The organism is Pseudomonas sp. C8002 (assembly GCF_013385765.1).
Classification (GTDB): Bacteria; Pseudomonadota; Gammaproteobacteria; order Pseudomonadales; family Pseudomonadaceae; genus Aquipseudomonas.
Window position 1 is genome coordinate 1 of sequence record NZ_JACAPJ010000014.1, and the last position, 49,405, is coordinate 49,405.

At 61.9% G+C, this 49,405-nt stretch carries 45 protein-coding genes and 2 riboswitches; of the genes, 23 read left to right on the forward strand and 22 right to left on the reverse strand.

The window, feature by feature from the left end:
• Window positions 1-159: 159 nt before the first annotated feature.
• The 5 genes from cobM to fabF form a co-directional block, all read right to left on the reverse strand.
• Window positions 160-906 (reverse strand): precorrin-4 C(11)-methyltransferase, encoded by a 747-nt coding sequence (gene cobM / locus HX814_RS20975; RefSeq protein ID WP_008431975.1) that lies wholly within the window; start codon window positions 904-906, stop codon window positions 160-162.
• A gap of 83 nt (window positions 907-989) precedes the next feature.
• Window positions 990-1,382 (reverse strand): cobalamin biosynthesis protein, encoded by a 393-nt coding sequence (locus HX814_RS20980; RefSeq protein WP_177009806.1) that lies wholly within the window; start codon window positions 1,380-1,382, stop codon window positions 990-992.
• Complete coding sequence (locus HX814_RS20985) at window positions 1,379-2,077, reverse strand: CbtA family protein (protein WP_087694356.1); 699 nt, start codon at window positions 2,075-2,077, stop codon at window positions 1,379-1,381. The genes HX814_RS20980 and HX814_RS20985 overlap by 4 nt, the downstream gene beginning before the upstream one ends.
• An 11-nt stretch (window positions 2,078-2,088) precedes the next feature.
• Window positions 2,089-2,277, reverse strand: coding sequence for a CbtB-domain containing protein (locus HX814_RS20990; protein WP_003217883.1), 189 nt, complete (start codon window positions 2,275-2,277; stop codon window positions 2,089-2,091).
• A gap of 96 nt (window positions 2,278-2,373) precedes the next feature.
• A riboswitch (cobalamin riboswitch) is annotated at window positions 2,374-2,590 on the reverse strand.
• Between the two features lie 36 nt (window positions 2,591-2,626).
• Complete coding sequence (fabF, locus tag HX814_RS20995) at window positions 2,627-3,895, reverse strand: beta-ketoacyl-ACP synthase II (protein WP_087694357.1); 1,269 nt, start codon at window positions 3,893-3,895, stop codon at window positions 2,627-2,629.
• A gap of 113 nt (window positions 3,896-4,008) precedes the next feature.
• Here fabF and HX814_RS21000 point away from each other — a divergent pair, with 113 nt between their 5' ends.
• The 5 genes from HX814_RS21000 (at window position 4,009) to HX814_RS21020 (ending at window position 11,311) form a co-directional block, all read left to right on the forward strand.
• On the forward strand, window positions 4,009-4,527 hold the full coding sequence (locus HX814_RS21000; protein ID WP_177009805.1) for a helix-turn-helix domain-containing protein: 519 nt from the start codon (window positions 4,009-4,011) through the stop codon (window positions 4,525-4,527).
• Window positions 4,524-4,726, forward strand: a riboswitch (cobalamin riboswitch). It overlaps the preceding gene by 4 nt.
• Window positions 4,727-4,818: 92 nt before the next feature.
• Window positions 4,819-5,880 carry a cobalamin biosynthesis protein CobW gene (gene cobW, locus HX814_RS21005; protein ID WP_003217887.1) on the forward strand — a complete coding sequence of 354 codons (1,062 nt, stop codon included), beginning with the start codon at window positions 4,819-4,821 and terminating at the stop codon, window positions 5,878-5,880.
• 3 nt (window positions 5,881-5,883) lie between these two features.
• Window positions 5,884-9,657 carry a cobaltochelatase subunit CobN gene (gene cobN, locus HX814_RS21010; protein WP_177009804.1) on the forward strand — a complete coding sequence of 1,258 codons (3,774 nt, stop codon included), beginning with the start codon at window positions 5,884-5,886 and terminating at the stop codon, window positions 9,655-9,657.
• On the forward strand, window positions 9,657-10,655 hold the full coding sequence (locus tag HX814_RS21015) for an ATP-binding protein (protein ID WP_177009803.1): 999 nt from the start codon (window positions 9,657-9,659) through the stop codon (window positions 10,653-10,655). Before cobN ends, HX814_RS21015 begins: the two co-directional genes overlap by 1 nt.
• Window positions 10,656-10,708: 53 nt before the next feature.
• On the forward strand, window positions 10,709-11,311 hold the full coding sequence (locus tag HX814_RS21020) for a VWA domain-containing protein (RefSeq protein WP_177009807.1): 603 nt from the start codon (window positions 10,709-10,711) through the stop codon (window positions 11,309-11,311).
• Here the strand turns inward: HX814_RS21020 and HX814_RS21025 are convergent.
• On the reverse strand, window positions 11,268-12,254 hold the full coding sequence (locus HX814_RS21025) for a DUF1853 family protein (RefSeq protein ID WP_008431991.1): 987 nt from the start codon (window positions 12,252-12,254) through the stop codon (window positions 11,268-11,270). The two genes, HX814_RS21020 and HX814_RS21025, sit on opposite strands and share 44 nt — an antisense overlap.
• Window positions 12,255-12,397: 143 nt before the next feature.
• Between HX814_RS21025 and HX814_RS21030 the strand changes: the two genes are divergently transcribed.
• The 6 genes from HX814_RS21030 to pepN are packed head-to-tail and all read left to right on the forward strand — an operon-like array spanning window position 12,398 to window position 18,905.
• On the forward strand, window positions 12,398-13,288 hold the full coding sequence (locus tag HX814_RS21030; protein ID WP_003217892.1) for an NAD(+) kinase: 891 nt from the start codon (window positions 12,398-12,400) through the stop codon (window positions 13,286-13,288).
• Entirely contained in the window at window positions 13,285-14,259 is a 975-nt protein-coding gene (locus HX814_RS21035; protein WP_161635726.1) for a metallophosphoesterase, read from the forward strand. Before HX814_RS21030 ends, HX814_RS21035 begins: the two co-directional genes overlap by 4 nt.
• Window positions 14,256-15,131 carry a rhomboid family intramembrane serine protease gene (locus HX814_RS21040; protein ID WP_008431996.1) on the forward strand — a complete coding sequence of 292 codons (876 nt, stop codon included), beginning with the start codon at window positions 14,256-14,258 and terminating at the stop codon, window positions 15,129-15,131. Before HX814_RS21035 ends, HX814_RS21040 begins: the two co-directional genes overlap by 4 nt.
• A 15-nt stretch (window positions 15,132-15,146) precedes the next feature.
• Window positions 15,147-15,407, forward strand: coding sequence for a YeaC family protein (locus tag HX814_RS21045; protein WP_003217900.1), 261 nt, complete (start codon window positions 15,147-15,149; stop codon window positions 15,405-15,407).
• Entirely contained in the window at window positions 15,404-16,234 is an 831-nt protein-coding gene (locus tag HX814_RS21050; protein WP_177009802.1) for a DUF2797 domain-containing protein, read from the forward strand. The genes HX814_RS21045 and HX814_RS21050 overlap by 4 nt, the downstream gene beginning before the upstream one ends.
• Window positions 16,235-16,247: 13 nt before the next feature.
• Window positions 16,248-18,905 (forward strand): aminopeptidase N, encoded by a 2,658-nt coding sequence (gene pepN / locus HX814_RS21055; RefSeq protein ID WP_177009801.1) that lies wholly within the window; start codon window positions 16,248-16,250, stop codon window positions 18,903-18,905.
• A gap of 121 nt (window positions 18,906-19,026) precedes the next feature.
• Here the strand turns inward: pepN and HX814_RS21060 are convergent, their stop codons facing one another.
• On the reverse strand, window positions 19,027-20,082 hold the full coding sequence (locus tag HX814_RS21060) for an aldo/keto reductase (protein ID WP_177009800.1): 1,056 nt from the start codon (window positions 20,080-20,082) through the stop codon (window positions 19,027-19,029).
• Between the two features lie 182 nt (window positions 20,083-20,264).
• On the opposite strand from HX814_RS21060, the gene HX814_RS21065 reads away from it, so the two are divergent.
• The 4 genes from HX814_RS21065 (at window position 20,265) to HX814_RS21080 (ending at window position 23,114) form a co-directional block, all read left to right on the forward strand.
• Window positions 20,265-20,981: a YafY family protein gene (locus tag HX814_RS21065; protein ID WP_032898885.1), complete on the forward strand. Its 717-nt coding sequence runs from the start codon at window positions 20,265-20,267 to the stop codon at window positions 20,979-20,981.
• Window positions 20,982-21,033: 52 nt separating this feature from the next.
• Complete coding sequence (locus HX814_RS21070; RefSeq protein ID WP_008432007.1) at window positions 21,034-21,375, forward strand: nuclear transport factor 2 family protein; 342 nt, start codon at window positions 21,034-21,036, stop codon at window positions 21,373-21,375.
• A 22-nt stretch (window positions 21,376-21,397) separates the two neighbouring features.
• Entirely contained in the window at window positions 21,398-22,531 is a 1,134-nt protein-coding gene (zapE, locus tag HX814_RS21075) for a cell division protein ZapE (RefSeq protein WP_177009799.1), read from the forward strand.
• Window positions 22,532-22,622: 91 nt separating this feature from the next.
• Window positions 22,623-23,114: a GNAT family N-acetyltransferase gene (locus HX814_RS21080; RefSeq protein WP_008432012.1), complete on the forward strand. Its 492-nt coding sequence runs from the start codon at window positions 22,623-22,625 to the stop codon at window positions 23,112-23,114.
• 99 nt (window positions 23,115-23,213) lie between these two features.
• Here the strand turns inward: HX814_RS21080 and HX814_RS21085 are convergent, their stop codons facing one another.
• The 4 genes from HX814_RS21085 to HX814_RS21100 all read right to left on the reverse strand — a co-directional run bounded on the left by HX814_RS21085 (window position 23,214) and on the right by HX814_RS21100 (window position 28,055).
• Window positions 23,214-23,429 carry a hypothetical protein gene (locus HX814_RS21085; RefSeq protein ID WP_003217916.1) on the reverse strand — a complete coding sequence of 72 codons (216 nt, stop codon included), beginning with the start codon at window positions 23,427-23,429 and terminating at the stop codon, window positions 23,214-23,216.
• Window positions 23,430-23,579: 150 nt separating this feature from the next.
• Window positions 23,580-25,829 carry a TonB-dependent siderophore receptor gene (locus tag HX814_RS21090; protein WP_177009798.1) on the reverse strand — a complete coding sequence of 750 codons (2,250 nt, stop codon included), beginning with the start codon at window positions 25,827-25,829 and terminating at the stop codon, window positions 23,580-23,582.
• 155 nt (window positions 25,830-25,984) lie between these two features.
• Complete coding sequence (locus tag HX814_RS21095; protein ID WP_087694370.1) at window positions 25,985-27,724, reverse strand: phosphoethanolamine transferase CptA; 1,740 nt, start codon at window positions 27,722-27,724, stop codon at window positions 25,985-25,987.
• A 154-nt stretch (window positions 27,725-27,878) separates the two neighbouring features.
• Window positions 27,879-28,055, reverse strand: coding sequence for a DUF6026 family protein (locus HX814_RS21100; RefSeq protein ID WP_023658901.1), 177 nt, complete (start codon window positions 28,053-28,055; stop codon window positions 27,879-27,881).
• Window positions 28,056-28,299: 244 nt separating this feature from the next.
• Between HX814_RS21100 and gnd the strand changes: the two genes are divergently transcribed.
• The 3 genes from gnd to HX814_RS21115 are packed head-to-tail and all read left to right on the forward strand — an operon-like array spanning window position 28,300 to window position 31,648.
• Window positions 28,300-29,307, forward strand: coding sequence for a phosphogluconate dehydrogenase (NAD(+)-dependent, decarboxylating) (gene gnd, locus HX814_RS21105; RefSeq protein WP_256579633.1), 1,008 nt, complete (start codon window positions 28,300-28,302; stop codon window positions 29,305-29,307).
• On the forward strand, window positions 29,304-30,827 hold the full coding sequence (zwf, locus tag HX814_RS21110; RefSeq protein ID WP_003217928.1) for a glucose-6-phosphate dehydrogenase: 1,524 nt from the start codon (window positions 29,304-29,306) through the stop codon (window positions 30,825-30,827). Before gnd ends, zwf begins: the two co-directional genes overlap by 4 nt.
• The gene (locus tag HX814_RS21115; protein WP_003217930.1) at window positions 30,824-31,648 is read left to right on the forward strand and encodes an HAD family hydrolase; all 825 of its coding nucleotides are present in this window, start codon (window positions 30,824-30,826) and stop codon (window positions 31,646-31,648) included. Before zwf ends, HX814_RS21115 begins: the two co-directional genes overlap by 4 nt.
• A 137-nt stretch (window positions 31,649-31,785) precedes the next feature.
• Here the strand turns inward: HX814_RS21115 and HX814_RS21120 are convergent, their stop codons facing one another.
• Window positions 31,786-32,046, reverse strand: coding sequence for a hypothetical protein (locus tag HX814_RS21120; RefSeq protein WP_003217933.1), 261 nt, complete (start codon window positions 32,044-32,046; stop codon window positions 31,786-31,788).
• Window positions 32,047-32,389: 343 nt separating this feature from the next.
• Here HX814_RS21120 and HX814_RS21125 point away from each other — a divergent pair, with 343 nt between their 5' ends.
• A complete protein-coding gene (locus HX814_RS21125) occupies window positions 32,390-33,718 on the forward strand; it encodes a sigma-54 dependent transcriptional regulator (protein WP_003217935.1) in 1,329 nt (442 codons plus the stop codon).
• Between the two features lie 65 nt (window positions 33,719-33,783).
• On the opposite strand, the gene HX814_RS21130 is transcribed toward HX814_RS21125, so the two are convergent.
• The 7 genes from HX814_RS21130 to HX814_RS21160 all read right to left on the reverse strand — a co-directional run bounded on the left by HX814_RS21130 (window position 33,784) and on the right by HX814_RS21160 (window position 39,770).
• Window positions 33,784-35,097 carry an autotransporter domain-containing protein gene (locus tag HX814_RS21130; RefSeq protein ID WP_043224814.1) on the reverse strand — a complete coding sequence of 438 codons (1,314 nt, stop codon included), beginning with the start codon at window positions 35,095-35,097 and terminating at the stop codon, window positions 33,784-33,786.
• Window positions 35,098-35,146: 49 nt separating this feature from the next.
• Window positions 35,147-35,896 carry a hypothetical protein gene (locus tag HX814_RS21135; RefSeq protein WP_003217939.1) on the reverse strand — a complete coding sequence of 250 codons (750 nt, stop codon included), beginning with the start codon at window positions 35,894-35,896 and terminating at the stop codon, window positions 35,147-35,149.
• A gap of 37 nt (window positions 35,897-35,933) precedes the next feature.
• A complete protein-coding gene (locus HX814_RS21140; RefSeq protein ID WP_003217941.1) occupies window positions 35,934-36,614 on the reverse strand; it encodes a C39 family peptidase in 681 nt (226 codons plus the stop codon).
• Window positions 36,615-36,675: 61 nt separating this feature from the next.
• Window positions 36,676-37,371: a hypothetical protein gene (locus HX814_RS21145; RefSeq protein ID WP_087694373.1), complete on the reverse strand. Its 696-nt coding sequence runs from the start codon at window positions 37,369-37,371 to the stop codon at window positions 36,676-36,678.
• Window positions 37,372-37,450: 79 nt separating this feature from the next.
• Window positions 37,451-38,008 (reverse strand): adhesin, encoded by a 558-nt coding sequence (locus HX814_RS21150; RefSeq protein WP_177009797.1) that lies wholly within the window; start codon window positions 38,006-38,008, stop codon window positions 37,451-37,453.
• 1 nt (window position 38,009) lies between these two features.
• Window positions 38,010-38,456 (reverse strand): hypothetical protein, encoded by a 447-nt coding sequence (locus tag HX814_RS21155; RefSeq protein ID WP_003217947.1) that lies wholly within the window; start codon window positions 38,454-38,456, stop codon window positions 38,010-38,012.
• 318 nt (window positions 38,457-38,774) lie between these two features.
• Complete coding sequence (locus tag HX814_RS21160; protein WP_177009796.1) at window positions 38,775-39,770, reverse strand: FecR family protein; 996 nt, start codon at window positions 39,768-39,770, stop codon at window positions 38,775-38,777.
• 152 nt (window positions 39,771-39,922) lie between these two features.
• Here HX814_RS21160 and HX814_RS21165 point away from each other — a divergent pair, with 152 nt between their 5' ends.
• The gene (locus tag HX814_RS21165; RefSeq protein WP_003217951.1) at window positions 39,923-40,192 is read left to right on the forward strand and encodes a PepSY domain-containing protein; all 270 of its coding nucleotides are present in this window, start codon (window positions 39,923-39,925) and stop codon (window positions 40,190-40,192) included.
• Between the two features lie 41 nt (window positions 40,193-40,233).
• On the opposite strand, the gene HX814_RS21170 is transcribed toward HX814_RS21165, so the two are convergent.
• A complete protein-coding gene (locus HX814_RS21170; RefSeq protein WP_177009795.1) occupies window positions 40,234-45,348 on the reverse strand; it encodes a dermonecrotic toxin domain-containing protein in 5,115 nt (1,704 codons plus the stop codon).
• A 170-nt stretch (window positions 45,349-45,518) separates the two neighbouring features.
• Here HX814_RS21170 and HX814_RS21175 point away from each other — a divergent pair, with 170 nt between their 5' ends.
• A complete protein-coding gene (locus HX814_RS21175) occupies window positions 45,519-46,556 on the forward strand; it encodes an Ldh family oxidoreductase (protein ID WP_177009794.1) in 1,038 nt (345 codons plus the stop codon).
• Between the two features lie 40 nt (window positions 46,557-46,596).
• Here the strand turns inward: HX814_RS21175 and HX814_RS21180 are convergent, their stop codons facing one another.
• Window positions 46,597-46,917, reverse strand: coding sequence for a YqjD family protein (locus tag HX814_RS21180; protein ID WP_003217958.1), 321 nt, complete (start codon window positions 46,915-46,917; stop codon window positions 46,597-46,599).
• Window positions 46,918-47,092: 175 nt separating this feature from the next.
• Between HX814_RS21180 and HX814_RS21185 the strand changes: the two genes are divergently transcribed.
• Entirely contained in the window at window positions 47,093-47,344 is a 252-nt protein-coding gene (locus HX814_RS21185) for a hypothetical protein (RefSeq protein WP_003217960.1), read from the forward strand.
• Here the strand turns inward: HX814_RS21185 and HX814_RS21190 are convergent.
• Window positions 47,319-48,236 carry a LysR substrate-binding domain-containing protein gene (locus HX814_RS21190; protein WP_087694394.1) on the reverse strand — a complete coding sequence of 306 codons (918 nt, stop codon included), beginning with the start codon at window positions 48,234-48,236 and terminating at the stop codon, window positions 47,319-47,321. The genes HX814_RS21185 and HX814_RS21190 overlap by 26 nt on opposite strands.
• A 92-nt stretch (window positions 48,237-48,328) precedes the next feature.
• Here HX814_RS21190 and HX814_RS21195 point away from each other — a divergent pair, with 92 nt between their 5' ends.
• Window positions 48,329-49,255 carry a carbon-nitrogen hydrolase family protein gene (locus HX814_RS21195; RefSeq protein WP_177009793.1) on the forward strand — a complete coding sequence of 309 codons (927 nt, stop codon included), beginning with the start codon at window positions 48,329-48,331 and terminating at the stop codon, window positions 49,253-49,255.
• The last annotated feature ends 150 nt before the right edge of the window (window positions 49,256-49,405 follow it).

Here is a 49,405-nt window from a genome sequence, read left to right on the forward strand (position 1 = left end):
GGAACCGGGCCGGAGTGCGGGCATGCCGAGCCTAGGCGAGGCACCGAGTGGTGGGGCAAAGACCTTTTGCTTACTTTTGCGCTTTTCAAAAGTGAGCCGCTGTAAGAGCGGAACCATAAGCCGCCGTTACCTAAATAACGGATATGTACCCATCCCCCCTCAGGGCCGATACAAATGCGCATGCCCCGCACGATACAACGACGACTCACCAAAACTGTCACTGGCCAAAACCCGACCCACCAGAATCAACGCCGTACGCCGAAACCCCTTGGCTGCCACCTTCCCGGCAATATCCGCCAGCGTACCAATGGCCCAATCCTGATCCGGCCAGGTCGCCCGATGCACCACCGCAATCGGACAATCCTCCCCATAGTGAGGCACCAACTCAGCCACGATCTTCTCCAGATGATTCACCCCCAGGTGAATCGCCATGGTCGTCCCATGCTGCGCCAGGCTACTGAACACCTCACCCTCAGGCATCGCCGTCTTATCCGCATACCGCGTCAAAATTACACTCTGTGCAATGTCCGGCAATGTCAGCTCAGCCTCTAACAATGCCGCACAAGCCGCCACCGCCGTCACTCCGGGAATGATCTGAAACCCAATCCCAAGCTCCCGCAACAGCCGAATCTGTTCCCCAATCGCCCCGTACAAACTCGGATCCCCGGAATGCACCCGCGCCACATCCTGGCCTTTCTCATGGGCCGTCTTGATCAGCCCAATGATCTGCTCCAGATGCAGCTCCGCACTGTTAACCACCAACTCCGCCTGATGCCCCTCAAGCACCGCCGCCGGTACCAGCGAGCCGGCATAGATAATCACCGGGCAACTGCGAATCAGCCGCTGCCCCTTGACCGTGATCAATTCCGGATCGCCTGGGCCTGCGCCGATGAAAAAGACAGTCATGGATTCATTCCTGTGAAAAAAAGCACGCGAGCAGCCCTCCAGATGAAGATTGCTCATGATCAAAGCTGACGATTATCGGGAATTCAGCCGGCGCAAGCCAATGCAAAGGTGGCCTGGGCGGTTTTTTTGCGGGTGATCAGCAGGGTGGCAGGGCTTTGAGACAGCTGTTCTGCCAGGGCCAGGGCGGCACTTTCAGCAATGCCGTAGCAGCCGGTATGAGCAAAAACCGTCTCGGACTTATGGCTCAGTCGATCTTCATAGGGCGCCAATTGCTCCGCACTGAAAAATACCAACGGCAAATCCAGAACCTGAGCCAGTGCCAGCAACCCCGGCTCATCCCGCTTGCGCTCAAGACTGGCCAGCGCAGTGATGCGCTGACGCTCAATGCCACCCTCGGCGAGGGCGGCGTTGAACAGTTCACGCAGGATGTCGACAGAACAACCCCGCTGACACCCCAGGCCAACCGCCAGGATCATGCCGAATACTGACCATCACGGTTACGGCGAAACAGCCAGGCACTGATCAAGCCCAGCGCCAGCCAGAAGGCAACGTTGGTCAACTGCGAGGCGATCTTGAATTGAGCTTCCAGAGCCTCCGGCGCCAGCATCGAGTGGACTTCCGGCTGTGGTGCGCCAATCACATGGGGCACAGCCAGGATCGCCACGCCCAGGATTTTCAGCAGCCAGTTACGACCGAACACGATCAGCGCGATACCGGCAGCGGTCGAAGCGGCAGTGCCGATCCACCAGATTTGCCGTTGCGCCAGGTCTGCCGCTGCAGTCCCCGGCAATTCAGGCGGCAAGCCCAGGGTCGGCGCCAACACAAAGGTGGCGTAACCGGCCAGGCCCCATAGCAGGCCTTGGGCCGTACGGGTCGGTGCACGCAGGGTGTACAGGCCGGCAAGCATCAGGGCAAAACCTACGGCGACCACCAGGTTACCGCCCGTCGTCGACAGCACACGCTGCCAGCCATCTTCCGGCTCCCAGGCTTCAGCGTCGTGGGTGTGGGCCGTGGCATCGGCATGTTCATGCACTTCGGTCGCGGCCGGGGCGTTTTCGAAGGTTTCCGCCTGCAGGATCAGCGGGGCAACCCAGAAGCTTTGCAGCAAGGTCAGCAGCAAGGCGGCCAGGAGGCCGGTGAAACCTGCGGTTTGGGCAATACGCTTGATCATGTCGGCAGGTCTCAGTGGCACGGGAACGCAGCGCTGTGGCGGGTATCGTGGGCGGCGTTGTGCACCGCTTCGATGTGCGAGAAACCGGCGAAATACACCAGGCACGCGCCGAGGATCGACGCGCCGATGGCGGCAGTCAGGCGTTGGCTCAGGGTGGCGGTGGTGCTGGCGGTAGAGGCGGTGCTGCTGATGATCGACATGGCGCGTCCCTTCAGGGTTTCAGGGTGACACGAGCGCATGAAAACCCCGCGAGCCAGGCACGCAGGGTTCTGAACAGCGCCCGCCCACCGCGGGTTTGTTATCTGATTTTTTCGGGCCGGTCTCCGGGCTTGCGAGGGGCCTGGGCCTTGAAAGCATCACCTTCCCATGCCGTAGAGGCACAGTGGTTTTGATGCTTCACTCGCTTACCGTTGCGGGGGCAGCACCGGACTCGTCACGCCCTTGAGTAAAGGAACATGACTCACCGGTTTCCCGTTTCACCCTGTGAAGGGCACCCGAAACAAGATGTGTAGGAGAGCATGGGCGGGCGATGGGCGTCAAATCGCCGGGTTATTGCCAGCGTTTGAACAGCACGCTGGCATTCACGCCGCCGAATCCAAACCCATTGGAAATCGCGTATTCAATCGGCAACGACCGAGCTTGGCCCCGGACCATATCCAGCCCATCGGCAGCGGGGTCCGGGTTGTCCAGGTTGAGGGTCGCCGGGGCAATCTGGTCGCGCAGGGCGAGCACGGTGAAGATCGCCTCGATCCCGCCCGCTGCGCCCAGCAAGTGGCCAGTCGCCGACTTCGTTGCGCTGATCGCGACGCTGGCATTTGCACCGAACAGCGTATTGATCGCTGCCAGTTCGCCGTTGTCGCCTACGGGGGTCGACGTGGCATGGGCGTTCAAGTGCTGGATCTGTGCGGCGCTGATCCCTGCCTGCGCGATCGCCAGTTCCATTGCCCTGCGTGCACCCGAGCCATCTTCCGGGCCCGAGGTCATGTGATAGGCGTCGGCGCTGGTGCCGTAGCCCACCAGCTCTGCGATAGGCGTCGCCCCGCGAGCCAATGCATGCTCCAGTTCCTCGATCACCAACAGCCCGGCACCTTCGCCCATCACAAACCCGTCGCGGCCTTGATCAAACGGGCGCGAAGCCAGTGCCGGCGTGTCGTTGTAATCGCTGGACAGCGCACGCGCCGCAGCAAAACCGCCGAGGCTGACTCGGTGGATACAGGCTTCGGCGCCGCCACACACGGCGATGTCGATTTCGCCGGCACGGATCATTCGCGCAGCATCACCAATCGCCTGTACGCCGGCGGCGCAAGCAGTGACGGGGGAGCCCAGCGGACCTTTCAGTTGATGCTGGATCGACACGTGCCCGGCCGCCATGTTGCCGAGGAATGACGGGATCGTGAACGGCGACAGGCGGCGAGGCCCTTTGCTGTCAGCCGTACGAACGGCCTCGGCAATCGCGGGAAAACCACCCACGCCGGAGGCGATGATTGTCGCGGTACGTTCCTGCTGCGATGGCGTCTGCGGACTCCAGCCAGCCTGGGCCAGGGCCTCTTGCGCGGCTGCCAGGGCAAACACGATGAACCGGTCCATCTTGCGTTGTTCCTTGGCCGGGATGACAGTGTCCGGGTCAAAGCCGGCTTCAGGGTCCTGGATGCGGTCCAACACTTGGCCGCCGATGCTGATTGCCAGGTCGCCGATCAATGCCTCGGGTAGCCTGCGAATCCCGGATTCACCGGCCAGCAGGCGCTTCCAGGTCTGTTCCACGCCGGTTGCCAGCGGTGTCACTGCACCCATGCCGGTCACAACAATTCGCTTACTCATGATCGCTTAGCTCCGCAAATTTCAGGTTGGTAGCAATGCATGGACGAAACTATCATTATGAAAGTAACATCCGATAGCTGAAATTTCCGTAGCCGCCCCACAGAGGAACTGCAATGCAACGTAAGTCGCTGGTGAATGCCGAATGCCCGGTAGCCCGTGGAGTGGAACGGGTAGGCGAGTGGTGGAGCATCCTGATCATGCGCGACGCGCTGCAAGGTTTGCGGCGTTTTGATGAGTTTTCCCAGAGCCTGGGGATCGCTCCGAACATGCTCACTCGCCGGCTCAACAGCCTGGTGGAAGCGGGGCTGCTGGAACGCCGGCAATACAGCGAGCGGCCGCCCCGTTTCGAGTACGTACCGACGCCGGTTGGCGAGGATTTCCGGGTGGTGATCATGGCGTTCATCGGCTGGGGCAACCGCCACTTCGCCAACGAAGGTGAAAGCCTGCAATTGGTCGACCGGAAAACCCGGCGCCCGGTGGAAGTGGCGGTGGTGGACGCCGACGGTGCACGCGTGTCCGTCGAGCAATGCAGCGTCCAGGCCGGGCCGGCGGCGAGCGAAGGCATGCTGGAGCGCCTGGCGCTGCTTAGTGCCAAACGCTCGGACATTGACCCGTCCCCGCGCACTGCGTAGCCTTGCACCTTCGAGGTTCTTCGGCCCAGGCCGAAGCTAAGAAGGGAACGCGGTCAATGCCGCGGCTGCCCCCGCAACTGTAAAGGGTTTATCTGACTGCCACGCCACTGCCTGAACAAGGCGGGAAGGCGCAGCCAGCGCCGGCATCACCGCCGGCAAGCCCCAAGCCAGGAGACCTGCCTCGCAACCGATTTTCTACTTCAACCGGGCGGGGTGATCCGGTGGCGAATTCTGCTTCTGCGCACCCGCGCAGGGCCACTCGTCCCGTATGCCCGCCCCAAAGGGCATCCGATGAAAACACTGGCCAAACTCCCCGTCACCATCGTTACCGGCTTCCTCGGCTCGGGCAAGACCACCTTGCTGCGCCACATGCTGGATAACGCCCAGGGGCGCCGTATCGCGGTGATCGTCAACGAGTTCGGCGAGCTGGGCATTGACGGTGAAATCCTCAAGCAATGCTCCATCGGCTGTACCGAAGAAGAGGCGAACGGCCGCGTCTACGAATTGGCCAATGGCTGCCTGTGCTGCACGGTCCAGGAAGAGTTCTTCCCGGTGATGCGCGAACTGGTGGCCCGTCGCGGCGACCTCGACCATATCCTCATCGAAACCTCGGGCCTGGCCCTGCCAAAACCCTTGGTCCAGGCGTTCCAGTGGCCGGAAATCCGCAGCGCCTGCACCGTTGACGCCGTGATCACCGTGGTCGACAGCCCAGCCGTGGCCGCCGGCACGTTCGCCGCCTTCCCGGACCAGGTCGACGCTCAGCGCAAGCTCGACCCGAACCTGGACCACGAATCCCCACTGCACGAGCTGTTCGCCGACCAACTGGCCAGCGCCGACCTGGTGATCCTCAACAAGTCCGACCTGATCAGCCCTGAAGACCTGGCCCGTGTGCGCCTGGAAGTGGCTGAAGAACTGCCGCCGGCGGTCAAAATCATCGAAGCCAGCAGCGGTCGCCTGCCGCTGGACGTATTGATCGGCCTGGGCGCGGGCTCGGAAGAACACATCGATGGCCGCCACAGCCATCACGATCATCATCACGAAGGTGAGGACGACCACGACCACGATGCCTTCGACTCCATCTCCATCGAACTGCCCCAGGCCGACGAAAGCCTGCTGCTGGACGCCCTGACCCAACTGGTGGTCAAGCACGGCATCCTGCGGGTCAAGGGCTTCGCGGCGATCCCGAACAAGCCGATGCGCCTGCTGATTCAGGGCGTGGGCACGCGTTTCGACAAGCACTTCGACCGCGCCTGGCGCGCCGATGAGCCGCGCGCCACGCACCTGGTGCTGATCGGGCAGGAACTCGACGCCGCCTTGCTTGAAGCGCAACTGCGCGCTGCCCTTAGCGTTTAAACCATGCATCTGCTCAGGACCCAGCCCGGCGGTTTCGTTTCGGATGACAACATCGCCGACCTTGGGCAAACCCCCGCCGAGCTGGTGATCCTGTGCAGCGGTGATTCCAGCCTGGCGCTGCTGGCCGAAGCGGCCCAGCAGTTGCCCGATGATTACCCGAGCCTGCGCCTGGCCAACCCGATGCAGGTGCAGAACCATGCTTCGGTCGACCTGTATGTGGATGAGGTGCTGCGCCACGCCAAGGTCATCCTGATTTCGCTGCACGGCGGCATCGGTTATTGGCGCTACGGTATCGAGCGCCTGGTGGAGTTGGCCGAGCGCGGCGTACAGCTGATCCTGGTGCCGGGGGATGATCGCCCGGACCCGGAACTCAGTGGCCTCAGCACCGTGGGGGCGCAGGAACGTGACCGGCTCTGGCACTTCCTGCGCCAGGGTGGTTTGGGGAATGCGCTGGATTTCTATCGTTGCCTGGCCGCCGGCTGCCTTGGCCGCGATTACGCCTGGAGCGAGCCGCAAACCCTGCCGCGCACGGCGATTTATCACCCGCATAAAGCCAATGCCCGCCTCAACGATTGGCAGGCTGACTGGCAAGCTGATTTTCCCGTGGCGGCGGTGCTGTTCTACCGCTCCCATTTGCAGGCGGCCAACACCGGCTTTATCGATGTTTTTTGCCAGCGCTTGCAGGCCGCGGGTCTCAACCCGCTGCCGATGGCGGTGGCCAGTTTGAAAGAGCCCGGCTGCCTGACCGTGGTCGAGGATTTACTGGACGAGGTGCACGCCTCGGTGATTCTGAACACCACCGGTTTTGCCCAGTCCAGCCCCGAAGCGCCGCACCTGCGGCCGTTTCGCCGCAATATCCCGGTGATCCAGGCGATTTGCGCCCAGGACAACGAGCCCGGCTGGCAGGCCAGCGAGCAAGGCCTCGGCCCACGGGACCTGGCGATGCACATCGCGTTGCCGGAACTGGACGGGCGCATCATCAGCCGGCCCATCAGCTTCAAGGACCTGGCCTGGCGCAGCGAGCGCAGCCAGTCGGATGTGGTGTGCTATCGCGCACAGCCGGAGCGCATGGACTTTGTCGCCGAACTGGCGCGGCGCTGGGTCGAACTGGCGCGGGTGCCGAATGGCGAAAAGCGTATCGCGCTGATCCTCGCCAACTACCCGACCCGGGACGGACGTATCGGCAACGGCGTGGGTCTCGACACCCCAGCCGCCGCGCTGAATATCCTGCGGGCACTGAAAATCCAAGGTTATCCGCTGCCGGACGAGCTGCCGGAAAGCGGAACGGCACTGATCCAGGCGCTCTTGGGCGGCGTCAGCAACGACCTGGACAGCCTCGACTTGCGTCCGTGTCATCAGAGCCTGGCGCTGGATGACTACGAGGCGATGTTCAACCGCTTGCCCGAGTCTAATCGCCAGGCCGTGTTGGCACGCTGGGGTACACCTCATAGCGATCCGATGTTCCGCGACGGCCGCATGATGATCGCGGGCCTGCGTTTGGGCCTGACCTTCGTCGGCATCCAGCCGGCCCGGGGTTACCAGGTGGACGCGAGTGCGGTCTATCACGACCCGGACCTGGTGCCGCCCCATGGCTACCTGGCGTTCTACTTCTGGTTGCGCCACACCTACGGCGCCCACGGCGTGATCCACGTTGGCAAGCACGGCAACCTGGAATGGCTGCCGGGCAAGGGCGTCGGGCTTTCCGAGAACTGCTGGCCCGACGCACTACTGGGGCCGCTGCCGAATATCTACCCGTTTATCGTCAATGACCCGGGCGAGGGCGCCCAGGCCAAGCGCCGCACCCAGGCCGTGATCATCGACCACCTGATGCCGCCGCTGACCCGCGCCGAAACCTATGGGCCGCTGCGCGACCTGGAGTTGCTGGCCGACGAGTATTACGAGGCACAACTGCTCGACCCACGGCGTGCCCGCGAGCTGCAAAAGGACATCCTCAAGCTGGTGCGCGAAACCCGCATCGACCAGGAACTGGCCCTGGACGAAAACCTCGACAGCGACGCCGATGCGGCGATCTGGCTGCCGCGCCTGGACACCTACCTGTGTGACTTGAAGGAGTCGCAGATTCGCGATGGCCTGCACATTTTCGGCGAGTCACCCGAGGGCCGCTTGCGCATCGACACCTTGCTGGCGTTGTTGCGTATTCCGCGTGGCGATGGGCGGGGGCCGCAATCGAGCCTGCTGCGGGTATTGGCCAAGGCCTTCGACCTGGGCTTCGATCCGCTGGACTGCGCCCTGGCCGAGCTGTGGACCGGGCGCCGGCCGTTGGTGTTGCAGAAGATCGACACGCAGTTGTGGCGCACCGCCGGCGACACCCGTGAACGCCTGGAGCTGTATGCCGCGCGCTTGATCGAGCAGGCGCTGGAAGGTGCCGTGGAGCAGCTTGAAGAGCCCGGCTGGGAAGACGTCAAGGCGGTGATCGAGAGCTTGCGCATCGTCGTCGCGCCACGCCTGGATGCCTGCGGCCCGGCGGAAATGCGCGGGTTGCTGGATGCCTTGAGCGGGCGCTTCGTCCCGGCCGGGCCCAGCGGCGCGCCGAGCCGGGGCCGTCTGGACGTGTTGCCTACCGGTCGTAACTTTTTCTCGGTGGATGTGCGCAACCTGCCCACCACCACTGCCTGGCGCATCGGCTTCCAGTCGGCGAACCTGATCCTTGAGCGTCACCTGCAAGACCATGGCGACCACTTGCGCCAACTCGGCCTGTCGGTGTGGGGCACTGCCACCATGCGCACCGGTGGCGACGATATCGCCCAGGCCATGGCGCTGATGGGCGTGCGCCCGGTGTGGGCCACGGGCAGCCAGCGGGTGGATGACTTTGAAATCCTGCCGATCAGTCTGCTGGACCGGCCACGGGTGGATGTGACCTTGCGCGTGTCGGGATTCTTCCGCGATGCGTTCGCCAACCTGATCCGCCTGTTCGATGCGGCGGTGCAAGCCGTGGCGGCGCTGGACGAACCCGACGACCTGAACCCGCTGGCGGCCAAGGTGCGCAGTGAGCGCGAGGCCTTGCGCCTGTCGGGCCTGGACGAGGACGCGGCGGCGAAGCAGGCTGGTTGGCGGATCTTCGGTGCCAAGCCCGGTGCCTATGGTGCCGGCGTGCAGGGCGCGATTGATGGGCGCTTGTGGCAGAGCCGCGAAGACCTGGCCGAGGTTTACCTGAACTGGGGCGGCTACGCCTATGGCGGCTCCGACGAAGGCACCGCCGCCCGCGAACAGTTTGCCCAGCGTTTGAGCCAGGTGCAGGCGGTGTTGCAAAACCAGGACAACCGCGAGCATGACCTGCTCGACTCCAATGATTACTACCAATTCCAGGGCGGCATGCTCGCCGCCGTGGAAACCCTGAGCGGCGACAAGGCTGCCAGCTATCATGGTGACCACAGCCAGCCGGACTTGCCGAAGATCCGCACGTTGAAGGAAGAGTTGAACCGGGTGATTCGTGCCCGGGCGGCCAACCCGAAGTGGATCGAAGGGGTGAAGCGCCACGGCTATAAAGGCGCGTTCGAGATGGCGGCCACCGTGGATAATCTGTTCGCGTTCGACGCTACGACGGCGTTGATCGACGATCATCAATACGCGTTGCTGGCGGATGCCTACTTGCTGGACCCGGACACCCGCGCCTTTGTGCAGCAGCACAACCCGGATGCCCTGCGGGACATGACCGAACGCATGCTCGAAGCCCAGCAACGCGGCATGTGGCAGGAGCCTGGGGCGTACCGCGAGGCGTTGGAAAACCTGTTGTTGGATATAGAAGAAGGCAGTTGATGACCGACATTCCACATTTCCCGCTGTCCGCCGTGGTCGGCGCCGACGACCTGAAACTGGCCCTGTGCCTGACCGCCATCGACCCGAAGATCGGTGGCGTGCTGATTGAAGGCCCGCGGGGCATGGCCAAGTCCACCCTGGCCCGTGGCCTGGCGGACCTGCTCGCCAGCGGCCAGTTCGTCACGCTGCCGTTGGGCGCCACCGAGGAGCGGCTGGTGGGCACACTCGATCTGGACGCGGCACTCAGTGATGGCCGCGCACAGTTTTCCCCCGGCGTGCTGGCCAAGGCCGACGGCGGCGTGCTCTATGTCGATGAAGTCAACCTGCTGCCCGACCACCTGGTGGACCTGCTGCTGGACGTGGCCGCCAGCGGCACCAACCTGATCGAGCGCGACGGGATTTCCCACCGGCATTCGGCGCGTTTTGTACTGATCGGCACCATGAACCCGGAAGAGGGCGAGCTGCGCCCGCAATTGCTCGACCGGTTTGGTTTCAACGTAGCGCTGAGCGGGCACACCCAGCCGGCCGAACGCGGGCAGATCATCCGTCGCCGCCTGGATTTCGACAGCGACCCTCAGGGTTTCTGCGGGCAATGGGCCGACCGGCAGGCCGCGTTGCGTGAGCGCTGCACCCGGGCCCGCGCCTTGCTGGATAGCATCCCGTTGGATGACCAGGCGCTGGCGCAGATTACCGAGCGCTGCTTTGCCGCCGGGGTCGATGGCTTGCGCGCCGACCTGGTCTGGCTGCGTGGCGCACGTGCCCATGCGGCCTGGCGGGGCGCGACGGCTATCAGCGAAGAAGATATCGAAGCGGTCGCGGAATTTGCCCTGCGCCATCGTCGTCAGGAGCAATCCCCGCCTGCAACGCCGCCCGCTGGCGGTCAATCACCCAAGCCCAATGATGCACCTGAAGGCCAGGGCCAATGGGGCGACATGCCCGCAGCCGCCTTGCCGATAGGTGCTCGCCGTGATGTGCCCACCTGGCCAAAAAAGCCCTAGGCATCCGCCCCAAACCTGACGCGGGGGCGGATGCACGGCCCAAGGCGGGTCGACTGAACAAGGGCCGGCGAGGCCAGGCGCGCAGCGCGGCCGAAGGTTCGATCAACTGGCCGGGTACCTTGCTCGGCGGGCGGCCGCAACGCCGCGAAGATTTGCTGTATCAACTGCGTAGCCGTACGCCCCATGAGCTGTGGCTGGTGATTGTCGATGCTTCGGCCTCAACCCGGCGGCATCAGGCGCTGAGTGATGCCAAGGGATTACTGGCCCAACTGTTCGACGATGCCTATCGACAGCGGGCGCGCATGGCGTTGCTCACCGCGAGCGGGCAATCGCCAAAGTGGCAGGTGCAGGGATTAAAGGCGGCAAAAGGGCTTGGTCATTGGCTTGATGGCCTCGGTGCAGGCGGTGGCACGCCATTGTTGGCAGCGCTGAACGAAGCGGGGCACTGGTTGGCGGCTCGTCGCAAGCGTTACCCGGTGGAGCAGCAGCGTCTGCTGGTGATCACCGATGGACGGCTGAAGGATGTGGCAGGGCTGCCGCAGCTGGACTGCCCGGGTTTACTGGTGGACATCGAGCGCGGCCCGATTCGGTTGGGCCGTTCAAAGCAGCTGGCTATGGGGTTACAGATTGACTATCGGCATATCGATAACCTGTAAGCGCCGGCACGTTCGGCCAAAGATCCGCCACCAGAAACAACCGTTCGGCTTCTTCCCATTCGCCTTCGCTGTTTTCCACCAGGCGCACCAGCAACTGCGCGGGCGCCATGGGGTCCAGTTCGGTTAGCCAGTGCTGCATCCGGGCCGCGTCCCAGGCTTCGTCCGCCGGGTAGTGCGCCGGTGCCAGCCATGCATGGCGGGGCAGCGGTTGCCAGCGTCCTGCCGGGCTTTGCTCGATAAACCTCGACCAATCGCGCTGATGCAGCCAGCGGCCATTCAGGTGTTGGGGATGCGCGCCCTGCGGCGCCTGCGCCATGCCCGGCCATGGGTAGAGCAGATACCCGCCCAGCCACAGATGGGCATCAAAAGCCTGGATATCCAGCGCGGCCAGGACTTCGCGGCTCTCCGGCCGGGCGGAAATCGGCAGTTGGTGCTGGGCCAGGTGGGCCAGTTTGCGGTCGAGCCGGTCGTGGCAGCCGGGGCCGAGCCATTGCGCGGTGTCCCGGCCATTACCGTCCTGGGGCCCGAGGTAGAGTTTGATCGCCAGTTCCAGATGATGCACACCGTCACGGTCGCGCAGCAGCATGTCCAGCTCGCCCAGGGTATGCCCGGCCTGGCGGATCGGCAGGTTGGCCGCCAGCAGCTCCACGCCCGGCGCATGTTGCACGGCGAATTGCCACAGCCGTTCGTAATACAACCCCAGCCGGCGGGTGCGTGCCTGGCTCAGCCAATGCAGCAAGGCACTGCTGTCCTGGTCCAGCTGGCGCAGCCACTGCTCCAGCAAATGCGGCGCCTGCACCCAGTCGCTGCCGGTCAGCGGGTGGCGTTGTGGCCACGGCGTTTGCGCGAGCATCGGCGGGGCGAGCATCACCCACGCGAGATCGCGCACCTCGGGGTGACGCAGTTGGCGGGGCAGGTGCTGCAAATCAGGGAACAGAGTCATGGTCCGAGCATAGCCTTTTACAGCCGGGAAGGGGGCTGAGAACCGTTGTCGTCTGGGGTTTGCGGCGACAAAGGATTTTGTGTAACGCCGGCTTTCGCCCATAATCGTTCTTTTTTGCAGAACCCGAACCCCGCAGGAGCCCCATGGAGCAATTTCGCAATATCGGCATTATCGGTCGCCTGGGCAGTACCCAGGTGCTGGACACCGTCCGCCGACTGAAAAAGTTTCTGCTCGAGCGCCACCTGCACGTGATCCTCGAAGACACCATCGCTGAAATCCTCCCGGGCCATGGCCTGCAGACCTCGTCGCGCAAGATGCTCGGTGAAGTCTGCGACATGGTGATCGTGGTGGGCGGCGACGGCAGCCTGCTGGGCGCCGCCCGGGCGCTGGCGCGGCATAACGTGCCGGTGCTGGGGATCAACCGTGGAAGCCTGGGGTTCCTCACCGATATTCGCCCCGACGAGCTGGAAGTCGAAGTGGCCAAGGTGCTGGACGGCCACTACCTGGTGGAAAACCGCTTCCTGCTGCAAGCCGAAGTGCGCCGCCACGGCGAAGCCATCGGCCAGGGCGACGCCCTCAACGATGTGGTGCTGCACCCCGGCAAGTCGACGCGGATGATCGAGTTCGAGTTGTACATCGACGGCCAGTTCGTGTGCAGCCAGAAGGCCGACGGCCTGATCGTCGCCACGCCGACCGGGTCCACGGCCTACGCGCTGTCGGCCGGTGGGCCGATCATGCATCCCAAGCTGGATGCCATTGTGATCGTGCCGATGTATCCCCATATGTTGTCCAGCAGGCCTATCGTGGTCGATGGCAACAGTGAGCTGAAAATCGTGGTGTCAAAAGACATGCAGATCTACCCGCAAGTCTCCTGCGACGGGCAGAACCATTTCACCTGCGCCCCCGGTGACACCATCACCGTGAGCAAAAAGGCACAGAAGTTGCGGTTGATCCACCCGCTGGACCACAACTACTACGAAGTGTGCCGGACCAAGCTGGGCTGGGGCAGCCGCTTGGGGGGTGGAGGCGACTGATGCTCGATCCCGCGCGTAGCTACGACCTGATTGGTGACGTGCACGGTTGCGCTCATACCCTTGAGCACTTGCTCGACCGGTTGGGTTACCACAAGCAGGGCGGCACCTGGCGCCATCCCTCGCGAATGGCCGTGTTCCTCGGCGATATCATCGACCGTGGCCCGCGCATTCGCGAGGCGCTGCATATCGTCCACGACATGACCGAGGCCGGCCAGGCGCTGTGCATCATGGGCAACCATGAGTTCAACGCGCTGGGCTGGAGCACGCCCGCCGCCCCAGGCAGCGGCAAGCAGTTTGTGCGCGAGCACACGCCACGCCACGCGCGGTTGATCCACGAGACCCTGACCCAGTTCGAACAGCACCCGGCAGACTGGCACGATTTCCTCGGCTGGTTCTATGACATGCCGCTGTTTGTCGACGCCGGGCGATTCCGCGTAGTGCACGCCTGCTGGGACAACGGCTTTATCGAGCCCCTGCGCGCGCATTTCCCGGACGGCTGCATCGACGAACACTTCCTGCAAGCCGCCGCCGTGCCCGGCAGTTTCGCCAGCAATGCCTTCGACCGCCTGTTGCGCGGCACCGACATGCGCCTGCCGGACGGCTTGACCCTGACCGGCGGCGACGGCCTGACGCGTTCGTTCTTCCGCACCAAGTTCTGGGAAGACGACCCGAAAACCTACGGCGATATCGTGTTCCAGCCCGATGCGCTGCCGGAACCTGTGGCCGCCACGCCGCTGTCGTCCACTGAAAAGAATTCCCTGCTGCGCTACGGCGTCGACGAGCCATTGCTGTTCGTCGGCCACTACTGGCGCAGCGGCAAACCGGCGCCGATCCGCCCGAACCTGGCCTGCCTGGACTACAGCGCGGTGCTGTACGGCAAGCTGGTGGCGTACCGGCTGGATCAGGAAACCCGCCTGGACCCGCGTAAATTTGTTTGGGTCGATGTCGAGCGCCCTGAGGTTATTTCATGAGTACCGTTGCTGTATTACGCCTGCCGCTGGCGGTGGATTTGAGTGGTTTCGTCAAGCTTCTGCAACGCATGCAAGTGCCCCATCGCGTCAGCGAAGAAGCCGGGGAGCAGGTGCTGTGGGTGCCTGACTCCATCAGTGAAGACGTGAAGGTCCTGTACCAGCGCTTTCCGGCCGGTGACCCGGACCAGCAACTGGACATTCCCGAGCAGGCGACGTCGACCAGGCGTCCCGGGTTTGCCCAGCAGCTTCGCCACAGCCCGGTGACCGCGTTGGTGTTGCTGCTGAGCATCATCGTCGGCGCCGTTACGTTGCTGGGGGATAACCTGCAAGCCATGAGCTGGCTGACGTTCCTGCCGTTCAGCGTGGCAGGCGAGTACATCCGTTTCACGCCATTGACCGACAGCCTGGCGTCGGGACAGTGGTGGCGCCTGGTCACGCCGATGTTGATCCACTTCGGCATCCTGCACCTGGCCATGAACGGCATGTGGTACTGGGAACTGGGGCGGCGCATCGAGTTGCGCCAGGGCAGCATCAACCTGCTGGGCCTGACCCTGCTGTTCAGCCTGGTGTCGAACTACGCTCAATACTATTTTGGTGGTCCCGGCCTGTTTGGCGGGTTGTCCGGCGTGCTGTATGGCTTGCTCGGGCATTGCTGGATCTATCAGTGGGTGTCGCCGAATCCGGTGTATCGCCTGCCTCGCGGGGTGTTGGTGATGATGCTGGTGTGGCTGGTGCTGTGCCTGTCGGGCCTGGTCTCGATGATCGGCTTCGGCGAAATCGCCAACGCGGCCCACGTGGGTGGCCTGGTGATGGGTTGCCTGACCGGTTTGTTGGGTGGCTTGTACAGCCGCCGCAAAATGTCTCCTATTTAGTTAAGGAAGAGTCTTATGTCCTCTTTTGTCGAAATGATCGAAAACATCACCCCGGACATCTACGAGAGCCTCAAGCTCGCCGTGGAAATCGGCAAATGGTCCGATGGCCGCAAGCTCACCGCCGAGCAGCGTGAATTGTCGTTGCAGGCGGTGATCGCCTGGGAACTGCAGAACCTGCCGGAAGACCAGCGCACCGGCTACATGGGCCCGCAGGAATGCGCCTCCAAGTCGGCGCCGGTGCCGAACATCCTGTTCAAGTCGGATGCCATCCATTGATTGAGATTGGCCGTGGTGCAGTCAGCAAGATGTCGGCGCAGTTGGGTGAGCCGACCGTTCAATACGCGTTTCGCCTGGGCGACACCGAGGTGCCGGTCAATCCATTGATCGGCACTACCGTGCGCCTGGAATACCTCGGTGCGATCCATTGCACCCATTGCGGTCGCAAGACCAAGACCAGTTTCAGCCAGGGTTACTGCTACCCGTGCATGACCAAACTGGCCCAGTGCGACCTGTGCATCATGAGCCCCGAGCGCTGCCATTACGACGCCGGCACCTGCCGCGATCCGGCCTGGGGTGAAAAATTCTGCATGACCGACCACGTGGTGTACCTGGCGAACTCGTCGGGGATCAAGGTCGGCATCACCCGCGCCAGCCAGCTGCCGACCCGCTGGCTCGACCAGGGCGCCAGCCAGGCGCTGCCGATCATGCGCGTTGCCACGCGCCAGCAGTCGGGCTTCGTCGAAGACCTGTTCCGCAGCCAGGTGGCCGACAAGACCAACTGGCGCGCGCTGCTCAAGGGCGATGCCCAGGCCGTCGACCTTGCGCAGGTGCGCGACGAACTGTTCGCCAGCTGTGCCGAAGGCATGCTCGGTTTGCAGGAACGCTTTGGCCTGCAGGCCATCCAACCGGTGACCGACATCGAACCGATCGAAATCCGCTACCCGATCGAGCAGTATCCGAACAAGATCGTCAGCTTCAACCTGGACAAGAACCCGATTGCCGAAGGCACGCTGATGGGGATCAAGGGCCAATACCTGATCTTCGATACCGGCGTGATCAATATTCGTAAATACACGGCCTACCAGCTCGCCGTGCATCAGTAGAAGGACGACAGACATGCGCACCGAACAGCCGAAGATGATTTACCTGAAGGACTATCAGGCGCCGGATTACCTGATCGACGAGACGCACCTGACCTTCGAGTTGTTCGAGGACCATAGCCTGGTCCACGCGCAGCTGGTGATGCGCCGCAACCCCGAGCGCGGCGCCGGCTTGCCGCCGCTGGTGCTGGACGGGCAGCAGTTGGAGCTGCTGTCGGTGAACCTGGCCGACCAGGAACTGACCGACGCCGACTACCAGTTGAGCGACAGCCACCTGACCGTGCACCCCACCAGCGCGACCTTCACCCTCGACACCACGGTGAAGATTCACCCGGAAACCAACACCGCCCTGGAAGGCCTGTACAAATCCGGCGGCATGTTCTGCACCCAGTGCGAGGCCGAGGGTTTCCGCAAGATCACCTATTACCTCGACCGTCCGGACGTGATGAGCGTGTTCACCACCACGGTGATCGCCGAGCAACACAGCTACCCGGTGTTGCTGTCCAATGGCAACCCGATTGCTTCCGGCCCTGGCGAAGACGGCCGGCACTGGGCGACCTGGGAAGACCCGTTCAAGAAGCCGGCGTACCTGTTTGCACTGGTGGCCGGTGATTTGTGGTGTGTCGAAGACACCTTCACCACCATGACCGAGCGCACCGTGGCGCTGCGCATCTATGTCGAGCCGGAAAACATCGACAAGTGCCAGCACGCCATGAACAGCCTGAAGAAATCCATGCGCTGGGACGAGGAAGTCTATGGCCGTGAATACGATCTCGACATCTTCATGATCGTCGCGGTCAACGACTTCAACATGGGCGCCATGGAAAACAAGGGCCTCAACATCTTCAACTCCAGCGCCGTGCTGGCCCGTGCCGAAACCGCCACCGACGCCGCGCACCAGCGGGTCGAGGCGATCGTTGCCCACGAATACTTCCACAACTGGTCGGGCAACCGCGTGACTTGCCGCGACTGGTTCCAGCTGTCGCTGAAGGAAGGCTTCACGGTGTTCCGTGATTCGCAGTTCTCTGCCGACATGAACTCGGCCACCGTCAAGCGCATCCAGGACGTGGCTTATCTGCGCACCCACCAGTTCGCCGAAGATGCCGGTCCCATGGCCCACGCCGTGCGTCCGGACGGCTTTATCGAGATCTCCAACTTCTACACCCTGACCGTGTACGAAAAGGGCTCGGAAGTCGTCCGTATGATCCAAACCTTGCTCGGCGCCGAAGGGTTCCGCAAAGGCAGCGACCTGTACTTCGAACGCCACGACGGCCAGGCCGTGACCTGCGACGACTTCATCAAGGCCATGGAGGACGCCAACGGCGCTGACCTGACGCAGTTCAAGCGCTGGTACAGCCAGGCCGGTACGCCACGCCTGGCGGTGACCGAGTCCTACGACGCGGTGGCTAAAACCTACAGCCTGACCTTCCGTCAAAGCTGCCCGGAAACCCCGGACAAGGTGGAAAAACTGCCGTTCGTGATTCCGGTTGAGCTGGGCCTGCTGGACGGGAAGGGCGCGGGCATCGCCTTGCGCCTGGCCGGTGAAACCGCTGCCGGCGCCACTTCCCGCGTGATCTCGGTGACCGAAGCCGAACAGACCTTCACCTTTGTCGACATCGCCGAGCACCCGCTGCCGTCGCTGCTGCGTGGCTTCTCAGCGCCGGTGAAGCTGAGCTTCCCGTATAACCGCGACCAACTGATGTTCCTGATGCAGCACGACAGCGATGGCTTCAATCGCTGGGACGCCGGCCAGCAACTGTCGGTGCAGGTGTTGCAGGAGCTGATCGCCCAACATCAGCAGGGCAAGGCGCTGGTGCTGGATCAACGCCTGATCACCGCATTGCGCAGCGTATTGAGCGACGAGAGCCTGGACCAGGCGATGGTCGCCGAGATGCTCTCGCTGCCGAGCGAAGCCTACCTGACCGAAATCAGCGAAGTGGCGGATGTCGACGCCATCCACGCGGCCCGCGAGTTTGCTCGCAAGCAGTTGGCCGACAACCTGTTCGAGGGCCTGTGGCTGCGTTACCAGGCCAATCGCGACCTGTCGAAGAAAACCCCGTACGTGGCCGAGGCGGAACACTTTGCCCGTCGCGCCTTGCAGAACATTGCGCTGTCGTACCTGATGCTCAGCGGCAAGCCGGAAGTGCTGGCGGCGACCCTTGAACAGTTTGACGCGTGCGACAACATGACCGAGCGCCTGACGGCGTTGGCGGTGCTGGTCAACTCGCCGTTCGAAGAAGAAAAAGCCAAGGCGCTGGCGGTGTTTGCCGAGAACTTCAAGGACAACCCGCTGGTCATGGACCAGTGGTTCAGCGTGCAGGCGGGCAATGGTTTGCCGGGCGCGCTGGAGCGGGTCAAGACGTTGATGCAGCACCCTGCGTTCAACATCAAGAACCCGAACAAGGTGCGGGCACTGGTGGGCGCGTTTGCCGGGCAGAACCTGATCAACTTCCACGCGGCGGATGGTTCGGGTTATCGGTTCCTGGCGGACCTGGTGATCCAGTTGAATGGCTTCAACCCCCAGATTGCTTCGCGGCAATTGGCGCCGTTGACCCGCTGGCGCAAGTACGACAGCGTGCGGCAGGCGCTGATGAAAGGCGAGCTGGAGCGGATTCGCGCTTCGGGCGAGCTGTCCAGCGATGTGTTTGAAGTGGTGAGCAAAAGCCTCGCATAACTGAGGCTGAGTACTGCATCTGTGGCGAGGGAGCTTGCTCCCGCTGGAGTGCGCAGCGCTCCCAAGATTTTGGGGCCGCTACGCAGCCCAGCGGGAGCAAGCTCCCTCGCCACAACGGGTCTTAGATAACCGGCGGCCAGCGCAGGTCTTGTGCATCATCGTCCGTATAACGTGGGAAGCGCTCCGCGATCATCTCGTGGGGCACGCCCAGCGGTATCGCGCTGGCAGCATCCAGACGGTCCACTTGCTCAGCCGAGAGTTGCACACTCAACGCACCCAGGGTGCCGTCCAGCTGTTCGCGGGTACGCGGCCCCAGGATCGGGATCAGCGCGGTAGTGGAACGACGGGCCTTTTCCCGCAGCCAGGCGATGGCGATGTGAGTCGGCGTGGCGTCCAGTTCACCGGCAACCGCCAGCAGGGTGTCGAGCACTGCGGTTTCCCGTGCACTTTTTTCAGCGTGGACCAAAATCCCCAGCTTGCTGGCGCGGGTATCGTCCTGGCTGTTGCGGTACTTCCCGGTCAGAAAACCACCCCCCAGCGGTGACCATAAAGTCGCGGCCAGGCCCAGGGCCTCGGCCATGGGCAGCAGCTCGCGGTCAGCGGTGCGTTCGGCCAGGCTGTATTCGGTCTGGATCGCTACCAGCGGTGCAAAGCCGCGCACTTCAGCGAGCAGGTCGGCGCGGGCAATGCGCCAGGCGGGGAAGTTGGACAGCCCGGCGTAGTGGATCTTGCCGGCACGCACCAGGTCATCAAAACCCCGCAGGATCTCTTCCATCGGCGTGACGTTGTCGCTGATATGCGCCCAGAACAGGTCGATGTGGTCGGTGTTCAAGCGTTTCAGGCTTTCTTCGACGGCGCGCACCATGTTCTTGCGGTTGTTGCCGAGCTTGATCGTGCCTTCGTCTTGAGGCTGGGTGCGCAGGGTGTACTTGGTGGCGATCACCAGGCGATCCCGTTCCGAGGCAATGAACTCGCCGAGCAGCACTTCCGATTGACCGAACTGGTAACCGTTGGCGGTATCGAGGAAGTTACCGCCGGCCTCCAGGTAGCCGTCGTAGATTCGCTTGGACTCGTCGCGCTCGGCGCCGTGGCCCCAGCCTGTGCCGAAATTGGCGGTACCCAGGGCCAGCTCTGAAACCCGCAGGCCGCTGCGACGGCCAAAGACTTTATTACGCATACCGAAACTCCTGACGCTGTGGTTAGTTTAAATGTTTCCAAACATCTATTAAATATGATGCTAGTCATATATTTCGTCAAGGGGCTTTTTTGGCGGCTGAAGGGAAGGGTGCCTGTTCCTGACACTTTCTGACGGAGGCCTCTGCTAAGCTGCGCCACCTTTCTTTTTCGAGCATGATTAACGTGTCGCGTACCAGTCGTCTGTTGACCTTGTTGCAAGTCCTGCGGGGCAAAAAACGCCCGGTGACGGCCGCCGTGCTGGCGGCAGAACTGGAGATTTCCGAGCGCACGCTGTACCGCGATATCGCCGAACTGACCGCGTTGGGCGCACCGATCTACGGCGAGGCGGGCGTGGGCTATGTGCTGCGTGCGGGCCTGTTCCTGCCGCCGCTGATGCTCAATGCCGACGAGACCGAAGCCATCGTGCTGGGCTTGCGGTATGTCGACCAGCGCGGTGATGACGTACTGAGCCAGGCGGCGGCCAATGCGCTTGCAAAGATCGCCGACGTGCTTGACCCGGCTGCCCAGGAAGCCTTGCGCAATCCGACGGTGCTGCCGGGCCCGCCAGGCTTCGGCTACCCGGAAAACCGCGTGCCGTTGAATGTGTTCCGCGAGGCCATTCGCGGCCAGGCCAAGCTGCACATCGACTACGCCGATGCCAGCCAGACCGCCAGCCAGCGCCTGATCTGGCCCCTGGCCCTGGGCTTTCTCAACGAAGTGCGGGTGATCGTCGCGTGGTGTGAATTGCGTGGGGCCTATCGCACCTTCCGCACCGACCGAGTGGCCGCCGCGCGCCTGCAAGGTGAACGGTATCCGGGGCGCCGCAGCGATTGGTTGCGGGGCTGGCGCAAGCTGATGGAACAGAACGAATCCGGGCCGTTCACCCCTGACAAGAACTGACACAACGCTGCTTTAGGATGGCTCCATAAATCACTAAAAAGGAGCTGTCACCATGTCCCAACCCACCCCTGAACTGGCCCCGGCTATTGCAACCTACATTGCCGCGGCGAATGCCGGCGACACCTCGCTGGTGGCCGACTGTTTCGCCGAAGATGCCAACGTGTTCGACGAAGGCGAGCACCGGGTCGGTACAGCCGCCATCGCCCGCTGGATGGAAGACACCGGGCGTCGTTACCAGCCCAGGGTCCAGGTGCTGAATGTGCAGCACCGCACGGGCAAGGTGCTGGTCAGCAACCTGATCACCGGCAGCTTTCCCGGCAGCCCGCTGGAGCTGCGCTATACCTTCCGCCTCAATGAACACGGCAAGATTGCCCGATTGGATATTTCCCTGTAGCCGTCATGGCATACTGCCGGGCATGACTTTCGACTCGCCACTTGCCGCCTATCAGCACGCCATCACCGAACAGGGTTTTGTCCCCGACGACGCCCAGCGTGAAGCGGTGCAAGCCCTGCAGGACTGCCATCAGGCCTTGCACCACGGCCCTGGGCCCATCACCGGGGTGTACCTGTGGGGCCCGGTCGGCCGGGGCAAGACCTGGCTGATGGACCAGTTCTACCAAAGCCTGGGAGTGCCAGCGCGGCGCCAGCATTTTCATCACTTCATGGGCTGGGTGCACCAGCGTTCATTCCAGCTCACGGGCACCCACGATCCCTTGCAGGCCCTGGCCCGCGAACTGAGCCGGGAAGTGCGGGTGCTGTGTTTCGATGAGTTGTTCGTCAACGACATTGGTGACGCCATTATCCTCGGACGGCTGTTCCAGGTGATGTTCGAGGAAGGCGTGGTGATGGTCTGCACGTCCAACCAGCCACCGGACCAGCTGTACGCCGACGGTTTCAACCGGGATCGTTTCCTGCCGGGAATCGAAGCGATCAAACAGCATATGCGAGTGGTGGCAGTCGATGGCGGGGAGGATCATCGTCTGCACCCGGGCACCGCACTGCAGCGTTACTGGGTCGACCAGCCCGACGCGTTGGCCGAGGTGTTTCGCCAGTTAAGCGCCGGGCAGGCAGTGAGCAGCGCCCCGGTTGCGGTCGGCTACCGCTCCATCGTGGCAGTGCAGTCCAGTGAAACCGTGCTGTGGTGTTGCTACGCCGACCTGTGTGAGCAGCCGTTGGCGGCGATGGATTTCATGCTGCTGTGTGATCGGTTCAAGGCCATTTTGCTCGGCGAGGTGCCCAACCTCAGCGCGCAAAAGCGCCCGGGACGAATCGCTCGTGGCACCGAAGACGCTGCCGAACGGGTGGACGCCGGGGACCGGGAACTGCCGGAACTGTCGGTGCATGACGACAGCGTCCGGCGTTTCATCGCGCTGGTGGACGAGTGCTACGACCGCAAGGTGCCGCTGTACATCGAGGCCCGGGTGCCGCTGGAAAGCCTCTACACCGAGGGTTACCTGGAGTTTCCATTCCGCCGCACCCTGAGCCGCCTGCAGGAGATGCAACTGGCACGGTTTGGCGAGCCTGGCGCGCTTTCACGCGGGCAAATGTAGTTAATCTCCTTCATCTAATGCCTGCACCACGCTTACAATCGAGCCCTTTTATGGGGACCGAGTCCCTGTCGCACCGTCAACGAGGAAGGAAATGGACAGCGCAGACATCCTGGTGCTGCAAGCCAGCTACACCAATCCGGTACACGCCGAGGCCATTGGCCTGGTGCTCAATCATTACGCCGAAGACCCCATGGGCGGTGGCCACAGCCTGCCGGCCGACCGCTTGCAGCAACTGCCGGCAGAGCTGGCCAAGCGTGCCCACGCGTTCAGTGTGCTGGCCTTTGTCGGCGGTACGCCGGCCGGCCTGGTGAACTGCTTTGAAGGGTTTTCCACCTTTGCCTGCCGCCCGCTGGTCAACGTGCACGACGTGGTGGTGATGGATCAATTCCGTGGCCTGGGGCTGAGTCAGAAGATGCTGCAAAAGGTCGAGGAAATTGCTCGCCAGCGCGGTTGCTGCAAGATCACCCTCGAGGTGCTTGAAGGCAACGCCGTGGCGCAGTCGGCGTATCGAAAGTTTGGGTTTGATGATTCGGTATTTGATCCGCAACATGGCCGGATGTTGTTCTGGAGCAAGCCGCTTTAATTAATGTTTATTTAATTAAAGGCAAAAAAAAGGCGCCAGCAAGTGGCGCCAAATTGACCTTGGCTATCAGAGCGGAATAGCACAGGTATTGCGGGTAAATCAGCTGTTCGGTGTGTTGGTAGTTTGGTCGGCCGTTGCCGGCTTTTCGGTCTTGCCGTCAGCCATTGCGGTTTGCTGGGCAGCACCGTGAGTCTGTTCCTGAACGAAGGTGAAGTTGTTGTAGAACTCCTTCGAACGCTCTGAGCCGCCTTCTGCAAAGGCGGCTACGGAAGTCATGGTCATCAGGCCGGCAAGGATAACAGTCGAAAATTTCATGGCAGTGTCTCAGTAAGTGTGTTGGGTCCGCGCGTTGTCATCAGCGGCGGGATGGGGAGACTGTGGGCCAATGATATTAAGTAAGGGTTAACCTCGCGCTGACCGAAAGTTAACGATTTCGTTAACTTCCAATCTTTAGCAGCGATGAATTCAGAGCTTCCAGTCCAGTGCAACGCTGATAGAGCGCGGGTCTCCCCAATACACGCCGTTATAGAAGCCGACGCGCTCGTAATATTTTTTATCAAATAGGTTGTTGATATTAAGTGACGCCGACAAGTGGTCATCGAACTCATAGCGCGACATCAGGTTGACCACGGTATAGGCCTGCTGGGTGATCCGGGTGCGCTCCCTGATCAGGGCTCCATTGGTGTCCCGGCCAACCGGGCGATAGGCGAAGTCGTAGAAGTCGCTTTGCCAATTCACCGCGCCGCCGACCGTCAGCGCGTGCCATTCGCCGGGCAGGCGGTAGGCCGTGGACACGCGCAGCAGGTTCAGCGGCAGGTGGGTGTTATTGCGCTGCTTGTCCCCGTTCAGCGAGTGGGTGTAGGTGTATCCGGCGGTCAGGTTCCAGTCGGGGCGCACCTCTCCGGACACCTCTACCTCGAAACCCTGAACCTTGTTGCCTTTGCCGCCGGATGTGAAGAACTGCTCACCGGTCTCTGGATCCGGTGGGGTCAAACTGTCCAGTTCCGCGACGTTGTCCTGTTTGCTCCAGAAGTACGCGGCCGCCAGGTTCAGGCGTTCTTCCAGCAGGCTGCCCTTGATGCCCACTTCATAGTTGCTGCCTACCACCGGCTCCAGGTATTGCTTGCCGGCGTTGCGTTCTTCCTGCGGGTTGAAGATGTCGGTGTAGCTGGCGTAGACGGTGTACTCCGGGGTCAGGTCGTAGAGCAGGCCGGCGTAGGGTGTCCACATGTCGTTGTGGGTCTGGCTGGATTTTGACGTACCGAGGAACTGGTCAGTGTCCCTGTTGTAGTTGTAGGTGGTGCTCTCGATCTCCCAACTGCCGTAGCGGCTGCCCAATACCGCATGCAGGCGATCGGTCAGGCTCAGGCGGGTGGCCAGGTAGCCGGCCTTTTGGCGGGTGCTGCCTTGTTCGCCCTTGAGGCCAGTGTTGGTGTCGGGGAATTTGCCGATCCCGCCCATGTGTTTCCAATCGTCGATGCTGGTGTAGTCCTTCGGCACCTTACCGCTGCGCAGGTGTGGCGAAGCGTCACGCTGCTCGGACTCGCCGTAACCCACCATCAATTCGTGCTCACGACCCAGCAGGGCATAGGACCCGGACAGGTTCAAGTCGACCACGTCCATTTTCGAGGTGCCGAGCATGTGGCTGGTCCAAGCGGTCATGCCGCTGCGGTCGGCATTCGGGAAGCCTGAGCCGCCGTAATAGACCTTGCCGTCGGTGTCGCTTTCACGGTGGGTATAGGCGGCCTTCAGGTGCCAGTCACCCGCCAGGCGGTGGTCGAGGGTAGCGAAGGTGGTTTCATCTTTCAGCGGCCAGGAACTCCAGTGGGCCGCGATGTTGGCGGAGCGGGGCAGCCTGGCTTTGCTGCCGTCGCTGTTCCAGTAGGGCAAGGTGCCCCACGCGGTGCCCTGCACATGCTTGTTCTGGTAATCGAAGCCCACCGCCAGCACCGTGTCGTCGGTCAGGTCGCCTTCGAGGATGCCGTAGCCGACTTCCCGTTGCAGCGCGTAGTTGTCGCGGTAGGACTGGGTGTCACGGTAGGCGAGCACCGTGCGGCCGCGCAGGCGCCCATCAAACGCCAGGGGGCCGCCAACGTCCAGGTAGCTGTAGTAATTGTCGTGGGAGCCGCCACTGACGCCTGTCTTGGCCTGCCACTGTGCGGTCGGACGTTTGCGCACCATATTGACCGTGGCCGAGGGGTCGCCGGCGCCGGTGGTCAGGCCGGTGGCGCCGCGGACCACTTCGACCCGGTCGTAGATGATGGTGTCGGCATCGGACTTCATGCGGCCGAAGGTGTTGAGCATGCCGTCAATCTGGAAGTTGGTGATGCCGTAGCCGCGCGAGGAATAGCCGACCCGGTCGGAGTCCAGGTGCTGCACCACCACGCCGGTGGTCTGGCGCATCACTTCGGTCAGGGTGTTGAGGTTGAAGTCGTCCATCTGCTGGCGGGTGATCACCGAGACCGATTGCGGGGTTTCCTTGATGGACAGGTTCAGCCGGGTGGCGGTGCCCATTGAGCCTGTGGTGTAGGCACCGGTGTGTTCGGTGTTGGCGCCAAGGCCTTCGGCGGTGATGCTGGTGCTGCCCAGTTCCAGGGCTTTGGCCGGCGCTTGGGAGTCCTGGTCGGGGTCGTTTTCGGCCAGCAGGTCCGGGCTCAGCACCACGCTGAAGAGGCCCAGGGTCAAGGTCATGGAACGGGTAATAGGCGCGAACATCGCGGCGAACTCCTTGTCGTCTATGAAAAATGCCATTGGCTCAAAGACGAAAGGAGGCGGGGAACTTTAGCGCTAAACGAGAATAATTATTATCTTAACGTTGCCGCCAAATCGGGTTTCACCGCTTTGCGCGGATGAAACCCGGGCGATTCAAGCTACTTGACGACCACGTTGACGGCGTCTGGCTTGGGCTTGATCAGGCTGAAATCAATCAGCGGTTTTTGCTGGCGTGCATACGGGTCGCCAATCATCCGTGGCCGAGGCTTGAAGCTGTCACTGACCAGGCTCTTGCTGTGGTCCAGTTCGTCGAAGCTCAACCCGGCCATGTCGGCCCAGGTATGGATCAGCTGCGAGCTGGTGTAAGGGCGCTGCAAGTCACCGGCAAAACTCCAGTCATGGCTTTCACGCCACTTGGGTGATGCGTAGGCCATGAACGGAATGGTGTACATCGGTGCTGTCGGTTTGCCTTCGTTACGGCCCAGGGTGTTGTGGCCGGCCGAATCGAACACGTCTTCGCCGTGGTCGGAAAGGTACAGCAGGAAACCGTTCGGATCGGTCTTGGCGTAGTCCTTGATCAGGCTCGACACCACGAAATCGTTGTACAGCACCGCATTGTCGTAGCTGTTGTAGGTCGGCAACTGTGCGTCGCTGACCCCCTCAGGCACGCCCTGGCGGTCGGTGAACTTGTCGAAGGTCGGCGGGTAGCGGTACTGGTAGCTCATGTGGGTACCCAGCAGGTGCACCACGATGAATTTGCGTTCGGCGGTGTCGGACATGGCCTTGGCAAACGGCTCCAGCACGTCGCCGTCATACTGGCGCGCATTCTGGTTGCGGTTGTTGTTCAGGTACACCTGCTCGTCGGCCTGTTCGGAGAAGGTCGTGAGCATGGTGTTGCGCTTGGTCATGGTCTGCTGGTTGGTGATCCAGAAGGTCTTGTAGCCGGCCTGCTTCATCACGCTGACGATGGACGGGGTCTTGAGGTACAGGTCCGGGTTTTCTTCGTCGGCGAAGGTCAGCACCTGTTGCAGCGCCTCGATGGTGTACGGGCGCGGGGTAATGACGTTGTCGAACACCGCCAGTTGGTCCCGCAGCTTGTCCAGTTCCGGCGTGGTGTTGCGCGGGTAGCCATACAGGCTCATGCGCTGGCGGTTGGTGGACTCGCCGATCACCAGCACCAGGGTCGACGGCTGGCCGGCCATGCTGTCCTTGAGGTTGGTCAGGGGCGGGATCTTGCTGGCGCTGGTCAGCATGCCTTGCATGTTATCCAGTTGTTCGGTGTAGCGGCGGTAGGCGACGATCATCTGCCATGGCACTGCCGGCTCGATACGGGTTTCGAAGCGGTCGATGGCCAGTTCCATGGTCTCGCTCTTGGCGATCTGCTTGACCAGCGGGTAGCCGACGATGGCAATCACGATTGCGGCAGCCGCCAGCATGGCCTGGCCACGTGGCAGGTACACCGGGCGTACGCGGGTCCACAGGAAAACGGCCATGGCGGTGTGGGCAATGAACGCCAGCACGATCCACCAGGCAAAGTATTGGGTGGCGTATTCGCCGGCTTCAGAGATGTTCGACTCGAACATGATGAAGATGACGCTTTGAGAGAATTCCTGCTGGTAGATGAAGAAATAACCCAGGCTGGCCATGGAACAGGCCCACAGCACCACGCCAATCAACCCCGCCACCAGGCGCGCGCGACGCGGGAACAACAGCATCGGCGCCAGCCACAGGGCGCTCATGAAGAATGCCTGGCGGAAACCACTGAAGCCGGAGGTGCCGGTCAGTTGGATCAGCAGTTGGGTAATGCCCGAGAAATACCAGAAGAACAGAAACATCCAGCCGAGGCCGGCCCAATCAAAACCTTTCGCAGACGTAGTGCTGCGTTTGAACATCGCCATCCAGCGCTCCAACCCGATAATTTCAGTGTCAACGCGCAGGGATGCACGCAAACAGAGGGCCTGCGCACGTAGCGCGGCCCTATTCGGCGGGAGTATCGGGAGGGGGATGTGAAAACTTCGTGAGTTATTCCTGAACGGTTCGTTCAGCCCGCGTTCAGCAAAGTGCGGGCTGGGTGCCGGACGGCTGATTGAGCTGGCCCTGCAGGTGCGAGCGCAAACGCATGACTTCCTGCTGCAGTTGGTCGCGCTCGTTTTTCAACTGGCGCAATTCATCGCGGCGAATGGTGACGTAGAGGGTCTGTGGCGGACGGGTCATGTGTGCAGTGCTCATTGCTTACCTCGCAAATAGCCGGTCTATCGCGGTGCCAGAGCGCTTGAATCGAGGCTCTCGGCAACAGTCGGGGCAATTCTGAATTCTTTTTTTAACGAAGGGAACTTTTTTATTTTTGATGGTCGTTGTGACTTTTAGCCCACTGAAGGCGAAAGGATGGCCACTTTTTGTCATGAAACTATGCCAATCCGCTCTGGACTAACCCTCATTAGCCTCATTGCGCTATAAACTGTGACACACATTTATTCGTAGTAAGGAGCATCAGCACATGCAACTGGGGATTATTGGACTAGGCCGCATGGGTGGCAACATTGCGCGGCGCCTGATGCTCAATGGGCATACCACCGTGGTTTACGACCGCAATGAAGCATTCGTAAAAGGTCTGGCAGGCGAGGGCGCCACGGGCGTTGCTGACCTGGCAGGCCTGGTGGCCGGGCTGCAAAAGCCCCGGGCGATCTGGGTGATGCTGCCGGCAGGCGACCCGACCGAGAACACCATTGAAGAACTGAGCCAACTGCTTGAAGACGGTGATGTGATCATCGACGGCGGCAACACCTTCTATAAGGATGACATCCGTCGGGCCAAGGCCCTGTCGGAAAAAGGCCTGCACTATGTCGACGTCGGCACCTCCGGCGGCGTCTGGGGCCTGGAGCGCGGCTACTGCATGATGATCGGCGGCGACGCCGAGACCGTTAAGCTGCTGGACCCGATCTTCGAAAGCCTGGCACCGGGCCTGGGCACCATCCCGCGTACCAAGGACCGTTCCGCCGCAGCGGACAGCCGTGCCGAGCGCGGCTATATCCACGCAGGGCCTGCCGGTTCCGGGCACTTCGTCAAGATGATCCACAACGGCATCGAGTACGGGATGATGCAGGCCTTCGCCGAAGGTTTCGACATCCTCAAGACCAAGAATTCGGAGAACCTGCCGCAAGACCAGCGCTTCGACCTGAATGTTGCCGATATCGCCGAAGTCTGGCGCCGCGGCAGCGTGGTGTCGTCCTGGCTGCTGGACCTGACCGCCGACGCCCTGGCCACCGATCCGAAGCTCGACGGGTATTCCGGCTCGGTCGCCGACAGTGGCGAAGGCCGCTGGACCATCGAGGCCGCCATGGAACAATCGGTACCGGTTCCGGTGCTGTCGAACTCGCTGTTCGCACGCTTCCGCTCCCGCCAGCAAAGTACCTACGGTGACAAAATGCTTTCTGCCATGCGCTTCGGCTTTGGCGGTCATGTGGAGACTCCCAAAAAATGACCGCCAACGGCAAGAAACCCAAGGCCGAACCCGCTCCGCCCACCACGCTGTTTCTGTTTGGTGCCCACGGTGACCTGGTCAAGCGCCTGCTCATGCCGGCGCTGTACAACCTCAGCCGCGACGGGCTGCTGGGCGATGGCTTGCGCATTGTCGGCGTTGATCACAACGCCATCAGCGACGCCGATTTCGCCAAGAAGCTCGAGGACTTCATTCGCACCGAGGCCGCCAGCAAGGTCAAGGGCAATGCCGAGAACGCCCTGGACCCTGCATTGTGGGAACAGTTGGCCAAAGGCATCAGCTACGTCGAGGGTGATTTCCTCGACGACGGCACCTACGCCGATATCGGCAAGAAGATTGCCGACAGCGGTACTGGCAATGCGGTGTTTTACCTCGCCACTGCGCCGCGTTTCTTCGCCGAAGTGGTGCAGCGCCTCGGCGCGGCCGGCTTGCTGGAAGAAACCCCGGAGGCGTTCCGCCGGGTGGTGATCGAAAAGCCGTTCGGCTCCGACCTCGCCACCGCCGAAGCGCTGAACGCCTGCCTGCTCAAGGTGATGAGCGAAAAGCAGATCTACCGCATCGACCATTACCTGGGCAAGGAAACCGTCCAGAACATCCTCATCAGCCGTTTTTCCAATGTGCTGTTCGAGGCGTTCTGGAACAACCACTACATTGACCACGTACAAATCACCGCCGCCGAAACCGTCGGCGTGGAAACCCGTGGCAGTTTCTTCGAACACACCGGCACCCTGCGGGACATGGTGCCCAATCACCTGTTCCAGTTGCTGGCGATGGTCGCCATGGAACCGCCGGCTGCCTTTGGCGCCGACGCAGTGCGGGGCGAGAAGGCCAAGGTGATCGGGGCCATCCGGCCCTGGTCGCTGGAAGACGCACGGGCCAACTCGGTGCGTGGCCAGTACACCTCGGGTGAAGTCGGCGGCAAGCAGTTGCCAGGTTACCGCGAAGAGGCCAATGTTGCGCCCGACAGCAGCACCGAGACCTTCGTTGCCCTCAAGGTGTTGATCGACAACTGGCGTTGGGTGGGGGTGCCGTTTTACCTGCGCACCGGCAAGCGCATGAGCATCCGCGACACCGAGATCATCATCTGCTTCAAGCCGGCGCCTTACGCGCAGTTCCGTGATACCGAGGTCGATGAACTCAAGCCGACGTACCTGAAGATCCAGATCCAGCCGAATGAAGGCATGTGGTTCGACCTGCTGGCGAAAAAGCCCGGGCCGACCCTGGACATGGCCAACGTGGAACTGGGGTTTGCCTACAAGGACTTCTTCGAGATGCAGCCGTCGACAGGTTACGAAACCCTGATCTACGACTGCATGACCGGCGACCAGACCTTGTTCCAGCGCGCCGACAACATCGAGAACGGCTGGCGTGCGGTGCAGCCTTTTCTCGATGCGTGGAAGCAGGACGACGGCATCCAGGCCTACAAGGCGGGTGAGGACGGCCCGGCGGCGGCTGATGCGTTGCTGGCCCGCGATGGCCGTACCTGGCACAGCCTCGGATGAGTGACTTGCCGAGTCAACCCATCCGTTTTGTGTTGAGTGATATGGATGGCACGTTGCTGCATCCGGATCACAGCCTCAGCCAGCGCACCATTGATACGGTTCGCGCCTTGCGCGCGGCCGGGGTGTTTTTCAGCCTGGCCAGCGGGCGACCGCCCAAGGCCATGCGTCAGCAGGTCGAAGCGCTGGGCATCGATGTGCCGATTGCCGGCTTCAACGGCGGCACGCTGGTCAATCCCGACGGGAGTATTCTGGTGGCGCATCACTTGCCGGCAGAAGCGGCGCTGGTGGCGTTGGCCTTGTTTACGCCGCAGCCGGACGTTGAAGTCTGGCTGTTTGCCGACGGCGACTGGCTGCGTCGCGATCCCGGCGGACCGATGGCGGTTCGCGAGGAGCACGGCCTGGGCTATGGGGCGATCGTGGTGGAGAGCTTCGAGCCGTATCTGGATCGGGTCGACAAGATTGTTGCGGCCAGTACCAATACCCAGCTGCTGATGGAGCTCGAGGCGCAGTTGCAGCCCAGGGTCGAGGGATTGGCCCAGGTGTCGCGTTCGCAGCCGGTGTTCCTGGATGTCACCGCCATGAAGGCCAACAAGGGTGAAGCATTGAGAACCCTTGCGGCGCACCTCGGTGTGCCACTGCAACAGACCGCAGCCATCGGTGATGGCGGCAATGACCCGGCGATGTTTCATGTGGCGGGGTTGTCGATTGCCATGGGCCAGGCAGAAGAGGTGGTCAAGCGCCAGGCCAGCGTCGTGACCGGCAGCAATGTCGATGACGGTGCGGCGGAAGCCATCGAGCGGTTTATTCTCTCGGCCTATTGATCGGTAACCACACTAATAAGTAGTCAGCTATGCAAAGTTGCAACTTGCATGGCTGACTGTCCACTTATTTTAGTGCGGGTCAATATACTGCGCAGCCGGGCGGCACACTTTCGGGTGCCGTCTCACGCACGCTTCAGTTACTTGGGCATTGCCCAGGATTGCAACTGGTAGCCATCTTTGTCGAGTTCGGCACGGGCCTGCAACAGCAAGTTCTCAAGCTGTGCCGGGTCGGTATAAGTGCTGGAAGACAGCTGCTTGCTACCGATACGGGTATTGGTGCGGTCGATGACGCTCAGGCTCAGGGCGCCGTTGCCATCGTGCCAGGCCACACATTGAAAGGGCTGGAAGGCACGGTCTGCGATCAAAAGAGCTTCGTTGATGCGGAGCGGGGCGTTCATGGGGTCTTCTCTCTAAATGCCCATTCAAGTGGAAGCCGTTGGTTGGGCGTGCCTAACGACTGGTTACTTGTACTGATGCACGATCACCGGGTGCGGGTCACATGTTAGAAGAAGATTTTTTAACTTTCCCTGATTAAAGTCATGTAAGGGGCTATTTTGAAAGCCTCATGAAAGTTACGCCGCGGCAATTGACCGCACCCGACTGACATAAAAGACCCGGTTCGTTCGCGACTTATAGCGAATCGGTACAAAGGGTGCGTCAAGATCTTGCTAGGGTTACCAGCAGACTTTGCAAATAGTTGTTTTTAAATAACTTTAACGATTTTGACGCCAAGGAATAGTCATGATTGTTACACCTGCCCCGCGCCGCCTGCTTGTGGTCGATCCCTGTGATGACTGCCACCGGCTATTGCCCGGTTTGCGCGCAGCGGGGTGGGACGTGGACAGCTGCGCCCTCGAGTCGGTGGGTGAGCGCTCCTGTGACGTGGGTTTGTTGCGCCTGCAGCCGTTTCACCTGGAGCGACCCGAAGCGGTCAAGGAACTGATCAGCCGCAGCGGCACCGAGTGGATTGCGGTGCTTAACCAGGAAGTGCTGCGCCTGCAGAATGTCGGCGATTTTGTCTGTGAGTGGTTCTTCGACTTCCATACCTTGCCGTTTGACGTGTCGCGGGTGCAGGTCACCCTGGGCCGCGCCTTCGGCATGGCGCGCCTGCGGGGCAAGGGCAACAACGCGCCTGCGGGCCAGCCGGAACACGAGTTGCTGGGGGACAGCCGTCCGATCCGGGAATTGCGCAAGCTGCTCGCCAAGCTGGCGCCCACTGAATCCCCGGTGTTGATCCGTGGCGACAGCGGCACCGGCAAGGAATTGGTCGCGCGTACCTTGCATCGCCAATCCCAGCGCCATGCCAAGCCGTTTGTGGCGATCAATTGCGGGGCGATTCCCGAACACCTGATCCAGTCCGAACTGTTCGGCCATGAGAAGGGCGCCTTCACCGGCGCCCATCAGCGCAAGGTGGGGCGGATCGAGGCGGCGCACGGCGGCACCTTGTTTCTCGATGAGATCGGCGACTTGCCCATGGAGCTGCAAGCCAACCTGCTGCGTTTTCTCCAGGAAAAACAGATCGAGCGAGTCGGCGGCAGCCAGCCGATTGCGGTGGATGTACGCGTGTTGGCGGCCACCCACGTCGACCTGGAAGCCGCGGTGGCAAAGGGTACTTTTCGCGAAGACTTGTATTACCGGCTCAACGTCCTGCAAGTGGTCACCGCGCCGTTGCGCGAGCGCCACGGTGACGTGGCGATGCTGGCCAACCATTTTTCACACTTCTACAGCCAGGAAACCGGCCGCCGTCCCCGCAGCTTCAGTGAAGACGCACTGGTGGCCATGGGCGAGCACGGTTGGCCGGGCAATGTGCGCGAGTTGGCCAACCGCGTGCGGCGGGGCCTGGTACTGGCGGAAGGGCGGCAAATCGAAGCCGTTGATCTGGGATTGCAAAGCCAGCAGGCAATCGCGCTGCCGATGGCTACACTGGAGGATTACAAGCACCGTGCCGAACGCCAGGCATTGTGCGATGTGCTCAACCGGCACAGCGACAACCTGAGTGTCGCGGCGCGTGTGCTGGGGGTTTCCCGGCCGACGTTCTACCGGTTGCTGCACAAACACCAGATCCGCTAGGGCGGGTAAACCGAAAAGCCCCGCAACGACACTTATCGTTGCGGGGCTTTTCCCGTTGTCATGCCTTAAAAGTAATACGGGAACTTCAGGCTGAAGCTGAACGACGGCGCATCCGGTGTGATCCCGATGGCCAGGTTCGGCACGATGGTCAGGTTGTCGCTTGCCGCAATCGTCATGCCCACGTTGAAGTAACCCGCGTTGGCGTCGCTGGAAACCACTGACTGCCAGTCGCCGCCATCCGGCTTGAGCTTGCTCTTGCGTTGCACCAGGTCGGACACCGAGAACGACATACTCATCTTCTCGTTCAGCGCAAACGCCACGCCAGCGCCGATCTGGAAGCTGTCGCCCAACTGCACTTTCCCCGGGGTCTTCTGGCCGACCTGGGAGCTGATATCGCTGAACGAGTCTTCGAAGTTGTGGGTGTACGACAGCGAGCCGAACAATACCGCCGGGTCGAAGGTCTTGACCAGCGAGATACCCGGCGTGATCGACCACACACCGTTGCCGGTGGGCAGGCTTTCCGGCACGAAGAGGTTGGTGTTGCTGGATGACTGGACCAGCTTGATCCCAAACGGATCTTCGCCGGTGGGCGCCTTGACCCGCACCGACACCACGGCATCCGGCAGGTTGACGCTCTCGTCGAGGAATTTGTAGGCAATCCCGAAGTTGACGTCGCCGATAGTCGGGTCACGCGTGACCGATTGTTCCGAGGTCGCGGTGCCGCTGCCACCGTTGGCACCACCGGACTGATAGGTCGACTCGCGGTACACCACCGGCACGTTTATATCGAACTGCCAGCGGTTGTCGAGGTTGTAGCGGCCCGTGAGGTCGACGGTCCAGTTATCCGACTTGATCCGGTCCAGGTTGATGTTGCCGAGAAAGATCGAGTCCAGCGCCAGGAAGCCGTTGAGGGTCAACTGGCGGGCATCGTAGCGGGAATAGGTGACGCCGGTTTCAAAGCTGAACTTGCCGTTGCCAAAGAACCCGCTGGCCTCGTTATACAAGTTGCTCACGCTCTGTGCCGGGGCCGAATCATCCTTGAGGGACTGGCCGTAGGACGCGCCACCGGCTGCACCGCCCGAGGCCGCAGCCGCGCCGACTCCCGGCGTGTTGCCGGCCACCGTGGTGCCGCCTTTCTGGAAGTCTGCCGGGGATTTGGCCAGGCGTTTGGGCGGCGGCGCCACCGGTTGTTCTTCCACCTGGCGTACCCGTTGCTCCAGCACCGCCAGTGCTTTTTGCTGCACTTCGTAGCGTTGCTTGAGCTCCAGCAATTCCTTTTTCAATGTGTCTATGTCGGTGTCCGGCGCGGCATACAACATGGATGCGGGCAGGAGCGTGCTTAAACAAATTACGGCACGTAACGATAGCGATCGATGCATGGAATAAGCCGTCCCTTTCTAATGCGCAAGTGTCGAGGCACAGCGTAGTTCAATAACCGTTAGGGCGTAGGCCCCTGAGTTGATTCAGGTTCAGGTTCTGCCCCAAATTGTTCAAACCGTTGTTGCCCAGCACCACATTGAGTTGGGTCATGTTGCTGACGAAGTTGCTGTTACCCTGCAAAACCGTGCCTTGCAGGACATTCCCGGCGCCGATCTGCTGCAACGAATTGCCCTGATTGTTGTTGGCCAGGATCGCCATTTGCAGCCCGCCATTGGCGGCCGACACCGTGACCTGGCCGGCACCCGTGCTGCCGGTGACCGACTGGCCAGCCACCAGGGCTTGTCCGGACTGGACGACATTGGCCGGCGACAAGCCATTCTGGTTCACATTGATATTCACGTTATTGCTGGCGGTGTTGCCATCGCCGGCGGCGCGCACGCTTTGGGTCACGCCCTGGCCGCTGCCCAGGCCGGCACCACCGACTACCGTGCCGGTGCCATTCGGCTGGTTGGGCGAGACTTTGGTGGGGCTGTCGGTTACCTGCACATAAAACTGCGGGGTGACGGTCGACGCGTTGACGTTCATGCTGGCCGAGCCGGTCACGCTGTCGCCGGCGGCATTGGTCCAGGTACTGCTCATCACGATGCCAAAACTGATGATCCGCCCCGGCATCACGTAGCGACCACGCAGGTCAGCCAGTTCCGAGTCCTTTATTTCAATCGGTTTGAACACCGATGACGCATAAGCGGGCATTGAGGCTGCCAGGCACATGACCGTCAGCCAACGGTAAGTGTTCATCGTTTGCTCCTGGAGCGTCCTGCCCCTTATTGCGCTTCTAGAAGAAGTCGCTCTGGATAAAACCGAAGTCCATCAATTCACTGTCCCGCACCGGACTGAACTCATTGATTCTGTTTTTCGCCGTCAGTGGGGTGGGCGGGTCGAGCAGCACGTTGGTCTTGTCATAACCTTCGCCCAATACCGCGAAGACGATGCCATTCCAGCCTTTGACGAAGTCGTCGCGGGCATAGCGTTTATGGCCCAGTACCGGGTCGCCGATGTACACCCAGTCCTTGTCGGCGCGCTGCATCACCACGAAGTGCTTGTAGCCGCGAATCTCCAGCAACACCACCACCGGGATCTTCACCGTGAGCAGGGTGTCTGCATTGATCCGGTAACCCCGGGCGCGCATCCCGATGCTTTCCAGGTAGCGCTTCATGTCCAACATCGAAAAGCCCTGGGTACGCACCAGGTCCTGATCGGCGTTGACCAGCATGCCCTTGATGATGTGGTCTTCATCCACATCCATCCAGTAGGCCTGGCGCAGGATGGTGGCCAGGGCGGCGGCACCGCAGCTGAAATCGGTTTTCTGTTCCACCAGGTTGGCGAACTTGCGTTCACGGATGCTCTCGACCTTCTTGAAAATCACGCCACCGCCGGGCATGGCAGCAATCGCCATTTGCCCCGCCCAAGTCGGGCCGGTGAGCAATAACAGGAGGGTGAGGGCGATGATCCGCATGATCGAATGGCCTGGAGGACACTGGAATAAAAAGGGGCCTTGTCGCCAAGGCCCCGTTGCATCAGAAACGTACGCCGGAGGAAATCACAGTGGTGTTGCCCTGCTGATTGCCCACGCCTGCAGCAATGTTGGCGCCCAGGTTGCCCGAAGAGCCATTAAGCGAGTTGTTGGCGCTGGCGTTGTTCACGACAGGCAGGTAAGTGTGGCTGCCCCATGGGCCAGACTGAGTGGCCACGGTATTGAGGAAGGTGTTGTCGACGCTGGTTTGAGTAGTGTTGCTCGAGGCAGCGGCGGCGGCACCACTGGCAGAAGCAATTGCCAGTTGGTTTTTCTGTTGGTTGAAGTTACCCGCGGCAACGCTCACACCCAGGTTGCCGGAGCTGCCGTTGGCCGAGTTGTTGAGCGAAGCGTTGTTGTGGGTAGCCACTTGCACAGAGATGTTGTTGCGGTTGTCTTGGGTAATGGTACCCAGGGCAAACACGGCATCTGCATCACCGGCCGCAATGGCGGTCTGGTTGTCTTGTTGGTTGCCATCACCGGCTGCGATGTTGGCCTGGGCGTTGCCGCTGCTGCCGTTCAACGAGTTGTTGGCCGACGCGTTGTTCTGGGTGCCCAGGTTGAGCACGCCATTGTGGTTGCTCGATTGCGCATCGGAAACGGCGGCTACTGCAGCGGTAGGCTGATGAGTAGGTGGGTTGGCATGTGCGGCGGCAGCCATGATTGCAGCGAGAGCGAAGGCCAGTGGTTTAAGAGCCATTGTAGTTTTCATGGTATTTCCCCTTGCTTCTAATTAGTTGGTTAAGTGTTGGTACGGTCCAGCTTCGAGCTCCAATGAATCATTGGATCTGTACGTTCAGGGCGTTAGCCATGCGGTTCCCCACCCCGGCACTCTGATTCACCTGTACCACTCCACGGCTGCCGGTGAAGGCCTGGTCGCTTGTGACGACCTGGCGGCTGCCAGTGGTAGAGGTGAACCCTGAGTTTGGTGACAGCGCCACGTTCTGTTGCGACATGACGCTGTCGTCGATGCTTTGCGGGCCAGCATTCACGCTGATCCGCACCGCATTGATCATCTGGTTGCTGGCCCCGGCCGACTGGTTGACGCCCAGTACACCGCTGCCATTGCTGAATGAGTTGCCCTGGATCGCCACCCTGGCGTACTGGGAGCGATCGGCCGGTGCGCCGCCGATGGTCTGGCTGAGGGCGCCGCCCGCCTGGGAGTTGCTGCCCGCCGAAATCGCGCGGCTGTTGAGCTGTTGTTGCTGACTGCCGGCCGCCTGGTTGATCGAGACGATGCCGTTGTATTGCTTGCCGGAGTTGTCGATCACTGCGCTGTTGTCAGCCATGGCCGCCGAGCAGCCCAGGATCGCCAGGAACAACCAGGAATGGTTCATCTCACTGGCCTCCCATCAGGCTGCCGATATTGTTCAAAGGCGCCATGCCGCGGGAGATTGAGCCGTTGATCTGCCCCGAGAGGCTGGAGCCGCCACCATGGCCGGCCGCTGCGCCGCCACCAAGGCCTACGCCACCCCCGTTGTTGGTCAAGCCGGGAAGGTTGCCGCCAGGCAGGATGGCGCGAGTGATGCTGGAGCCGCTGCTGATGTTGGCGTAGTCGTTGTCGCTCAGCTCGCTGGTGGCCCGCAGGATCTGTGGAGAAGAATTGGCATTGACGGTGACCGGGTTGGGGTCGACGCCAGCGGTGCGGCCAGCCATGTGGCCCTGGACGGTGCGCTGAATCACGATCACACCGTCGCCTGCCGCGAGCACCGGGAGGCTCACGCTGGTACTCAGTACACAGCTGATCAGCAGAAGGCTCAACGAGCCTGGATTAAGTGTCTTCACGACGGCATTCCTTATTCTTGGCGCTGACCCTAAACAGCGCTGTCAGGAAGAGAGCAGGAGCTGTGCCGCTTTTGAATTTGTGATGACATTCATGGGGTTATGAGCGCGGGGGAAAGAATGCGCAGTGGATGTGTTTCAACTGTGAGACAGCGGGCCCTTGTCCAGCCCGCCTGGCAGGTGTCTCAGGGATGAAACACTGCGCGCCGTAAACCCGGCACTCCGCAGCCGGCTGTCAGCTCAGCCGGTGCAAGTGTTTCAAAAATGGACGATTTGACGCAGGCAGCATCCGGGAGGAGGGCGCAGGCCCATGACCCTGGCTCAGCTCTTTGGGGTTTTGCGCGGAATCGAATTGAGTACAGGGTTGCCGTCCTGGTTCTGGGTCAGGTAGACCGGCAGGACCTTGGGCAGGGAGGGGACGAGGTTGGACACCTCGTTGATGTTGTAGATGCCACCAATGCGGATCGCGCCGGTGCCGGCGTCGGCCAGCATCACCGGTTTGCTCAGGTAGCGGTTGATCAACGGCAACGCGTCGGCCAGGGCCAGGTTGTCGAGGATCAGCTTGCCGTCACGCCAGGCCAGGGCGGTGTCGCCCGGGGCAATCGGCTGGGCCTGGGGGCTGGCATCGCCACGGTTGTAGCTGGCCTGCATCCCGGGTGACAGGCGCAGGCCGCTGTGGGCGTCGTCGCTGCTCACCAGCACCGAGCCTTGCAGCAGCATGACCCGCACATGGTCTTCGTATTTCCAGACATTGAACTGAGTGCCGGTCACTCGAACCTGGCCGTCCCCGGCGTGGACGATAAACGGATGTTGCGCGTCATGGCTGACCTTGAAAAACGCCTCGCCTTTTTTCAGGGTAACCCGGCGCTGATCCTTAAAATTGCTGTAGACCAGTTCGGTGCCCAGGTTCAGTTCAACCTGGCTGCCGTCGTCAAGGGTGACCTGGCGCAAGCTGTTTTCAGCTTCGTAATGGTTGTACGAACTGGGCAGCCAGCCCGCTTCCCAGCCGGTAAAGGCCGCCAGTGGCAAGGCCACCAGGCATATCGCCGCCGCTACCGCGTAGTTCCTCAAACGGCTGCGAGGTTGTCGTCGCGCCACGACGGGGGCCGGATCGCTGCGGGGCAAGTGATCGGCGACGTCCCAGATTTCCAGCATCGCGGCGTATTCGAAGGCATGCAGTGGATGCGCATCGTGCCACTGCTCGAAGGCCTGACGCTCCGCCGTCGTGCAATCGCCAGCGTGCAGACGCATGCACCAGTGCGCAGCGGCATCGGTGATGGCGTCATATTCGGCTTCTGATAGGGACTTATCTGTCATTAACTCATCCTGATTTCCGACATTCTAACCTCCACAGCAGGACGGCGAGAACAGCCATCATGGCGAATGCACATCAATTGGAACTAATTCTCGTCTGCAGGGCCCTAAAAAATTCAGGACCGGTAACACTCATTCCCTAATGGAGCACGAAAATGCTTAAGAAAACCCTAGCCGCCGTTGTCGCAACCACCGCCTTGCTCAGTGCTGGAGCCGCCCTGGCGGACAAACCGGGCGCAGGCTGGATCACCATCGAAAAAGCCATCGAGACCGCCAAGACCAAGGCTGGTTACGTCCAGATCTACAAGATCGAAGCCGATAACGATGGCTACTGGGAAGGTGAGGGGCGCAAGGCCGATGGCGTGGTCTATGAGTTCCGCATCGACGGTGAGTCGGGCAATGTGTTGCGCGATCAGAAAGACTGAATGAACTGACGGGTGCGGGCGTTCGGCCCGCACCCTGTCTGTTACGGTGTGGCTTCGGCAATCGAAGGCACGGGGTCCAACTGGCGCCCCAGGGTGGTGATCAGCAAGGTCAGTGAGTCGGCGTTATCCATCTGTGTGTTGAACCGCCGCGTCAGGTTGGTTTTGAAAATTCCCCGCGCATTGCTCAAGTCCACGCCTCCGGTCGTGGCAAGAATCTGCTGCTTGATGTAGTCATCTTCCGGGTCGGTCCCCAGGTCGAATCCGGTAGGCCCCCACGCGTCCGTTGATTTGAACAATTGCCCAACAGGCGTGTTGATCGAGTACGCATTCTCCTGCACGTTGCGCAGCCAGTCCTGAAGATCGCGACCGGCTTGGGTCTGTACTTCAATCAGGTCGGAAAAAGGTGATGTGGAATTGAGGTACGCGACGTCGGCGGTATTGCTCACGATATGAGTCAACTCATGAATCAAGGTGGTCGCGCGGGCATGGGCTCTTTGGTCGAAGTGATTGATCAGGCGCCCTTCGAAATCGGCCGTAGGGGGGTTGAAGAAGTTTTCAGTGAGGTAGATGCGTCGATCCGGGTCGCCGTCGATGGTAAACGCCCAATGCCGTTCCGGTTCGGCAATATGCGCACCGGAGACGAAACGCCGGGAATTGAGCGAGTAGAGTGCCGGCTCCAGCGCCTCATCGAGAATGTCGGTCACCGTGTCCATGAGTTTTTGCGCGAGGGCTTCTGGAAACTTGGTCGGGCCGGTGTCGGCGTCTATCGGGATGCCGAAGAAGCGGTTGATGAAGCGATGCACCCGGGTCACGGGCGGATACTGGTGGTCGAGCAGCTTCAGGTTCTGCTGGCAGTTGTGCAGGTAGAAGGTTGCCAGGTCCAGTGCCTCGACGATCGCTTGGGCCCTGGAGGGCGACACACGCCGAATCTCGGCGAGGCCGCGGGCCTCGACGTTCATCACCTGGTCCACGGCTGTCCGCACCTCACGGCGGTCCATCATTGCACTCCATCCGGGGCCGTGGCGGCGAACCGATGCGCCCGGGTCCAGGGTCCATTTGCGGTTGGCATCCAGGCGCACAAACGGTCCTTTGGACCGTGCACTGAAAAGCCGCCAATGGCCTTCGACCTGCCTGGCGCGGTAGACCTTGCCTGTGCACGGCAGGTAATGCCGGTTGTCCGTCGCTGTGTAGACGCCCGTGTTGCCTGCCGTCAGGCCCTCCAGGCTGATGTCGCAGGCTTCGTACGCTTGCAGCCGGGTTCGGGCCCGGGCGGTGACGTCGATGTCGTGCCAGGCACTGGCCGTTTGCGTCGGCGCGGGTTGCGCGGGGGCGGTGCCTGGTGTCGAGGGTTCATCCATCAATGCGCGGATCGAAGCCATTTGCGCGACACCGCCGATGAAGGTTTGCAGCGCCTCGCGCCAGCGGTGTTGCTGCAAGTCTTCGGCAGAGGCCTGGAACAGTTTGTAGCTTTGCCAGATCACCAGCGGCACCATCAGTTTGCCCGGCAGCAACGCCTGCGCGTGCTGCAGTCCGCTGCTGAACAAGGCTTTGAGGGTGTCCCAGGCTGACCGGCCGTTGGCCTGGGATTGCTGTTCAAACAGGTTCGAGATCACTCCGATGTTGTCGCGGTACAACTGCTTGAGGGCGTGGCCCCTGATCGGATTGGCCCCCAGGGTGATTTCCGAGGTTCCCCCGACCGTGCTGGCCCAGAGGTGTCTATACGTGGCTTGCTCAGCCTCTGGCAGGCGACCGATCACCCAGTCCTGCAAGGGGCCGGGCAGGTTGAGCCGGCGAATCAAATCCGCCTCGTTGTCGAACTCCTGGAACGCCTGTTGCGGCCCATAGGGCGCATACATCACCAGCGGAGTGCTTTCGACGGCACTGATCAAGTAGACCCCAAGGGCCTTGATGGACCGGGCCCCCGCCGTGGCGATCAACTCCAGCGGACGCACTGTCGAGGTCGCGCCCTCGACCGCTGCGCGGGCGAGCGCGTCCGGCATGTCGAGGACCTGTTCGACCAGGCTCAGGCCCGCAGGTGATAACAGTTCCTGCAGCCTCAGCGCGTGGGCATTTTGCAGCAGTTGCCAGGGCAGTTGCCGAATAAACCGGCGCTCCCGCACGTCTGCGCCCGGCTTGCCCGGGGTGAGTTTTTCGACCAGGCAAGCCTGGTGGTCCTGCTTGAGGGGCAGGCGCGCGAGTATCTGGCGCACCACAGCAGGTGTCAGGCCGGCGGCTGTGGACTCGACATCGAATGCAGCAGCTTGCTGGCTGACGTGATTGAGGGCGTAGTCCACCAGGTTCTGCCGCTGGCCGGCCAATACCAGCTTGGGCAGGATGTAGACGTCTTGCGGGCGCACGTCATAGGGCTGCAGCAAGTCGATGAGCTTGCTGCCGAGATACGCTGGCAGCGGCAGGAAATCGTCAAGGTAGTCCTTGTCGTCCGTGAGGCTGTGGCGGTATTGCTCAAGGATTTCGACATGGCGACGCTGTTGGCTGACAGTCGCCATCCCCAGCCAGGCGGGCAGTGATTGTTGTGCCATGAAGGTCTGGGCGATTTGTGAGGCATGGCCCAGGTCGTTGGCCGGCAAGGCCTTTTCCAGCCCCCCGAGACGCTTCAGCAAGGCGTCCCCTGAGAGCGTCAGGGTGAGGCAGTGAGCCCGTTGTGCCCTGTAATGATCAATCCAGGACTGCTGGCAGTGCTGTGCGACCGCGCCGTTGATCAGCATGAACTGACCGAGTGCGCAGGCCTGGTGCGGTTTGAGATAGCGCGGGTCGAGATTGGCCAGTAGCTGCCTGCGAAGGTCCGGGGCGGCCAGTCGTCGTTGCAGTTCTGTCTGCAACTGGCTGACATTGGCGAAACTCTCCAGGCCGCGCGCCGGCGTCCACAGCACGGCCCGGCCTGAGTGGGACGGGGCCAGGCCACCGCGTTCGGTGAGCATCAAGCAATGCGCCAGGGGCACCCGTTGCGTCAGGCCCTCGGGTTCGACGGTCAACGCATAGGCATCCGGGATGAATCCACCCAGGCCCTGGCGCCGGCGGCGATCAGGGTGTTGAAGATCAAACACCGTTTGCACGATTGACTCATCTCGGGCGTCCAGGCTGTTGTTGAGGCGCCTGAGCCTGGCTTCGCCCTGGATCGCCACCGCCATCGCATGGGCCATCGGCGCCGTGAGCTGTTCCAGGTATTCGCGGGGAACATCGGCAATGTTGGAGTGATGAAACTTGACCAGTGCGGCATCGAGCACTGCGTTGGCTTGCGCTATGTCCAGGCCGCCCAGCGGTGTGACAGCCCCATCGACCTGGCTGGCGTAAAGGCCATAGTGCGGCGTTTGCGGAATCGGCCCGCGCTTGTGTATCAGGCGCGCAAGAAAGTAACTGCGCAGGCTCTGGCTTTCCAGGGGCGCAGTGGCGGGTGTCGCGCTTGCGCTGGCGGCGTAGCGATTGACGTAGATCTTGCCGGGATCGTGGCCAGCCAAGCCGCGGCGGTTGAACTCGGCGGTGAGCGCCTGATTGACGGTGTTGGCCAATGTGGGTTGCGCTCGCACCTGGGTTGCCAGCGTGTCCTGGATATCGGTCATCTGCTTTTGCAGCAGGGCGGCACGTTCGGCGGCCAGCGACACCGGGCGAGTCGGGTCGGCCAGTACCGAATGAGGCGTCCAGCGTCCCGCGGTATCCAGGCCCGGGAGGTGGCTGTCGATCATGTACCGCACATCCAGCGCGTAGTCGAGCAAGGCGGAGGGGTCAATGCCGGCGCGGGTGCGTCGGTACAGGTCGATTGCGTAGCGTAGGTTCTGTTGCTGCTTGCCGATGATGGTTTCGAGCACCTGCTCAAACAGATTGCCGGCGATGGGAGTGCCGGAAAACTGCGGCGTCTTGAACCCCACAAACAGCGCCCGCTCCTCCAGGGACATCAGGTTGTAGAGGTCGTCTTCATAGCCTGGTGCCTTGACCATGGCCTTGAGGGTGTCCATCAGATCGTCGTAGGTCCCGAGCACCTGCAGGCCCTTCTCGGGGGTGTAAAGAAAGGTCTGCGAATTGCCGATCATCAAGGTGCTGGCCAGCTCGACGGCGTTGCTCGGCTGCTCCCAGATCTGTACGTTCTCGACGCGCAGCGTCTGGCTGTTCGGGGGGGCCTCGTTACCCCGGGAAGAGTACAGCGCTGCCAATGCGCGGCTTTGCTCCGGACTGATGATGGATTGCTGGCGCTTGAACAGCAGATCCAGTTGCGCATTGGCGGCCATGGCCCGGGCGAACCAGGCCCGACGCGACACGCCCGGTGCGATCTCGCTGTTCCAGAACGTCTCCAGTGCACTGTGCAGGAACGGGATCAGTTGGCCGGCTGCTTGTTTGATCGCGCTTTCCCAACGCTGCGTGTCGCGGGCTTTGGCGTCGGCAGGCCGCTTGGGGTGGAAGAACTCCCGGGTTTGCCCGGCGGGCCAGGCTTGTTCACGGTAGTACAACAGCACCGCGTCATTGAGTTGCAGCGAGTCGAGCCAGCGAGGCACCGTGTGCCCAACGGGCTGTATGGCGAAAAAACTCACGTGGGCTTCGCCGGGGCTGAGCCCGGGGAACAGTGGGCGGCAGACGCTTTCGAGCAGTTTTGAAAGCAGGGCGCCGAGGGCGGGCAACTGTTTCAACGCCGCCAGCAGCGCCTGGCGATTATTCTCCTGATAGCGTCTGAGGGTTTTTTCCTGTTCACCCAATACGTCGCCGAGCATGGCCTCCGGTGTCAGCACCAGTCGGTTGTCGAGTAGCGGCGATGGTTGTTGCTGCAAGGGCAGGAAGTACAGCAGTTGCGTGGCGCTGTCCGGGGTTTTCAAGCGCTCGGTCAGTGCTGTCAGCAAGTGGGCGGGGCTGTCGAATTTTTCCAGGCCGCCGTACGGGGTGTAGAGCCAGGCATGTGGGTAGGCGCTGGTTGAACTCATCATGAAGCTGCCGGCCAGTTCGACGGCATTGGCAGTGCTTTTATTCAACCAGATGCGCTGCGCGATCATTGGCGGCGACTGTTGGCGACGGCCTGCATCGCTGGCAAAAAACACCTTGCCGAGAAACTCGATGTCCCTGCTGTCGATGTTCAGCTGGCGCTCACGGTCCAGCGCCCTCCAGCCCACGCGCATGGCTTCGGGGAAAAAATACGGGAGAGGGGTGTGGCTCATCATCCTGATCCTTGAAGAGTTGCGTGCCTGCAACCTATCCAGGCCTGGCGCCACGAGGGGCTAGATATGTCTGGCGCTCCCTGTCGACAGCCATGGGGCAAACCCTGTCTAATCGACGGACCGATTCTTGTACGCTGTCGCCCATTCCAATAATTAAACGGGAGCTTCAGATGTCTGCATCGCCTTTGGATGTCGAGTCTTCATCAGAGCGACTCAGTTATGCGCAATTGACCGACCTGCTGCGCCAGGTGTTTGTCCGCCACGGTACGTCGGCCGATGTGGCCCAGGTGCTGGCCGAGAACTGCGCCAGCGCCGAGCGCGACGGTGCCCACAGCCACGGTGTATTCCGTATCCCCGGTTACGTCTCGACCCTGGCCAGTGGCTGGGTCAACGGCAAGGCGGTGCCGGTGGTCGAGGATGTGGCCAGCGGGTTTGTGCGGGTGGATGCCGGCAACGGCTTCGCCCAGCCCGCACTGCAAGCCGCCCGCCCGTTGTTGGTGGAAAAGGCCCGCAGTGCCGGGATTGCCTTGCTGGCGATCCATAACTCCCACCACTTCGCGGCGCTTTGGCCGGATGTCGAGCCCTTCGCCGAAGAAGGCCTGGTGGCCTTGAGCGTGGTCAACAGCATGACCTGCGTGGTGCCCCACGGCGCCGACCGCCCGCTGTTCGGCACCAACCCCATTGCCTTCGCCGCGCCCCGCGCCGATGGCCTGCCGATCGTGTTTGACCTGGCCACCAGCGCTATCGCCCATGGCGACGTGCAGATTGCCGCGCGCAAGGGCGAGCGCCTGCCGCCGGGCATGGGCGTGGACAGCCTCGGCCAGCCGACCCAGGACCCCAAGGCGATCCTCGAAGGCGGCGCGCTGCTGCCGTTTGGCGGGCACAAGGGGTCGGCCCTGTCGATGATGGTCGAGCTGCTGGCCGCGGCCCTCACGGGCGGTAACTTCTCGTTTGAGTTCAACTGGTCCGATCACCCCGGCGCCCGCACCCCATGGACCGGCCAACTGCTGATCGTGATCGACCCGAGCAAGACCGCCGGGCAGAGCTTCGCCGAGCGCAGCCAGGAACTGGTGCGACAGATGCATGCGGCAGGGTTGCGGCGTTTGCCGGGGGATCGGCGCCATCGCACACGGGCGAAGTCGCTGTCAGGCGGGATCGAGATCGAAACGCAGGAATTGAGTCGGTTGCGGGTGTTGGCACAGGCCTGAAGCGAGCTGCGCCCGGGGAGGGCGCAGCCGTTGCATCAGATCAGTTGCGGCGGCCCAGCAACAGGCCGACTACCAGGCCAAACCCGGCGGAAATCGCCACGGTCTGCCATGGGTGGCCACCGATATAGGTTTCGGTGGCATCCACCACCGGCTTGCTGCGCTCGCGCACGTTGGACACCGAGTCCAGCGCCTGCTTGAGCTTGATGGCGACCTGTTCACGCAGGGTTTCACCTTCTTCCCCCACCAGTGACGCGCTGCTTTTGAGCAGCTTGTCCGATTCTTCGATCAGTGCGGTCAGTTCACTGAAGGCTTGGTCCTTGATTTGGTCTTCGACGGCTTGGGCGGCAGATTTGCGAGCCATTGGGTTAACTCCTTGCGGGTGAATGTGGCAATGAATGCGCTTGATGAAGAATGGAGTGTTTGAAGCGGGCAAAAGTTGCAGTTTTTTTCCTGTGGTCAGCTTAGGAGAAATCCAGGCCAGGAAATTTCAACCTACAGTGTAAGATGTCACCTATTTGTGCAGCAGGTAATTCAACATGAGCTTCAATCTGGCCAACAAGCCCCTCGCCGAGCGCGCCGCGCTGGAAGATGAAAAGTCCCGTCTCTACGACCTCTGGCAAAGCAACCTGGGCAAGGCCAAGGGTGAGGCCGCCCGCCTGTTTGGCGAACGCGCCAAGCGCAAGGGCAAATGGGCCGAATGGGTGCGTGCAGAACTGGACGGCATGTCACCGCCGGAGTTCTCGAACATGGTGCGCAGTGAAGTCAATCGCCTGATGGCGGCGAAGTAAAACAAGCCTCGATTGCCTCGCGCACCTTGAGCAGCAACGGATCCAGTTGCGCCTGGGTGCGCCAGCCCAGCTCCACCGGGTAACGCGGCAGCGCCAGCGGGCAAGGCAGCTCCCTCAGTCCGGTCATCTGCGCGATGGCCTGGGCCGCATGGCCGGGGATGGTCGCCACCGCCTGGCTGCCCTTGAGCAGGAACGGCAGCGCCGCGAAGTGCGTGGTCGAGGCACCTACGTGGCGGCTCAGCCCCTGCGCGGCCAGGCCCTCGTCGGTGATCCCGATAAACCCGCCGGATGACACCAGCACATGCTCGCGCCTGACGAACTCGTCGAGGTCGATGGCCTGTTGTCCCGGCGCCAGGCTGTCGGGGTCCACCAGGCACGCGTAATGGCCTTCCCCCAATACCTGCCGGCTCAACCGGCGCTCGGCAAACCCGCCGGCGGTGATTGCCAGGTCCAGGCTGCGGTCGAGCAGGGCGTCGGCAACGATCTGGCTGTGGGTCTGGCGGAACATCAACCGCAGCTTTGGCGCACGCCGGGCAATCTCTTCAATCAGCCGCCGGCCGTAGGCGATTTCGAAATCATCCGATAACCCCACCACCACCGAACGACCCTGATAGTGATTGCCCAGGGGATCCACCATCGCCAGGCTCTGGCGGCAGCGATCCAGGGCTTCGCTGATCACCGGCTTCAACTGATTGGCCCGCAAGGTGGGCGCCAGGCCCCGGCCGGTACGCACGAACAACTGATCGCCGTACACATCGCGCAAGCGGCGCAGGGCTGCACTGATCGCCGACTGCGTGACGCCAAGACGCAGGGCGGCACGGCTGGCACTGGATTCGTCGTGCAGGGCCTCGAAGGTTTTCAGCAGGTTGAGATCGACGTTGGCGATATTCATATGGCTCATATCAGTTAGCAGCGAAGCGGGCTTTATTCATGATTGCCGCTGGCCGGAGAATGGGCAACCCCCATTGATACGGAGTGATCGTGATGCCTGTTTCTACTGTGGCTGCGCTGCAAATCGGTTCCTTGCCGGGTGGCAAGGCTGAGACCCTGGAACAGATCCTGTCCTACGAGGACGAAATCCTGCGCAGCGGTGCGCAACTGGTGGTGATGCCGGAAGCGTTGCTCGGGGGTTATCCCAAGGGTGAGGGCTTCGGCACCCAGCTGGGTTATCGCCTGCCTGAAGGGCGTGAGGCCTTTGCGCGGTATTTTGCCAATGCGATTGATGTGCCGGGCGTGGAGACCGAAGCGCTGGCCGGCTTGTCGGCGCGTACCGGGGCGAGCCTGGTGTTGGGCGTGATCGAGCGCAGTGCCAGCACGTTGTATTGCACGGTGCTGTATTTCGAGCCGGTGGGCGGGTTGGTGGCCAGGCATCGCAAATTGATGCCTACCGGCACTGAGCGGCTGATCTGGGGCAAGGGTGATGGTTCGACGTTGCCGGTGATTGATGCCGCGGTAGGGCGCATCGGTGGCGCCGTGTGCTGGGAGAATATGATGCCGTTGTTGCGCACCGCGATGTACGCCAAGGGTGTGGAAGTGTGGTGCGCGCCGACGGTGGATGAGCGGGAAATGTGGCAGGTGAGCATGCGGCATATTGCCCATGAGGGGCGGTGTTTTGTGGTGAGTGCGTGTCAGGTGCAGGCGTCACCCCAGGCGTTGGGTGTGGAGGTGGCGAACTGGCCGGTGGATCGGCCTCTGATCGCGGGGGGCAGTGTGATTGTCGGGCCCATGGGGGACGTTCTTGCCGGGCCATTGCTCGGTGGGGCGGGGTTGCTGGTGGCGCGGATTGATACGGATGATTTGGTGCGGGCGCGGTATGACTATGATGTGGTTGGGCATTATGCCCGGCCGGATATTTTCGAATTGACCGTGGATGAGCGGGTTAGGGCGGGGGTGCGGTTTATTGGTGATTGAGTACATATCCGTTTCTTCGGTAACGGCGGCTTATGGTTCCGCTCTTACAGCGGCTCACTTTGGAAAAGCCCCAAAAGTAAGCAAAAGGTCTTTGCCCCACCACTCGGTGCCTCGCCTAGGCTCGGCATGCCCGCACTCCGGCCCGGTTCC

What these genes read in the sequence shown, in the direction of transcription:
- cobM (WP_008431975.1), bottom strand. Translation starts at nt 906, where the DNA reads ATGACTGTCTTTTTCATCGGCGCAGGCCCAGGCGATCCGGAATTGATC.
- HX814_RS20980 (WP_177009806.1), bottom strand. Translation starts at nt 1,382, where the DNA reads ATGATCCTGGCGGTTGGCCTGGGGTGTCAGCGGGGTTGTTCTGTCGAC.
- HX814_RS20985 (WP_087694356.1), bottom strand. Translation starts at nt 2,077, where the DNA reads ATGATCAAGCGTATTGCCCAAACCGCAGGTTTCACCGGCCTCCTGGCC.
- HX814_RS20990 (WP_003217883.1), bottom strand. Translation starts at nt 2,277, where the DNA reads ATGTCGATCATCAGCAGCACCGCCTCTACCGCCAGCACCACCGCCACC.
- fabF (WP_087694357.1), bottom strand. Translation starts at nt 3,895, where the DNA reads ATGAGTAAGCGAATTGTTGTGACCGGCATGGGTGCAGTGACACCGCTG.
- HX814_RS21000 (WP_177009805.1), top strand. Translation starts at nt 4,009, where the DNA reads ATGCAACGTAAGTCGCTGGTGAATGCCGAATGCCCGGTAGCCCGTGGA.
- cobW (WP_003217887.1), top strand. Translation starts at nt 4,819, where the DNA reads ATGAAAACACTGGCCAAACTCCCCGTCACCATCGTTACCGGCTTCCTC.
- cobN (WP_177009804.1), top strand. Translation starts at nt 5,884, where the DNA reads ATGCATCTGCTCAGGACCCAGCCCGGCGGTTTCGTTTCGGATGACAAC.
- HX814_RS21015 (WP_177009803.1), top strand. Translation starts at nt 9,657, where the DNA reads ATGACCGACATTCCACATTTCCCGCTGTCCGCCGTGGTCGGCGCCGAC.
- HX814_RS21025 (WP_008431991.1), bottom strand. Translation starts at nt 12,254, where the DNA reads ATGACTCTGTTCCCTGATTTGCAGCACCTGCCCCGCCAACTGCGTCAC.
- HX814_RS21030 (WP_003217892.1), top strand. Translation starts at nt 12,398, where the DNA reads ATGGAGCAATTTCGCAATATCGGCATTATCGGTCGCCTGGGCAGTACC.
- HX814_RS21040 (WP_008431996.1), top strand. Translation starts at nt 14,256, where the DNA reads ATGAGTACCGTTGCTGTATTACGCCTGCCGCTGGCGGTGGATTTGAGT.
- HX814_RS21045 (WP_003217900.1), top strand. Translation starts at nt 15,147, where the DNA reads ATGTCCTCTTTTGTCGAAATGATCGAAAACATCACCCCGGACATCTAC.
- pepN (WP_177009801.1), top strand. Translation starts at nt 16,248, where the DNA reads ATGCGCACCGAACAGCCGAAGATGATTTACCTGAAGGACTATCAGGCG.
- HX814_RS21060 (WP_177009800.1), bottom strand. Translation starts at nt 20,082, where the DNA reads ATGCGTAATAAAGTCTTTGGCCGTCGCAGCGGCCTGCGGGTTTCAGAG.
- HX814_RS21070 (WP_008432007.1), top strand. Translation starts at nt 21,034, where the DNA reads ATGTCCCAACCCACCCCTGAACTGGCCCCGGCTATTGCAACCTACATT.
- zapE (WP_177009799.1), top strand. Translation starts at nt 21,398, where the DNA reads ATGACTTTCGACTCGCCACTTGCCGCCTATCAGCACGCCATCACCGAA.
- HX814_RS21080 (WP_008432012.1), top strand. Translation starts at nt 22,623, where the DNA reads ATGGACAGCGCAGACATCCTGGTGCTGCAAGCCAGCTACACCAATCCG.
- HX814_RS21085 (WP_003217916.1), bottom strand. Translation starts at nt 23,429, where the DNA reads ATGAAATTTTCGACTGTTATCCTTGCCGGCCTGATGACCATGACTTCC.
- HX814_RS21090 (WP_177009798.1), bottom strand. Translation starts at nt 25,829, where the DNA reads ATGTTCGCGCCTATTACCCGTTCCATGACCTTGACCCTGGGCCTCTTC.
- HX814_RS21095 (WP_087694370.1), bottom strand. Translation starts at nt 27,724, where the DNA reads ATGGCGATGTTCAAACGCAGCACTACGTCTGCGAAAGGTTTTGATTGG.
- HX814_RS21100 (WP_023658901.1), bottom strand. Translation starts at nt 28,055, where the DNA reads ATGAGCACTGCACACATGACCCGTCCGCCACAGACCCTCTACGTCACC.
- zwf (WP_003217928.1), top strand. Translation starts at nt 29,304, where the DNA reads ATGACCGCCAACGGCAAGAAACCCAAGGCCGAACCCGCTCCGCCCACC.
- HX814_RS21115 (WP_003217930.1), top strand. Translation starts at nt 30,824, where the DNA reads ATGAGTGACTTGCCGAGTCAACCCATCCGTTTTGTGTTGAGTGATATG.
- HX814_RS21120 (WP_003217933.1), bottom strand. Translation starts at nt 32,046, where the DNA reads ATGAACGCCCCGCTCCGCATCAACGAAGCTCTTTTGATCGCAGACCGT.
- HX814_RS21125 (WP_003217935.1), top strand. Translation starts at nt 32,390, where the DNA reads ATGATTGTTACACCTGCCCCGCGCCGCCTGCTTGTGGTCGATCCCTGT.
- HX814_RS21130 (WP_043224814.1), bottom strand. Translation starts at nt 35,097, where the DNA reads ATGCATCGATCGCTATCGTTACGTGCCGTAATTTGTTTAAGCACGCTC.
- HX814_RS21135 (WP_003217939.1), bottom strand. Translation starts at nt 35,896, where the DNA reads ATGAACACTTACCGTTGGCTGACGGTCATGTGCCTGGCAGCCTCAATG.
- HX814_RS21140 (WP_003217941.1), bottom strand. Translation starts at nt 36,614, where the DNA reads ATGCGGATCATCGCCCTCACCCTCCTGTTATTGCTCACCGGCCCGACT.
- HX814_RS21145 (WP_087694373.1), bottom strand. Translation starts at nt 37,371, where the DNA reads ATGGCTCTTAAACCACTGGCCTTCGCTCTCGCTGCAATCATGGCTGCC.
- HX814_RS21150 (WP_177009797.1), bottom strand. Translation starts at nt 38,008, where the DNA reads ATGAACCATTCCTGGTTGTTCCTGGCGATCCTGGGCTGCTCGGCGGCC.
- HX814_RS21160 (WP_177009796.1), bottom strand. Translation starts at nt 39,770, where the DNA reads ATGACAGATAAGTCCCTATCAGAAGCCGAATATGACGCCATCACCGAT.
- HX814_RS21165 (WP_003217951.1), top strand. Translation starts at nt 39,923, where the DNA reads ATGCTTAAGAAAACCCTAGCCGCCGTTGTCGCAACCACCGCCTTGCTC.
- HX814_RS21170 (WP_177009795.1), bottom strand. Translation starts at nt 45,348, where the DNA reads ATGAGCCACACCCCTCTCCCGTATTTTTTCCCCGAAGCCATGCGCGTG.
- HX814_RS21175 (WP_177009794.1), top strand. Translation starts at nt 45,519, where the DNA reads ATGTCTGCATCGCCTTTGGATGTCGAGTCTTCATCAGAGCGACTCAGT.
- HX814_RS21180 (WP_003217958.1), bottom strand. Translation starts at nt 46,917, where the DNA reads ATGGCTCGCAAATCTGCCGCCCAAGCCGTCGAAGACCAAATCAAGGAC.
- HX814_RS21185 (WP_003217960.1), top strand. Translation starts at nt 47,093, where the DNA reads ATGAGCTTCAATCTGGCCAACAAGCCCCTCGCCGAGCGCGCCGCGCTG.
- HX814_RS21190 (WP_087694394.1), bottom strand. Translation starts at nt 48,236, where the DNA reads ATGAATATCGCCAACGTCGATCTCAACCTGCTGAAAACCTTCGAGGCC.
- HX814_RS21195 (WP_177009793.1), top strand. Translation starts at nt 48,329, where the DNA reads ATGCCTGTTTCTACTGTGGCTGCGCTGCAAATCGGTTCCTTGCCGGGT.